Here is a 57,671-nt window from a genome sequence, read left to right on the forward strand (position 1 = left end):
CCCGGCATGTGCGAGCGCGGCGGCGACGAGGCCGCCGCGTCGCCATGCGAGCCCGTAGCCGACGCCGGCGAGCGTGCCGAGCACGATCCACGGCCAGCCGCCCGCCGCGTGCGCGGCGCCGAACAGCAGCGCGCCGACGGCCAGCGCGGCCCACGGCCCCCAGCGGAAGCGGCCGAGCGCGCGGGTCAGCCCGCCTTGCACGTAGCCGCGGAACAGCGCCTCTTCGGCGAGCGTCACGAGCAGCACGTTGTTGACCAGCCAGAGCCAGCCCGAGGCCGGCCATTTCGGCGCCCAGCCGACCATCCCGAACGCGAGCGCGCCGGCCAGGCAAGCGGCTGCCGTACCGACGGCCGCCATCGCGCCGACGCGCAGCGCGCGCCGGAGGGGCACCTCGGGCGCCACCCACGGCAGCGTCCACAGCAGCCACAGGCCGACCAGCGGCTTGTCGAAATTCAGGTACATCGTGAACGGCACGGCGTCCGGCGTGAAGCGCGTCGGCGCGATCACGCGCGGGTTGTGGAAGCCCGGTATCAGGTGCAGGCTCAGCGCGATCGCGAGCGCCGCGAACACGAGGTGCGCGGCGATCCGCACGGCGAGCGGCCGGCGCGGCGCGACACCCCACGCGGCGGCGGCCAGCAGCGCGAGGGGCGCGAGCGCGATCGGCGCCAGCTTGCCGAATGCGAGCGCGAGCGCATAACCGAACCCGGCGACGGCGACGCTGGTACCGTGCAGCGGGCGCAGCCAGGCGAGTGCGGCGGCCGTGAACAGCGCGAGCCAGATCGTGGCGAGCGGGAGCAGCGAGAGGGACATGGGGCGATGCAACGGGCGAACGGGACGCCGCGCATCATACCTCAGCGAAGTCGCGATGCTGCGCCGCAGCGTCGCGGCGCGAGCGCTCAGCGGCCCGCGGTTTCGGTGAGGCCGTCGCGGGTCGGGATGTCGACGCTGTTGCGCTCGCGGATGCGCCGCCGATACCAGAACGTCCACAGCAGCAGCGTGCCGAACACCGTGTAGCCCATGATCGGCGACACGACCAGCACGCGCTCGACGGGCCACGTCATCACCATCCATAGGCGCAGCAGCATCTCGAGCGTCATGCAGGTGCCCCACACGAACGTCATCAGCCGCAGCATGCGGCGCAGGTACGGTTGCTCGGCCCAGACCGTCTCGAAGCGCTCGGCGCCGCCGGCCATTTCGCGTGCGACGGTGGCACGCGCGAGATAGAAGATCAGCGGCCGGTCGCGAAACAGCGACAACAGGAACACGACGCCGATCGAGCCGGACGCGAGCGATTCGCGCATCAGCAGCGTGCGCGCGTCGCCGCCGAGCGCCATGCCGATGAGCGACAGCGCGATGCCGAGCAGCACGATCGCGGCCACCGCATCGACGCGGCGGGAGCGGACGAATTCGACGACGGACCAGACGATCGGCGGAACCGCCGACGCGTAGAGAGCGCCGGTTTCCCCGAAATGTGGATGCGCGACCCGGTAGGCGACCCAGGGCAGCAGCAGATTGACGACGAGTTCGAGGAGCAGGCCGGCGCGTGGTTTCACGGGAGCGGGGCGCGGCGGGCGCGCGGCTGTGAAGGCGTTTCGAGTATATCGAAGTCGGACCCCGTGCGTGGGGTGTGGGGTGTTGGCGGCGGTGTGGGGCGCAGGGGCGGCTGTGAAGGCAGGCAAGGCGGCGGGCGATGCGCGGGTGTCGGCCGGCGCGGCGGCGGCTCAGGGCGCAGCGGCCACCTGCCCGCTAAGCCGATGGTGGCTTGCCCGCCGCGACCTACCGCCGATCGCCCAACGCGTAGCGCGAACTGCCGAACGCCGAACGCCGAACGCCGAACGCCCAACGCCCAACGCCCAACGCCCAACGCCCAACGCCCAACGCCCAACGCCCAACGCCCAACGCCCAACGCCCAACGCCCAACGCCCAACGCCCAACGCCCAACGCCCAACGCGAACTGCGAATGGCCAGTCGCCCATCACCCATCGCCCGCGGCCCGCTGCGCGTTGCCTATCATTCGCCATCCAGCGCCCATCGGAGCGCGGCACCCGCGCGCCGCGCCCCAGCCGCCTCGAGCGTCCGTCAGGCTGCCACGGGCTGGACGATGATTTTCACGTTGCGGTCCTTGTGGTTGACCAGCTCCTCGAAGCCGCGCGCGACGATGTCGCCGAGCGCGATGCGTCCGGTGATGAGCGGCTGCACGTCGATGCGGCCGTCGGCGATGAAGCGGATCACGTCCGCGAATTCGCCGTTGTACGCGAGCGAGCCGATCACTTCCTTCTCGGTCGACACGATGTCGAAGAAGTTGAACGACGTCGGCTCCTCGAAGATGCCGACCATCACCGACTTGCCGGCCTTGCGGATCACGTCGATCGCGAGCTTCGCGGTGGCCGTGTGGCCGATGCATTCGAACGACACGTCGGCGCCGTAGCCGCCCGTCAGCGCCTTGACCTCGGCGATCGCGTCGGACGCCTTCGGGTCGATCACGACCGTCGCGCCCACTTCGAGCGCCTTCTGCTTGCGCGCGGCCGACATTTCCAGCGCAATCACGCGTCCGGCGCCCGCGGCCTTCGCGCACATGATCGTGCACAGGCCGATCGTGCCGGCGCCGACCACGACGACGGTCTGCCCGACGATGTTGCCGGCCTTCTTCACCGCGTGCATCCCGACCGCGAGCGGCTCGATCAGCGCCCCGGCCTCGGTCGGAAAGTTGTCGGGCAGCTTGTACAGCAGTTCGGCCGGCACGTTCACGTACTCCGCGAACGCACCGTTGTTCATCAGCCCGGTGAACGCGAGGTTCTCGCAGATGTTGTACATCCCGTGCCGGCAATACCAGCAGGTGCCGCAATGCTGGCACGCGTCGGCCGTCACGCGCTCGCCGAGCGCGAAGCCGGTGACGCCCGCGCCGAGCGCCGCGATTTCCCCGCTGAATTCGTGGCCGAGGATGCACTGGCCTTTCAGGCCCGTGAGCGGGTGCGGCGCGTCGACGGGGATGAACACCGGCCCGGCGACGTATTCGTGCAGGTCGGAGCCGCAGATCCCGCACCAGTGCACGCGGATCTGGACCCAGCCGGCCGGCGGGTGTCCGGGGACGGGAACCTCCTCGACGCGGATGTCGTTGCGGCCGTGCCAGACGGCGGCCTTCATGCTGGGGGCGGTATGCGGTGCCGGTGTACTCACGTTGCTGTCTCCGTCAGATTGTCGTCGGGCGCGCGGCAGGGTGCCGGTGCGTCCGTCGCGCGATTGCGCGAACGTCCGATATGCAGGAATGGGGCCAGCGGGATGAGGCAGCTTGCGCGGCGATGCGGCAGGGCTGTCGATGTGCAATGCAGCACGCCGCGCTGCGTCGACATCGCGCCGGTGGCACGCGAAACCGGCGCCGGATTTGCTGCAATTGCGACGGCACCGTGCGGATGAGACGACGCGACGGTCGTCTCACGCATTTGAGACGGAATGCGAGACGCGGTGCGTACTAGTCGCTGTTGGCGTGGGCGGTGGCACGAGCATTCCGCGCCGGGTCGCGAGGGGGAGCCGAGCGCCGTATACCAAGCGCCAGCCGGCGATCACCGCCGCCAGCGGCCAAAACGCTCCGCCCCATCGCACAGCCGCAGCGTGATCCACGTCGCGGCTGCGCCGCACCGTCAGCCGAGATCCTTCCGGTACTGGATGAATCCCGCGTCGTGCGCGAGCTTGTCGTACAGCGCGCGCGCCGTGGTGTTGGTTTCGTGCGTGAGCCAGTACACGCGGCTCGCGCCGGCTTCGCGGGCCCGCTCGTACACGGCCTCGATCAGCGCGCTGCCCGCGCCTTGCCCGCGCGCGTCGGCCGCCGTGAACAGATCCTGCAGATAGCAGTACGGCCCGTCGGTCCAGCACGAGCGGTGGTAGATCGCGTGCACGATGCCGACCAGCTTGCCCGCCGCGTCGAACGCGCCGAGGACGAACATCGGTTCGGCCGGGTCCAGCAGCCGCGCCCACGTCGTCGCGGTCACCGCGTCGCTCGCCGGCGACCGGTAGAACTGTCGATAGCCGTCCCACAGCGGCCGCCACGCGGCTTCGTCGGCGGCGGCGAGCGGGCGCACCGTGACGTGCGTCGCGCGGCTCCCGCGCTCGGCCGCGTCGCGCGCACGGGCTTGCCGCTCGCGGATCGCGACGAGCGATTCGCGCTGCACGCCGTCGGCGTCGAAGTTCGCGGGCGCGAGCCACGCTTCGAACGCGGCGCGCACGTCGGGCCACTCGCCGTCGACGATCGAGAACCATGTGGTGTCGCGATTGCGGCCCTTGTAGACGATCGCCTGCCGGAACGTGCCTTCGTAGCGGAAGCCGAGCCGTGCCGCGGCCTTGCGCGACGGCGCGTTGAGCGCGTCGCACTTCCATTCGTAGCGGCGGTAGCCGAGCGTGTCGAACGCGTACTTCATCAGCAGGTATTGCGCGTCGGTCGATACCGGCGTGCGCTTGAGCAGCGGCGAGAACGTGACCGAGCCGACCTCGATCACGCCGTTGGCCGGATCGATGCGCATCAGCGCGAGCGTGCCGACCGCGCGGTTCGTCGCGCGGTCGATCACCGTGTAGTGCAGCGGATCGGCGCTCGCCGCCGCGCCGCGCAGGTAGTCGCGGAAGCTCGACGCGTCGGCGTACGGCCCGTGTGCGAGATAGGTCCAGTCGCCGGCGTCGGGCGCTTGTGCATACGCGGCGTACAGCTCGGCGGCATGGCGCTCGGCATCGAGCGGTTCGAGCCGGCAGTAGCGGCCTTCGAGCACGATGCGCTCCGGGCGCGGGCGCGCGGACCAGTCGGGAACGGGACGGCCGATGGGTTGCTGCAAATCGTTGGTGGGCGTGGACAAGATCGATCTCGCGTCGGTTGGCGGTTGGCGGCCGGCGGCTTGCCGGCATGCAGACGATCGTAGTCGCGCCGAGGTACCATGAAAAGCGCCAGACTCATGCAAATTTATGGTGCCACGCGTGCCGCCTCGCGTGGTGCGCACCGCGATACCCCGATGCCGCGAGATTCGATGACGACCGACATTCCTTCCCACGACGCGCCCGCGTTGCCGCTCGACGCGCCGCTCGCCCGCACGGCCGGCGCGCCGTCGTTGCAGCGCCAGCTGCTGCGCCGCGTGCGCGATGCGATTCTCGGCGGCGCGATGCCGGCCGGCACGCGGCTGCCCGGCACGCGCGCGCTGGCCGATACGCTCGGCGTGTCGCGCAACACGACGGCGGCCGTGTACGAGCAGCTCGTCGCCGAGGGCTTCCTGCAGTCGGATCGGCGCGGCACGCGGGTGGTCGGCCTGTCGCGGCCGGCCGCGCCGCGCCGGCCCGCGGCGCCGCCGGCCGTCGCGCAGCGGCTCGGCCGGATCCGCCCGAGCCTGATCGGCAGCGGCGAGTCCGAATTTTTCCGGCCGGGCGTGCCCGCGTTGTCGCACTTTCCGGTGGACGCATGGCGGCATGCGATCGACCGCGCGCTGCGCCGCACCGGTCACGAGCTGCTGGCGTACGGCGATCCGCTCGGCGAGCGCACGCTGCGCGAATCGATCGCGCGACACCTGGCCGTGACGCGCGGCGTGCGCTGCGCTCCCGAGCAGATCGTGATCACCGAGGGCGCGCAGGGCGCGATCGCGTTGTGCGCGCAACTGCTGACGAATCCCGGCGATACGGTGTGGGTCGAGGAGCCCGGCTATCGCGGCGCGCGCAGCGCGATGCAGGCGGCGGATCTCGATGTCGTGCCGATGCCGGTCGACGCGGAGGGGTTGCGCGCGGACGATGCCGACTGGGCCGAACGCACGCCGCGGCTCGTCTACACGACGCCGTCGAACCAGTTCCCGACCGGCGCGGTACTGTCGATCTCGCGCCGCCTCGCGCTGCTCGAGGCGGCACGCCGGCATCGCGCGTGGATCATCGAGGACGATTACGACAGCGAGTTTCGCCATACCGGCGAGCCGATAGGCGCGTTGCACGGGCTCGCGGCCGATTCGCCGGTCGTCTATCTCGGCTCGTTCAGCAAGACGATGTTCCCGGCGCTGCGGATCGGCTTCCTCGTGCTGCCCGACGCGTTGCTCGCAGCCGTGCGCGCCGTGCTGCCCGAAATGCTGCGCGGCGGCACGCGCCACGTGCAGCTCGCGCTGGCCGACTTCATCGAGACCGGCGAATACGGACGGCATCTCGGACGGATGCGCCGGCTGTATCGCGATCGGCGCCGGCTGCTGCTCGCCGCGCTCGGCGACGCGTTCAGCGTGCCGCACGAGGTCGAGGGCGGCCCGTGCGGATTGCATCTGACGCTGCGGCTGCCGGCGCGCTATCCCGACCGCGCGATCGTCGCGGCGGCGCGCGAGCACGGGATCGGGCCGTTTCCGCTGTCGGGTTTTTCGATCGCTACGGCGCCGGCCGACAACGGGCTCGTGCTCGGCTTCGGCAATACGTCGGCCGATGCGTTCGCACCGATGCTGCAGACGTTGTCGACGATCGCGCAGCGTATCGCGCAAGCGCCGCGCAGCGAGCCGGTTGCGTATGCAGACGATGAGCGGGGAGCCGGCGCTCGGTGAGCGTATGGTGCCGAGGCTATCGGCCGTTGCCGCCTACAAGACGTGCGATGCGCCGCGCAGCGCCGGCATGTCGTGCGCACGCTGCAGCGGACCCGTGCGTTTCGACAGCGCCCGACACTCAGCGCGCCGGTTCCGCGCGCACGATCCGGCGCGCGGCGGCCAGGCCCAACAGCAGCAGAACCGCCACATACGCGACGACCGCGCCCCACGCGCCGTGTTGCCAGAACGTGCCGCCGACCGAGCCGAGCACGCTCGATCCGACGTAATAGGCGAGCAGGTACAGCGACGCCGCATGCCCCTTCGACGCCCCGGCGAGATGCCCGACCCAGCCGCTCGCGACCGCATGCGCGACGAAGAAGCCGATCGTGATGAGCACGATCCCGACGATGATCGCCACGAGCGACGGCGACAGCGTCAGCGCGAGGCCCGCTGCGAAGACGAGAATGCCGCTGACGAGAACGGGCGCACGCCCGACGCGATCGGCGAGCGCGCCCGCGCTCGACGACGACACCATCCCGAACAGATACGCCGTGAAGATCAGCCCGCACGCGGTTGCGCTCAGGTCGAACGGCGGCGCGATCAGCCGGAAGCCGACGTAGTTGTACACGGTCACGAACGCGCCCATCACCAGGAAGCCGATCGCGAACACGAACGGCAGGCGTGGATGACGCAGTTGCGCGCTCCATAGCTGCAGGTGATGCCGCAGCTTCAGGTCGGTGCGTTTCACGAAGCGGCGCGACGGCGGCAGCAGCACGACGAACGCGATGGCGGCGGCGAGATCGACGACGCCGATCGTCAGCATCGCGGTGCGCCACGAAAAGTACTCTTCGAGCGCGCTCATCCCGATCCGGCCGATCATGCCGCCGAACGCGGTGCCGCCGACGTACAGCCCCATCGACAGACCGAGCCCTTCGGGCGCGATCTCCTCGGCGAGATACGCCATCGCGACGGCCGGCACGCCGCCGAGCGCGAAGCCTTCGAGTGCGCGCCACACCAGCAGCAGGTGCCAGCTCGGCGCAACGGCCGCCAGCAGGTTGAACAGCGCGGCGAGCGTCATCGACGCGAACATCGGCCCGCGCCGGCCGACGCGCTCCGACAGCGCGCCGGCGCACAGGATCGACACGGCCAGCATGCCGGTCGACAGCGACAGCGACAGCGAACTCGACGCCGCGCCGACATGGAATTCGCGCACGAACGCGGGCAGCAGCGGCTGCACGCAGTAGAGCAGCGAGAACGTCGCAAAGCCGGCCAGAAAGAGCGCCAGCGCGATGCGCAGGTAGGCGGCCGAGCGCGGCGACACGCCGGCAGGCAGCACATCGGGCGCGGTGGTCGCGCCGCGCGCCGCCGCAGGCGGGTTCGTAGAAGAAGGCATGAGATGCACTGAATGGGCTGGGGAGGCGGCCATTCTTGCGCATGGTCAAACATATGTCCAATATATGAAAGAAACCGTAGCGATATGTTTTGCATCTGGCTGCGGCCGCTCGTTGCGGCTGCATGTTCCCGTCCACCGTCGATCGCATTGCGCATGGAACTCAGGCATCTCCGCTACTTTCTGGCCGTCGCCGCCGCGTCGAACTTCACGAAGGCCGCGCAGGCGCTGGGCATCGGCCAGCCGCCGCTGAGCCAGCAGATCAGGGCGCTCGAGGACGAACTCGGCGTCGAGCTGTTCAAGCGAACCGCGCGCGGCGCCGAACTCACCGTTGCCGGCGAGGTGTTCGCGGAAGAGGCGCGGCGCGTGCTCGACGACGCCGAGCGTGCTGCCCGTGCGGCGAAGCGGGCGGCACGCGGCGAAATCGGGCAGCTGCGCGTCGGCTTCACCGGGACGGCGGCGTTCAATTCGAAAGTCGCCGACCTGATCCGCCGCTTTCGCGAGGCGTTTCCGGATACCGAGCTGACGCTGCTGGAGGCGACCTCCGGCGTGCTGTTCGACGCGCTCGAAGCTGGCCGGCTCGACGTCGGGATCGTGCGTCCGGAGCGCCGCATCGCCGATACGCTGCACGCCGCGGACTGGGACGAGGAGCCGATGTTCGTCGCGCTGCCGGTCGCGCATCGGCTCGCGCGGCGCCGTCGGATCGAGCTTGCCGAACTCGCCGACGAGGCGTTCGTGCAGGTGCCGCGCGAAGCGGGCAGCGCGCTGTTCGACGACATCGTCGCCGCCTGCAATGCCGCCGGCTTCCAGCCGCGCATGGCGCAGCCCGCACCGCAGATCGCGTCGGCGGTGACGCTCGTCGCGGCCGGACTCGGCGTGTCGATCGTGCCGATGGCGATCACGCAGGTGCAGGTCGCGGGCGTCGTCTATCGGCCGGTGGCCGACGACGGCCTGCGCGCGCGGCTCGCGATCGCCTCGCGACGCGACGCGCAGTCGCCGGTGGTGCGCAACTTTCTCGCGTTGGCGTGGTAGCCGGCGTGCCGCGACGCGTTGGCAGAATTGGCATCGACTCGCGGCTGCCTGCACGCCGTGCACCGTGCAGTGAATATGCCGATTGACGAACAGGCGAGTTTGTCCGGAACGAATGCCGTCGCGGTTGCGGCGCGGCGCGCGCCGCCCGCATCCGGGTTTCGATGCGTAGGTCCGCGACGCGGCGTGGACTATAAATGGAGACGTGTACCGGTGCTTGTCGGGCGTACGCGCGTGCCGCGCGGGTCCGCGCCGCGATCGCCCGGGGGAGGTGCACCGTGGTTCGCCAGACGCTTGCTCGCGCCGTGCTTCACGGCGCGTTGATCGGCGCCGTATTCGCGTGGTCGTGCGCGCCGTCGCCGCTCGTTGCCGGGACCGTCGCGGCGCCGCGCACGCCGCCCGGCATGAAGGTCAGGACGGCCGCGCCGCCGTATTCGATGCCGGTCGATTTCCCCGCGATCGTCGATCGCTACGGGCCGGCCGTCGTGACCGTCTCGACGGCCGCGGCGGAGCCGCAATCCGGCGGCCCGTCGTTCATGGAACTCGATCCCGACGATCCGCTCGCCGCATTCTTTCGCCGCGCAGCGCCGCCGCCGGCCGCGCCACGCGCGCAGACGCCGGCGCAGCCTTCCGATGCGTTGCCGCGCGCGATCGCCGGCAGCGGGTCGGGTTTCATCGTGAGCGCCGACGGGCTGATCCTGACGTCCGCGCACGTGGTGGCCGATGCGACCGACGTGACGGTGCGGCTGGCCGATCGCCGGATGCTCAAGGGCACGGTGCTGGCCGTCGATCCGCAGAGCGACGTCGCGGTGCTGCACGTCGACGCGACGAAGCTGCCGGTCGTGCGTCTCGGCGACTCGTCGCGGGTGCGCGCCGGCGAACCGGTGATGACGATCGGCGCGCCGGACGGCGCGGGCAATACGGTCACGGCCGGCATCGTCAGCGCGACGTCGCATCTGTTGCCGGACGGCGGCGCGTTTCCGTTCTTCCAGACCGACATCGCGGTGAACCACGACAACTCCGGCGGCCCGGTGTTCAACCGCGCGGGCGACGTGATCGGGATCGCGATGCAGGTCTACACGGACGCCGATCGCTACGCGAGCACGACGTTCGCGATTCCGATCGCGCTCGCCGTGAAGGTGCGCGCGCAAGTACAGGCGCAGATGCGCAGCAATGCGCAGGCGCAGCGCGCGGCGTCGGGGGATGGGGCGGGCAATGGGTCGGCTAATGGATCGGCTAATGCACTGGGTGTGGACGTGCAGGATGTCGGCGTCGGACTCGCGGCCGCGTTCGGGTTGCCGCGCGCGGCGGGCGCGCTCGTGAACACCGTCGATCCCGGCTCACCGGCCGCGTTGGCCGGCGTGAAGCCGGGCGACGTGATCGTGAAGTTCGGCGACCGGCCGATCGGCCGCGCGGCGGAGTTGAACGATCTGGCCGCGGCGTTGCCGGCGGGCGGGAAGGCGACGCTGCGGGCGATCCGCAATCGCGTGCCGAAGACGCTGGTGGTCACGGGCGCGGCCACGGGCGCCGACGACGCGATCGACGACGCGGCGTCGGCAGGCGTGCCAGGTGCTACGGGGCCGGTCGGCGCCGCCGGTGCGACGGCGCTGACGGTGGCCGCCGCGCGGCCGGCCGACGGCGGCGATCGGCTCGGACTGACGATGCATCCGCTGAGCGACGCGGAACGCCGATCGACCGGGCTCGCCGTCGGAATGATGGTGGATGCGGTGCACGGGCCGGCTGCGCGCGCCGGCATCCGGCCCGGCGACGTGGTGCTCGAACTCAACGATACGTTGCTCGAAACGCCGGAAGACGTGCCGGCGCTGGAAGCGCACGGCGGCAACGCGATCGCGGTGCTGATCCAGCGCGACAACGCGCGCAGATTCGTGTCGGTGCGGGCGCGGTAGTGCGTTGACCGCCAAGCGGTCGAGCAACTAACATCGTTCGACATCGCTGCCCGCGATTCGGGCATTCGGAGCCATACGGAATGAACGCGGCAATCTTTTTCGTAGTAGTACACAGGCGCAGGGTCCGGTAGCGGCATCGCGCCGGCACCCATGCGCCCCCGACTTGCTCGGGGGCTTTTTTTGCATCGCGCACGGCCGCACGGCGCATGTGCGGGAGGGCATCCACTTGCAACCAGACCTGTCGAACGCTTCGGCCGCCGCGGCGCCGCGATATGCGACGTTGATCGCGCTGTGCGTGCTCTCGGTGCTGCCGTTGAGCTTGTTTCTGCCGTCGTTGCCCGCGATCGCGCGCGAACTGCGCGCCGACTACGCGCTGGTCGCCCTTTCCGTCGCCGGCTACGCGGCCGTCGCCGCAGCGCTGGAGTTCGTCATGGGGCCGCTGTCCGACCGGTTCGGGCGCCGGCCCATCGTGCTGCTGAGCGTAGGGGCGTTCACGTTCGGCTCGCTCGGTTGTGCGCTCGCAACCGACATTCGCGTGTTTCTCGCTTGCCGTCTGCTGCAGGCCGCGATTACGTCCGTCTACCCGGTGTCGATGGCGACGATTCGCGACACCGGCGGGGGCGAGCATGCGGCCGGGCGGATCGGCTATGCGGCGATGGCGGCGGCGTTCGCGCCGATGATCGGGCCGACGCTGGGCGGCGTGCTCGATCAGACCGTCGGCTGGCGCGCGAGCTTCGGGCTGCTCGCCGCAGCCGGCATTGCGCTGCTCGGCTGGTGTGCGGCCGATCTCGTCGAGACGCATTCGCCCCACGTCCGGACGCTCGCGCAACAGCTGCGCGCGTATCCGGCACTGCTGCGCGCGCGTCGGTTCTGGGCCTATGCGCTTTGCATGGCGTTTTCCACCGGCGCGTTCTATGCGTTCCTGGCCGGTGCGCCGCTCGCCGCCAAAGTGGTGTTCGGTATCCCGCCCGTGCAAATCGGCTTGTGCATGGGTGTGGTCACGGCCGGCTTCATATGCGGCAGCTTCGTCGCTGCGCGACGCGCACACCGGCATGCGCTTGCGACGACGATCCTGTGCGGGCGCGCGGTCGCCTGCATGGGGCCGGCGATCGCGCTTGCATTGTTGCTCGGCGGCGTGACGCATCCGCTTGCATGGTTCGGCCCGTGCGTCTTGATCGGCGTCGGAAACGGGCTGTCGAATCCGGCGGCGCACGCGGGCGCGATGGCGGTACGGCCGGATCTGGCGGGCAGCGCATCGGGGCTGGCCGGCGCCGCGACCATCGCCGGCGGCGCCGCGCTCGCGTCGTTGACCGGCGCCGTCCTGACCACCGGCAATGCGGCGTATGCGCCGCTCGCGATGATGTCGCTGTCGACGCTCATCGCGTTGGCGGCGGCAATGTGCATCCGGGCCTTCGATGCCCGCGCGTGAGTCATGTGCGCCGCCGCGCGCGGCCGGCGCGCCGATCGGGCGCAATGTGCGCGCCGTGCCGACCGGAGCCAAACGACGCGACGCGCAGCCGTTCCCGCCGGCGCCCGCGCATTGCCACTACAGCCGTTACGGCTTCGCGCCGACCACGAACTCGAACGTCGCGACGCCGTCCACCCCGCCCGTCACGCGATCGCCCGGCTGCAGCGCGCCCACGCCGGCCGGCGTGCCGGTGAAGATCAGGTCGCCGGCCTTCAACGCGACCGAGCGCGACACGTAGGCGATCACGTCGGGCACGGCCCAGATCATGTCGGCGAGATCGCCTTGCTGACGCGTGTCGCCGTTCACCGCGAGCCAGATCCGCCCGCTCGCCGGGTGGCCGGTCGCGCTCGCGGCGCGCAGCGGGCTCATCGGCCCCGACGCGTCGAAGCCCTTCGCCCAGTCCCACGGGCGGCCCAGCTTCTTGGCTTCGGCCTGCAGGTCGCGACGCGTGAGGTCGACGCCGACGCCGTAACCCCACACGTGCGACAGCGCGTCGGCCGGCTCGATCGAGCGGCCGTCCTTGCCGATCGCGACGACCAGCTCGATCTCGTGATGGAGGTCGTTCGTCAGCGGCGGATACGGGACGGTGCCGGCGGCCGGCACGACCGCATCGGCCGGCTTCGTGAAGAAGAACGGCGGTTCGCGGTCGGGATCGGCGCCCATTTCCCGCGCGTGGTCGGCGTAGTTGCGGCCCACGCAGAACACGCGGCGTACCGGAAAGCGCGCGGACGATTGATCGACTTCGACGGAAGGACGCTCGGGAGCGTCGATGACGTATGCGGACATCGGATGGCCTCGTTCGAATGGAAGACGGATACCGGCCGCCACCCGACGGCGGCGGCCCGGCATGCCTGCAACGATACCGGAGCGCCGCGCGCCGCGATGCGACGCAACTGCGCTTTAACCGGACAAATCTACGCGTCCGCGGCCGGCGCCGCGTCGGTTGCATCGGCCGCATCGGCCGCGCCGACTGCATCGGGCAGCGCGGCGTTCGCGTCGCGGTACGCCTTCGGCGACACGCCGACGCGCGCGCGAAAGCGCCGCGCGAAATACCCTTCGTCGCGGAAGCCGACTGCACGGGCGATGTCCGCGATGCGCCGGCTCGTATGCGCGAGCAGCGATTGCGCGAGCGCGATCCGGCGCTCGGTCACTAGATCGGTGAAGGTGCTGCCGGTCTCCTTGCGCACCAGATGCGCGAGGTAGTTCGGCGACAGGAACGCGGCCTCGGCGGTGGCCGCAAGCGTCAGGTCTTCGCGCGTGAGGTTGGCGCGCACATGGCGCAGCACGCGTGCGAGCGCGTCGCGCCGGCCCGCGCGCTGGGCGCCGCGCTGCGCGAGCTTGTCGAGCGCGCCGGCGTACTGCGTGCAGACGAGCCCGATCAGCTGCAGCAGATAGCCGCGCAGCAGCGTGGTCGACCCGAAGGTGCGGACCCGGTCGGCGTCGAGCATGCACAGCGCGAGGCGGCGTGCTTCGTCGAACGCGTCGCCGGTCAGGATGAAGTCGAGATGCTCCTGGAAGCGAAACGGCGTCAGTTCGGGGACGCGGTGCGCGGGCACGTCCTCGAGATCGAGCGGATCGACGTCGAGATCGGTGCGCAGGAACGCCTGGCTGAAGTTGATCACGATGAAGTGAGCGCCTTCCGGATGCGGAATCAGGTGTTCGCGATGCGGCAGAACGAACGCGAGCGCGCCGCGCGGAAACGGCCGCGTGACGCCGCCGATCCGCTGCTCGGTGTCGCCGCCGAGATTGAACTGGATCTGGAAGTAGGTGTGCCGGTGCGGTTCGGTGATCGCCTGGCGCGACGCCTGATCGCGGATGTAGAAATCGAGCCGGTCGCTGCGTTCGGGCATCCCGTACAGGCGCGGCGGGGCGGAGGAGGGCATGAAGAATTCGGCTGGTCGAGACGCGGTTGAGCCGCGATGGTACAGCGAACCGGGCGCCGCCGGAATCGGCGGGCGCCGGGCGACGGCTCCGCGGGGCGGCTCGACGCTTCGCGCCTCGCTGCACCGGATCGGCTATGCGTCCGGATGGAAGCCGAGATAGCGCACGCGCGGGCCGGCAAGCGCGGCGGCGCTGCGGCTCGCCGCGCCCACCGCCGCGAGCGCGTCGATCGTGGCGGTGCGATTCGACGTCAGCGTCCACGCCGCCGCTTGCGCGTCGTCGGCGGCCGGCGCAGCGCCCACGGCCGTCAGCGCGGCGAGCAGCGCATCCGCGGGCGGCGCATGAACCGCGAAGCCCTCGTTCGCGACGGCCGCCGTATCGATGGCGAGCATCTCGCACAGCCGCGCCCGCAGCGGCGTCTCGATCTCGCTCGCCGTTCGCGAACGTGCGACGTGCTCGGCCGTCGCCGCGTCGACGAGCGTGCCGCCGCGGAGCAGCGGCGCCTGCTGCCATGCGTCCGACGGGCATTGCTTGCCGGGCGGCGCGAGCGGCACGAACGGGTTGACTTCGGCCGGGTAGATGCGGCATACGAGCGGCCGATCGTCGTAGATCCCGCAGCGGAGGTCGTCGCGCAGGTTCGGGCACGGCCCGGCATGCGATGCGACGAGCACGGCCGTCACGCGCAGCGGCAGCGCACCGCTCGAGGCGGGCGTCGAGCGCGCCCGCTTGTACGCGGCGAACGCGTTGCCGGCCTCGGGCTCCTCGAGCCACGGCATCGCGTCGCACAGCAGTTCGACGTGGCCGCCGCGGCGCAGCCACGCGATCGCTTCGTCGATCGTCAACGGAATGCGCAGGTCGCGGCAGCAGCCGCCGCAGCCGGTGCACGCGAAATCGAGGTCGGCTGGCGTGTCGTTCATGCGCATGTGTCGGGTGCCGCGTTCAAGCGGGAAAGGATGGCGCCGCAGCCGGCGGCCCGGTTCATGCGTCGCGCGCCAGCAGCGGCGCAACGCGCCGGCGCAGCTCGGGCACGACCTCGGCGTCGAACCACGGATGATGCTTGAACCACCCCTGGTTGCGCGGCGACGGATGCGGCAGCGGCAGCACACCGGGCCCGTAGTCGCGCCACGCTTGCACGGTGTCGGTCAGCGTCGCCTTGCGCGCGTCGCGCAGAAAATGCCGCTGCGCATACTGGCCGATCAGCAGCGTCAGCCGGATCGACGGCAATTCGGCCAGCAGCCGGTCGAGCCACAGCGCCGCGCATTCCGGCCGCGGCGGGTTGTCGCCGCTCGCGCCGCGGCCGGGATAGCAGAAGCCCATCGGCACGATCGCGAAGCGCGTCGCGTCGTAGAACGTGTCGGCATCGACGCCGAGCCAGTCGCGCAGCCGCTTGCCGCTCGCATCGTCCCACGGGATGCCGCTCGCATGGACGCGCGCGCCGGGAGCCTGGCCGACGATCAGCACGCGCGCGTCGCGATGGGCGCGCAGCACCGGGCGCGGCCCGAGCGGCAGCTCGGCTTCGCATGCGCGGCACGCGCGGATTTCGGTGAGCAGCACGTCGAGCGACGTGCGCGTTCGTTTCGGCATCGATTCGGGAACGGGGACGGAGTGGCGATACGGGTACAGCGGTACGGGCATTGGGCGCCCGCGCATCGCGCTGGGCGGCGGGCCGGCCGCCGCCGCATCTCCGCGGAGGGAGTCAGCGGCCGGCCGTACCGTCTTCGGCGACGGCAGCATCATACAACGCCGTCTGCGCGATCGCCGCGGCGATCTGCGCGTCGTCCTGCGTGCCCTCGAGCATGCCCCAGCGCCGGTATTGCGACAGGAACCACCGCGCCTCCTGCGGATCCGGCCGGTTCACGCCGCCGCCATCGTGGAAGCGGATCGGCAGCGGCGGCTGCGCGAACGGGCCGGCGCCGTAGTCGCCGAGCAGGCGCGGCGCGATCAGGCGGGCCGGCACGCCGAGCGCGTCGGGCGATGCGAGCCAGTCGGCGGCGTCGCGGCGGTGCGCCGGGTCGTCGAGCCACGCGCACGCATCGACGACGGTGCGGATCAGCGCGCGCGCGGTCGCCGGATACAGCGCGCCGAAATCGCGCCGCGTCGCCAGCACCTTCTCCGGATGATCGGGCCAGATCTCGCTGGTGACGGCGACGGTGCGGCCCGCGCCGCAGGCCTCGGCCACCGCGTGCCACGGCTCGCCGGCGCAGAAGCCGTCGAGTTCGCCGCCCGCGAGCGCGGCGACCATCTCGGGCGGCGGGATCACGACGCTGCGCACGTCGCGCAGCGGATCGACGCCGTGCGACGCGAGCCAGTGGTTCAGCCACATCGCGTGCGTGCCGGTCGGGAAGGTCTGCGCGAGCAGCGGCTTGCGGCCGAGCGTCGCGAACGCGGCGCGGACGTCGCCGCTGGCGCGGTAGGCGTCGGCGAGGCCGCGCGCGAACGTGATCGCCTGGCCGTTGCGGTTCAGCACCATCAGCGCGGCCATGTCGGCCTGCGGGCCGCCGATGCCGAGCTGCAGCCCGCAGACGAGCCCGTACAGCGCGTGCGCGGCGTCGAGTTCGCCGCTCAGCAGCTTGTCGCGCACGGCGGCCCACGACGGCTGGCGGTGCAGCTCGAGCGTCAGCCCGTGGCGCGCGCCGAGATTCAGGCGCTGCGCGACGATCAGCGGGGCCGCATCGCTCAACGCGACGAAACCGAGACGAAGATGCGCGCGTTCGGGCGCGGCGGGAATCGGAGGGTTCATGGTGGTCATTGTGAAGGCGCGTCGAGCAGTTGCCGCGCGACGTCGACGATGCGCAGCCCCTGATCCATCGCGCGCTTGCGCAGCTGCGCGTAAGCATCGTGTTCGGACAGGCTGCGCCTGTCCATCAGCAGGCGTTTCGCGCGATCGATCAGCTTGCGTTCGGCCAGCTCGCGCTCGACGTCGGCGAGCCGGCGACGCAGCGCATCGTCGTGGGAGAAGCGCGCGAGCGCGACTTCGAGAATCGGCGCGAGGCGCTCGGCCGACAGCCCTTCGACCAGATAGGCGCTGACGCCGGCGCCGACGGCCGCATGAATCAGCGCCTGGTCGGCGTCGTGGCTGAACATCAGCACGGGGCGCGGCGCGGTCGCATGCATCACGGCCAGTTGCTCGAGCGTGTCGCGCGACGGCGAATCGGTATCGATGATCACGACGTCGGGGCGCTGCTCTTCGACGGCGGCAGGCAGGCGCGCCGGCGTCGCGACGTCGTTGAGCATCTCGTAGCCGAGGCGTGCGAGCGCGTCGCCGAGCTCGCCGATCGGCTTGTCGGTATCGGTGACGAGCAGCACGCGCAGGCGGGCGGGCGGAACGGACGAACTCATGACGCGAACGGGGACGGACGGGCTTCGGTGCAACGGTTGAATGGATCAGCCGACGTGCGCGCGGAACTCGCCGCAGCGGACGCGTCGAGCGCGTCGGGCAAGCCGCACCGGCAGCCGGCGCGAGCGCGCCTGCCGTGAGCGCAATGGTGATGCGGACGATGCCGCGCGGCGCAGCCCATCACGCGGCCCACGACATCGGTGCGGCTGCGGTGTCGGGATCGGTGTCGGTGCGCTGCGCGCACGCTGCACCGATCGCGCCGCCCACGAGGATCACGGCCGGGCTGCCGAGCCGCGCGTCGTCGATGCCGCGCGCGAGGCCGCCGAGCGTGCCGGTCCAGCGGCGTTCGTGCGGCGTGCCGGCCCATTGCACGGCGGCGGCCGGCGTCGCGGCGGGCAGCGCGGCGAGCAGGCCCGTCGCGATGCTGTCGACGCGGCTCATGCCCATATAGATCGCGAGCGTGGTGCCGGTGGCCGCCAGCGCGGCCCAGTCGGGCTCGCCGTGATCCTGGCGGTGCGCGGTGACGAACGTGACGCCCTGGCAATGTTCGCGGTGCGTGAGCGAGATGCCGAGGCTCGCGGCGGCCGCGAACCCCGACGAGATGCCGTTGACGATCTCGACCGGGATCGCGGCGGCGCGCAGCGTCGCGAGCTCCTCGCCGGCGCGGCCGAACAGCAGTGCGTCGCCGCCTTTCACGCGCACGACGTGCGCGCCGCGCAGCGCGTAGCGACGCATCAGTTTCTCGATGAACGCCTGCGGCGTGGAGCGGCAGCCGCCGCGCTTGCCGACGCGGATCACGCGCGCCTGCGGCGCAAGCTCGACGATGCCCGGCGCGACGAGATCGTCGAGCAGCAGCACGTCGGCGGCGGCCAGCGCCTTCGCGGCCTTCAGGGTGAGCAGATCGGGGTCGCCGGGCCCGGCGCCCAGCAGCGTGACTTTTCCAGTCGTCATGTCGTGTTCCTGTGCCGCATGCGGCGGCGATAACGCGTTGTTGCTCGCGGCGGCGGGCGGTCGAGGCGACCACGGCGTCCCGCCGTGCCGAGCACGGGCTGGACGCCGTTGTCCACGTCGGTTCTGCCGGCCCCGCCTGGATCGGCCGGGACGGCATGGGGGAAAGACCGCCCACCGGCGCCGTTGCCGGTGTCGATAACGGATTCAGCAATAAACGGGCCAAGCGTCGCGTCGCGGCCCGCGCCCGCGGCGACGTGCGGCGCACGACGCCAGCGTGGCACGCGAACGCATGCACTCGCATGCGGCGGCGCCCCGCATGCGATGCCCGCACCACGTGCATCGCGACGCACCGGCACGCACCGTGACGTCGCACGGCGATAGTGCTGCAGCGCACCACATCTGTGCCGCGATGCCTCCCGACATATCGCGGCCGATTCCGCGCAAGACGGCCGACGGCGCCCGGCGAGCCTTGTACGACAGGGCGCTCGCGGAGATTTCGGGTGGCATGGCACGCCGCTTGCGTTAGCTGGCTCGGGCGAATCAACGGCGATTCGTCCGCAGTACCGAATACTGACGCGCCCGGCAACGGGCTTCATGGGCAACGGCGTCCTACACATCGGGTCTCGACGAGATCGGATGTGCAGGACGCCGTTTTTCGTTTGGCGGATGACATGACCGACAAAGCTACCCGTATCGATCTCTTCAGCTTCCGCAGCGCGCCGATGCGTGCGTTCCACATGACGTGGATGGCGTTTTTCGTGTGCTTCTTCGCGTGGTTCGCGTGTGCGCCGTTGATGCCGCTGATCTCGCGCGAATTCCATCTCACCGCGGCGCAGGTCGCGAACATCAACATCGCCGCGGTGGCCGCGACCATCGCGGTGCGGCTGCTGGTCGGCCCGCTGTGCGACCGCTTCGGCCCGCGCCGCGTGTACGTCGGCCTGCTGCTGCTCGGCGCGATCCCCGTGTTCGCGGTGTCGTTCGTGCACGACTACCTGTCGTTCCTGATCTGCCGGCTCGGCATCGGCGCGATCGGCGCCGGCTTCGTGATCACGCAGTACCACACGTCGGTGATGTTCGCGTCGAACGTGGTCGGCACCGCGAACGCGACGACGGCCGGCTGGGGCAACGCGGGCGCAGGCGCGACGCAGGCGATGATGCCGCTGCTCGTCGCGGCCGGCCTGCTGCTCGGCTTCGGCGACGACGCGTCGTGGCGCATCGCGCTCGTCGTGCCGGGCATCGCGATGCTCGCGATGGCGTGGGCGTACTGGCGCTTCACGCAGGACTGCCCGCAAGGCGACTTCGTCGCGCTGCGCAAGCAGGGCGTGACGGTCGACAGCGGCAAGAAGGGCGGCTGGGCGAGCTTCTTCGCCGCGTGCGGCAACTATCGCGTGTGGATGCTGTTCGTCACCTACGGCGCGTGTTTCGGCGTCGAGGTGTTCATCCACAACATCGCCGCGCTGTACTACGTCGACCACTTCAAGCTGTCGCTGAAGGACGCCGGCTTCGCGGTCGGCCTGTTCGGGCTGCTCGCGCTGTTCGCCCGCGCGCTCGGCGGCTGGCTGTCGGACCGGATCGCCGCGCGGCGCAGCCTCGACGTGCGCGCGACGCTGCTGTGCGCGCTGATCATCGGCGAAGGGCTCGGGCTCTTGTGGTTCTCGCATGCGCAAGGCATCGGCATGGCGCTCGTCGCGATGCTGACGTTCGGCCTCTTCACGCACATGGCATGCGGCGCGACCTATGCGCTCGTGCCGTTCATCGACCGCCGCGCGCTCGGCGGCGTCGCGGGGATCGTCGGCGCGGGCGGCAACGTCGGCGCGGTGGCCGCGGCGTTCCTGCTGAAGGGCGTCGGCGACGTGCAGCACGCGCTGAGCCTGCTCGGGCTCGTCGTCACCGCGACGGCGCTGTGCGCGATGGCCGTGCGCTTCAGCGCAGAACACAAGGCACGCGAGGCCGAGCTGCGCGACCGCGCGCTGGCCACCGCGAATGCCGCGAACTGATCGACCGAGGGAAACGTCATCATGAAACTGATCGTCATCGGCCACGGGATGGTCGGCCACAAGCTGCTCGAATGCCTCGCCGCGCAAGCGGACGCGGCCGGCACGCTGCAGGTCACGGTGCTCGGCGAGGAGCCGCGCCCGGCTTACGACCGCGTGCACCTGTCGGAATTCTTCGCGGGCAAGTCGGCCGACGACCTGTCGCTGGTCGAGCCCGGCTTCTTCGAACGGCATCGGCAGTTCGACCTGCGGCTGAACGCGCGCGTCGCGTCGATCGACCGCGCCGCGCATACGGTCACGCTCGCATCCGGCGCAACGCTCGCGTACGACAAGCTGGTGCTCGCGACCGGCTCGCGGCCGTTCGTGCCGCCGGTGCCCGGCCACGAGCGTGACGGCTGCTTCGTGTACCGGACCATCGAGGATCTCGAAGCGATGCAGGCGCGCGGCGCGCACGCGACGCGCGGCGTGGTGGTCGGCGGCGGGCTGCTCGGCCTCGAATGCGCGAAGGCGTTGCGCGACATGGGGCTCGACACGCACGTCGTCGAATTCGCGCCGCGGCTGATGGCGGTGCAGGTCGACGACGGCGGCGGCCGGATGCTGCGCGCGAAGATCGAGTCGCTCGGCGTGACCGTGCATACGGGCAAGAACACGCTGGAGATCGTCGACGGCGAGCAGCACGCGCACCGGATGGCGTTCGCCGACGGCTCGCATCTCGATGCCGACATGATCGTGTTCTCGGCCGGCATCCGCGCGCGCGACGAACTCGCGCGCGCATGCGGCCTCGACATCGGCCCGCGCGGCGGCGTCGCGATCGACGACGCATGCCGCACGAGCGACGCCGACATCTATGCGATCGGCGAGTGCGCGGCGTGGAACGGCATGGTGTACGGCCTCGTCGCGCCCGGCTACGACATGGCGCGCGTGGTGGCGAAGCAGCTGGGCGGCAAGATGACCGATGCGGCCGATGCCGCATTCGCTGGCGCCGACATGAGCACCAAGCTGAAGCTGATGGGCGTCGACGTGGCGAGCATCGGCGACGCGCACGGCGCGACGGCCGGCAGCCGCACCTACCAGTACGCGGACGAGCGCCGCCAGGTCTACAAGAAGCTGGTGGTGTCCGACTGCGGCAAGTTCCTGCACGGCGCGGTGATGGTGGGCGATGCGACGGAATACGGCACGCTGCTGCAGATGATGCTGAACCGCATCGAGCTGCCGGCGCAGCCCGAGTTCCTGATCCTGCCGTCGTCGGACGGCGCGGCGAAGCCCGCGCTCGGCGTCGACGCGCTGCCGGACGGCGCGCAGATCTGCTCGTGCAACAACGTGTCGAAGTCGCAGATCTGCGCGGCGGTGGCCGACGGCGCGACGAGCCTCGGCGCGCTGAAGTCGTGCACGGGCGCGGGTACGTCGTGCGGCGGCTGCGTGCCGCTCGTCACGCAGATCATGAAGGCCGAGATGAAGAAGCAGGGCCTCGCGGTCAACAACCATCTGTGCGAGCACTTCGCGCATTCGCGCCAGGAGCTGTTCCATCTGATCCGCGTCGAGCGCATCACGACGTTCGACGAACTGCTGCACAAGCACGGTCGCGGCCTCGGCTGCGACGTGTGCAAGCCGGCCGTCGCCGGCATCCTCGCATCGTGCTTCAACGAGTTCGTGCTGAAGAAGGAGCATGCGGGGCTGCAGGACTCGAACGACTACTACCTCGCGAACATCCAGCGCGACGGCACGTACTCGGTCGTGCCGCGCATGGCGGGCGGCGAGGTGACGCCGGAAGGGCTGATCGCCGTTGGCCAGGTCGCGAAGAAGTACGGCCTGTACACCAAGATCACCGGCGGCCAGCGCGTCGACCTGTTCGGCGCGCGCGTCGAACAGCTGCCGTCGATCTGGGAGGAACTGATCGCGGCCGGCTTCGAATCGGGCCACGCCTACGGCAAGGCGGTGCGCACGGTGAAGTCGTGCGTCGGCTCGACGTGGTGCCGCTACGGCGTCGACGATTCGGTCGGCCTCGCGATCGACATCGAAAACCGCTACAAGGGCCTGCGCGCGCCGCACAAGATCAAGTTCGGCGTATCGGGCTGCACGCGCGAATGCGCGGAAGCGCAGGGCAAGGACGTCGGCATTATCGCGACCGAGAAGGGCTGGAACCTGTACGTATGCGGCAACGGTGGGATGAAGCCGCGCCATGCCGAGCTGCTCGCCTCCGACCTCGATCGCGCCACGCTGATCCGCTACATCGACCGCTTCCTGATGTTCTACGTGCGCACCGCCGACCGGCTGCAGCGCACCAGCGTGTGGCGCGACAACCTCGAAGGCGGGCTCGACTACCTGATCGATGTGGTCGTGCACGACCGGCTCGGGATCGCGGCCGAGCTCGAGGCCGACATGCAGCACGTGGTCGACACCTACGAATGCGAATGGAAGAAGGCCGTCACCGATCCCGAGACGCGCAAGCGCTTCCGCCACTTCGTGAACAGCGATGCGCCCGACACGACCATCGCGTTCGTCGAGACGCGCGGCCAGATCCGCCCCGCGACGCCCGACGAGCGCCCCGGCGGCAAGCCGGTCGCGATCCCGGTCGTCGCGGAACCCGCCACCGTCTGAGCTGGCCGACGCCAGCGCCTCATTCAAGGAGCCCATCATGAACGATCGTCTTCCGCTGTCCTGGACCCGCGTATGCCCGCTCGACGACATCGTGCCGAACACGGGCGTGTGCGCGCTCGTCAACGGCGAGCAGGTCGCCGTGTTCCACGTCGCGCACGCCGAAGCCGGCGGCGTGTTCGCGATCGACAACGTCGATCCGGTGTCGCAGGCCGCGGTGATGTCGCGCGGGTTGATCGGCAGCCTAGGCGAGCGCATCGTCGTCGCGTCGCCGTTGTACAAGCAGCATTTCGATCTGCGGACCGGCGAATGCCTCGAAGCACCCGACAAATCGGTGAGCGCCTATCCGTCGCGGGTCGAGGACGGTTTCGTGTGGATCGCCGCCTGAACGTCACGGAGCACGCATGAGCGCCACCCCCGTCAAGAGCGTGTGCCCGTACTGCGGCGTCGGCTGCGGCATGGTGCTGCACGTCGAGGCTGACGAAGTCGTCAAGGTGTCCGGCGACTCCGAGCATCCGACCAACTTCGGGCGGCTGTGCACGAAGGGCTCGTCCGCGCACGTCGCGCTGCGCCGCTCCGGGCGGCTCGATCGCGCGTTCGTGCGGCGCGCCCGCGAGGACGACCTCGTCCCGTTGCCGGCCCGCGACGCGATCGCCGAGACCGCGCGCCGGCTGCGCGCGGTGCTCGACGCGCACGGGCCGGACGCGCTGTCGTTCTATGTGTCGGGGCAGATGTCGATCGAGGCGCAGTACCTCGTGAACAAGCTCGCGAAGGGCTTCGTCGGCACCAACAACATCGAGTCGAACTCGCGGCTGTGCATGGCGAGCGCGAGCACCGGCTACAAGCAGTCGCTGGGCGCGGACGGTCCGCCCGGTTCGTACCAGGATTTCGATCGCGCGAACCTGTTCTTCGTGATCGGCGCGAACATGGCCGACTGCCATCCGATCCTGTTCCTGCGGATGATGGATCGCGTGAAGGCCGGCGCGAAGCTGATCGTCGTCGATCCGCGCCGCACCGGCACGGCCGACAAGGCCGACCTGTTCCTGCAGATCCGGCCCGGCACCGATCTCGCGCTGCTCAACGGGCTGCTGCATCTGCTGCACGCGAACGGCCGCACCGACGCCGCGTTCATCGACGCGCATACCGAGGGCTGGGACGCGATGCCCGCGTTCCTCGCCGACTACACGCCGGAGCGCGTCGCCGAGATCACCGGCCTTGCGCCGGACGACCTCCGCACGGCCGCGCAGTGGATCGGCGATGCGCCGGAATGGACGAGCTGCTGGACGATGGGGCTCAACCAGAGCACGCACGGCGTGTGGAACACCAATGCGATCTGCAACCTGCATCTCGCGACCGGCAAGATCTGCCGGCCCGGCAGCGGGCCGTTCTCGCTGACCGGCCAGCCGAACGCGATGGGCGGCCGCGAGATGGGCTACATGGGCGCCGGCCTGCCGGGCCAGCGCTCGGTGGCGTCCGACGACGACCGCCGGTTCGTCGAAAACCTGTGGCGCGTGCCGGCCGGCACGCTGCGCCAGGAGACCGGCAGCGGCACGGTCGACCTGTTCGAGCGGATGGCGGCCGGCGACATCAAGGCGTGCTGGATCATCTGCACGAACCCGGTCGCGACGGTGCCGAACCGGCAGAACGTGATCGCGGGGCTGCAGGCGGCGGAGCTGGTGATCGCGCAGGACGCGTTCCTCGACACCGAAACCAACCGTTATGCGGACATCCTGCTGCCCGGCGCGCTGTGGGCCGAGGGCGACGGCGTGATGGTCAACTCCGAGCGCAACCTGACGCTGATGCGCGCGGCGGTGGCGGCGCCGGGCGACGCGCTGCCGGACTGGCGCATCGTCGCGGAAGTCGCGCGCGCGATGGGCTTCGGCGCGGCGTTCGACTATGCGTCGGCGGCCGACGTGTTCGACGAGATCGTGCGGTTCTCGAACCCGGCGACCGGCTACGACCTGCGCGGCGCGAGCCATGCGGCGCTGCGCGACGGGCCGGTGCAATGGCCGGTTGCACTGGGCGCCGCGCGCGAGCGGCATCCGATCCGCTATCTGAACGACGGCGTGAGCCAGACGCTGCGGCCGGCGGCCGACGGCGGCGCCGCGCCGCGCATCGCGTTCCCGACGTCGTCGGGCCGCGCGCGCTTCTTCGCGCGACCGCACGTCGCGCCGGCCGAGTTGCCCGACGACACGTTCCCAATCGTGCTGAACACCGGCCGCCTGCAGCATCAGTGGCACACGATGACGAAGACGGGCAAGGTCGCGATGCTGAACAAGCTGAACCCGCGTCCGTTCGTCGAACTTCATCCGGACGATGCGCGCGCGCTCGGCATCGCCGCGAAGGACAGCGTCGAGATCCGCTCGGCGCGCGGCCGCGCGGTGCTGCCGGCCGTCGTGACCGAACGCGTGCTGCGCGGCAACTGCTTCGCGCCGATGCACTGGAACGACGTGTACGGCGACGAGCTGTGCATCAACGCGGTGACGAACGACGCGATCGACGCGGAATCGCAGCAGCCCGAACTGAAATACTGCGCGGTCGCATTGACGCGCGCGGACACCAACGCGTTCGCGCCCGCCGACGACGACACGGCGCGCCCCGATGCGGCCGCAGCCGATGCCGCCCACGCAGCCGCCGCAGCCGATGCTCAGGCTGCGCCGGTATCGCTATCGGCTTCACAGGAATCCGACATGGCAGACCTCGACACTTTCGCGGCGGCGCTCGGCGTGGCCGATCTCGCGCCGCCGCCGCTCTCCGACGCGGAGCGCCTGTACGTGGCCGGCCTCGTCGGCGGGCTGCGGGCGAGCGCGGGCCGCCGCGACGGCGGCGTGCCGGTGCTGCCGGCCGGCGCGCCGCTCACGCCGCCGGTGCGCTACTGGCTCGACGGGATGCTCGCGGGGCTGTTCAGCCGCTCGGCGCCCGCACCCGCGACGGAACGCGCGGCGCCCGCGCTGCCGGCCGACGCGGCCGCGCCGGGCGGCGTGCGGATCGTGCGCACGCGGCCGAAGGTGACGCTGCTGTGGGCGTCGCAGACCGGCAACATCGAATCGTTGACCGAGGATTACGCGACGCAGCTGATGAACGCCGGCTTCGAGATCCGCACCGCGTGCATGTCCGATTACCCGGTCGCGTCGCTGGCGAGCGCGCAGTATGTGCTGCTGATGACCAGCACGTTCGGCGACGGCGACGCGCCCGACAACGGCAGCGAGTTCTGGGATGCACTGCAGGCGGCCGGCGCCCCGCGCGTGGAAGGCATGCAGTTCGCGGTCCTCGCGTTCGGCGATCGCAACTACGACCAGTTTTGCGGCCACGGCCGCCGGCTCGACGCGCGGCTCGCGGAACTCGGCGCGACGCGGCTGTGTGCGCGCGTCGATTGCGACGTCGAGTTCCAGCGCGACGCGGACCAATGGCTCGAACGCGTGGTCGCGCGGATCAAGGAGGCCGACGCGGCGCTGCACGCGGTGCCGAGCGCCGGCGCGAGCGCGTCGGGGCTGCTGCCGAGCAAGGCGCATCCGGCGCCGTCGAAGCTCGTCGCGAACCTGCGGCTGAACCGGCCGGGCGCGGCGAAGGACACGCGCTACGTGTCGCTGTCGACCGAAGGCGCGAACCTCGAATACGAGGCCGGCGACGCGCTCGGCGTGTGGCCGACCAACTGCCCGGAACTGGTGGACGAGCTGCTGGCCGTCACCGCGTTGAAGGCCGACACGCCGGTGTCGGTGGCGGGCGTCGGCGACGTGCGCCTGGCCGATGCGCTGGCGCGCCACTTCGACATCACGCGCCCGCATCCGGACACGCTCGCGTTCATCGCGTCGCGCAGCGCGAACGGCGCGCTCAAGGCGCTGCTCGGCGACGATCGCAAGGCGGACCTCAAGCAGTGGTTGTGGGGACAACAGCTGGCCGATGTGCTGCACGAGTTTCCGGTCGAGCTGTCGGGCATGGAACTGGTCGGCATGCTCAAGCGCCTGCAGCCGCGGCTGTATTCGATCGCGTCGAGCCCGAGCGCGCATCGCGGCGAGATCCATCTGACGGTGTCGGCCGTGCGCTATCACAACGGCCGGCGCGCGCGTAAAGGCGTCGCGTCGACGTTCCTCGCCGATCGCGCGGACGACGGCCGCGTGCCCGTGTTCGTGCAGAAGTCCGCGCATTTCCGGCCTCCGGTCAACGGCGACGTGCCGGTCGTGATGGTCGGCCCCGGCACCGGCGTCGCGCCGTTCCGCGGCTTCCTGCACGAGCGGCAGGCGCGCGGCGCGCGCGGGCGCAACTGGCTGTTCTTCGGCGAGCAGCACGCGCAGACCGACTTCTATTACGGCGACGAGCTGAGCGCGATGCGCGACAGCGGCTTCCTCACGCGGCTCGATCTGGCGTTCTCGCGCGACCAGGCCGACAAGATCTACGTGCAGGACCGGATGCGCGAACACGGCGCGGAGCTGTACAGCTGGCTCGAGGACGGCGCGCATTTCTACGTGTGCGGCGACGCCGCCCGGATGGCCAAGGACGTCGATACCGCGCTGAAGGCAGTGGTGGCCGAACACGGCGGAATGTCGGACGAAGCCGCGAACGACTACGTCGCGCGGCTCGCGAAGGCGCGGCGGTACGTGCGGGACGTGTATTGAGCGGGTGGGGCGGCGTTCGCGCTTCTCCATCGCACGCGCGGCGGTCGCGTCGAGTGCCGTCGGTCGTGCGAGCCGCATCGACGTCACCGTCGGCGTCGGCCGCCTGCGCTCAAGGGTGCGCCGGCTTGGCGCGGGATACGCGCTGCGTCGTGCCGAGCGCTTCGCGCCCCGTTTTCCGCCGGCCGCGTCGCCGCACCGACGCCGCTCGCGGACCCAGCCGCCGGCAAGAATCTCCCGCCGCACACCCCTCCCGGCATTCTCCTGATGAAAACCCCCGCCGCTTCCCGGTATGATTCGCAGCGCGCGCATTCTTTTTACGGATTTTTGATGCGCGCGGCGTGTCCAACCCGCCCGACGCCAAATCGAAACATTCTGTAATGTAAATTCCGTATACTCGTAATTTCTGACCCAGGCGTCGCCTGCCATCGTCTCAGGCGGACCGCCCATGCAGAACAACCAGCCAGATTCGTCGCCGCCCGGCCGTCCCGCGCCGCGACTTGCTATGCACCACCACTGAACAACCTATGTCTTCCCGCCACCCTGGGCCGCCCGGCCGTGCCGCGGCGGCGATCGCCCGTGTCTCGGCGCTGTTGCGCAACGAGCGCGTGCTGTCTCCGCTGCTCGCGCTCGGCATCGGCCTGCTGCTGATCGTGGTCTTCCAGCACCTGTCGCAATCCGTCGACTATCGGTCGGTGATCCGTCAACTGCGTCAAATGTCCGCCCGCGAATGGGGCGCGTCGCTGGCCGCGACGGCATTCAGCTATCTCGCCCTCGTCGCGCGGGACGCGGTCGGCCTGCGCTACGTCGGCGCCGCGGTGCCGCGTACGGCGCTGTGGACCGGCGCGATCGCCGGCTCCGCGCTCGGCAATGCGACCGGCTTCGGCGCGCTGACGGGCGGCGCGGTGCGCGCGCGCGTGTACGGCGTGTCGGGCGTCACGCCCGCGCAGATCGGTCGCATGACGGTCTTCACCAGCGGCACGCTCGCGCTCGCGCTGGTGCTGATGACGGCGGTGGGGATGGTCTGCGTGCCGCAGACGCTCGCCGCGATGCTGCACGTCGCGCCGGCCGTGCCGACGTGGAGCGGCGCGGCGCTGCTCGCGGCGCTGGCTGCGATGACGGCGATGTGCGGCCGCACCGCGCGACCGGTCGTCACGCGCTTCAAATGGCTGTCGTTCGACGTGCCGGCGCGGCGCGACCTCGTCGCCCAGGTCGTGTATGCGGTGCTCGACGTCGTGGCCGCGGGCCTGACGCTGTGGGTGCTGCTGCCGGCCGCGCCGGTCGGCTTCCCGACCTTCATCACCGTGTACGCGGCCGCGCTGCTGCTCGGCATGATCGGCCACACGCCGGGCGGGATCGGCGTGTTCGAGGCCGCGATGGTCTTCACGCTGGGCCGCGAAGTGCCCGCCCATGCGATGGTCGCCGCGCTGATCGCGTACCGCGCGATCTACTTCGGCGTGCCGCTCGTGCTGTCGGCCGGCCTGCTGGCCGGTTTCGAAGGCCGCGCGCTGCGCCACCGGCTCGTGTCGCGGCAGGCCGCGCGCGTGTCGCAGCTCGCGCCGCTGTTCCTGAGCCTCGTGACGTTCGCAGTCGGCGGGATGCTGGTGATTTCGAGCGCGACCCCGGCGTTCTGGCATCGGATCGCGATCCTGCGCAACATCGTGCCGCTGTGGGTGCTCGAGGGTTCGCAGGTGATCTGCAGCGTGCTGGGCGTCGCGTTGCTGTTCGTCGCGCGCGGGCTGCTGCGCCGGCTCGACGGCGCATGGTGGATGACCTTCGCGCTGACGCTCGCGAGCCTCGCGCTGTCGCTCGCGAAGGGGCTCGCCTTCGTCGAAGCCGGCGTGCTCGGCACGCTGCTCGTGCTGCTGCTCGTGAGCCGCCGCCGCTTCAACCGGCATTCGTCGCTGCTGGCCGAACGCTTCACGGTGAGCTGGTTCGTGTCGGTGACGATGGTGCTGATCCTCGCCGTGTGGGTGCTGTGCTTCGCGTTCCGCGACGTGCCGTACACGCGCGACCTGTGGTCGCATTTCTCGTTCGACGCGCGCGCGCCGCGCGCGTTGCGGGCGACGCTCGCGGCCGGCGTGTTCGTCGCGATGTTCGCGTTGTGGCAACTGCTGCGCCCGGCGCCCGGCCGCTTCGTGAAGCCGGCCGCGCAGGACCTGCTCGACGCCGAGCAGATCATCCGTGCGCAGGAATGCAGTGACGCGGGCCTCGCGCTGATGGGCGACAAGTCGTTCCTGTTCTCCGAATCGCGCCGCGCGTTCCTGATGTATGCGAAGAACGGCCGCACCTGGGCCGCGCTGCACGACCCGGTCGGGCCGCGTGAGGAATGGCCGGCGCTGATCAGCAAGTTCATCGCGCTCGCGCACGCGCACAGCGGCCGCGCCGCGTTCTACCAGGTGCGCGCCAACGCGCTGCCGTTGTATCTCGACGCGGGCCTCACGCTGATGAAGCTCGGCGAGGAAGCGCACATCGCGCTCGACCGGTTCGACCTGAAGGGCTCGAACCGCTCGCACCTGCGCTATGCGCTGCGCCGCGGCGAGAAGGACGCGCTGTCGGTCGAGGTGATCGCGCCGCACGACGTGCCGGCCGCGCTGCCGGCGCTGCGCGACATCTCCGACGGCTGGCTCGACAGCCGCGACGCACGCGAGAAGAGCTTCTCGGTGGCCGCGTTCCACGATGGCTATCTCGCGACGCAGTCGGTGATGCTGGTGCGCCAGGCCGACAAGCCGATCGCATTCGTCACGTTCATGACGACCGACCTCAACACCGAGGCGACCGTCGGCGTGATGCGCCATCTGCCGGAGGCGTCGCCGTATGCGATGGAGTATCTGTTTACGCAGCTCGCGCTGCATCTGAAGGAAGCGGGTTTCCTCAAGCTGAGCCTCGGCATCGCGCCGTTCTCGGGCATGGGGGCGGCGAAGATGCCGTCGCCGTGGCACCGGTTCGGACTGATGGTGTGGCGCTTCGGCGGCCGCTTCTACAACTTCCGCGGCTTGCGTGCGTTCAAGAGCAAGTTCGAGCCGCACTGGGAGCCGCGCTATCTGGCGGCCTCGGGCTCGGTCGGCGTGTTCGTCACGCTCGCGGATCTGTCCCTGCTGGCTGGAGGTCGGCGTTCATGATGTTGAAGAAGGGTATCGCGCAGACGGCAATCGTCTGCGTGGCAATGATGCTGGCCGGCGCCGCGAGCGCCGCACAACCTGTCGCGGCGAAGCCGGAAACCGTCTCCGGCGGCCGTTACGGCCCGGTGACCGTCACGAAGCCGAGCGGCCCGCTGCGCGGCTTCGTCGTGCTGTTCTCGCGCGAGCGCGGCTGGGGCGCGGCCGACCAGCAGGCGGCCGATGCGCTCGCGCAAGCGGGCGCGATGACGGTCGGCGTGGATTCGGAGCGCTACGCGGCCAATCTCGCCGCGAAGCAGGAGACCTGTCACCACCTCGACGGCGACGCCGAGGCGGTCAGCCACCAGCTCGAGCGCCTCGCGCAATCGGCACGCTATTACACGCCGATCGTCGCGGGCGTCGGGCAGGGCGGCGCGATCGCCCGGCAGATCCTGTCGATGGCGCCGGAGAACACCATCGCCGGCGTCGTGTCGGTCGAGCCGGCCGCGAAGCTCGATGCGCGCTTCAAGCCGTGCCCGCCCGATCCGACGATCGTGCGGCGCGCGATGCCGGGCTTCGTCGAAACGGCCGCCGCCGGCGACACCGCGAAGCTCGTGTCGCTCGTCACGGCCCATCTGCACGACACCAGCAGCAGCGATGAACTCGACGTCTCGGACCTGCCGCTCGTCGAGCTGCCGGCCAAGGGCGGCAGCGATCGCCTCGCGATCGTGATCTCGGGCGACGGCGGCTGGCGCGATCTCGACAAGACGATCGCCGAGGCGCTGCAGCGCGACGGCGTGTCGGTGGTCGGCATCGACAGCCTGCGCTATTTCTGGAGCGAGAAGCCGCCCGCGCAGGTGAGCCGCGACCTCGCGCGCGTGATGCGCACCTACACGGCGCGCTGGCATGCGAGCCGCGTCGCGCTGGTCGGCTACTCGTTCGGCGCGGACGTGATGCCGTTCGCCTACAACCGGCTGCCGGCCGAGCTGCGCGAGAAGGTCGCGGTGATGGCGTTGCTCGGCTTCGCGCCGGCCGCGGATTTCCAGATCCGCGTGACGGGCTGGCTCGGGATGCCGGCGAGCGACAAGGCGCTGAAGGTCGCGCCGGAAATCGCGAAGGTGCCGCCGCAGCTCGTGCAGTGCTTCTACGGCGCCGAAGAGAAGGACACGATGTGCCCGGCGCTCGTCAATACCGGCGCCGACGTGATCAAGACCGGCGGCGATCATCACTTCGGCCACGACTACATCGCGCTCGAGAAGAAGATCCTCGGCGGGTTCGGCAAGCCGGTGCCGGCGCGCTGATCGGCGGCGCCCGCGTCGCGGCGGGCGCGGCACGCAGGATGAGCGGAACGGGCGGCCTGAGGGTCGCCCGTTTTCATTGGTGGGCGGGGTGGCCGCCGTGCTCACGCGTCGAGGGAGCGAAGGGCTTGCACCGCACCGCACCGCGTACGTGCGCCGCCTGCACTGCGTGCGCGTGACGCTCAGCCGGCCTTGCGCACCGACGGTTCGGCGACGAGCTCGCCGAGCACGCGAATCGCGCGCTCGATGTCGCTGCTCCACGGATGGCCGAAATTCACGCGCACGCAGCGCTCGAAGCCGTGCGCGGCCGAGAACAGCGGCCCCGGCGCGAAGCTGATGCCGCGCGCGATCGCCTGCCGATGCAGCTCCATCGCGTCGATCGCGTCGGGAAACGACAGCCACAGAAAATAGCCGCCGTCGGGCCGCGTCCATTCGACGCCGGCCGGCAGCCAGCGCCGCAGTGCATCGTCCATGCGCGCGAGCTGCGCGTGCAGCGCGCCGCGCAGCTTGCGCAGATGACGATCGTAGCCGCCGTGCTCCAGATAGTTCGCGATGCCGGCCTGCGCCGGAATGCTGGCCGACAGCGTGGTCATCAGCTTGAGCCGCTGCACCCGTTGCGCGAAGCGGCCGGCCGCGGCCCAGCCGATCCGGTAGCCGGGCGCGAGCGTCTTCGAGAACGAGCTGCAATGCATCACGAGGCCGTGCCGGTCGAACGCACGCGCGGGCAGCGGATAGTCGGGGCCGAAATGCAGCTCGCCGTACACGTCGTCTTCGATCAGCGGCACGTCGCGCGCGGCGAGCATGTCGACCAGCGCGCGCTTTTTGTCTGCTGACAGCGTGACGCCGGTCGGGTTCTGGAAATTGGTCATGAACCAGCACGCGCGGATGTCGTGCTGGGCGAGCGCGTTCGCGAGCGCGTCGAGATCGAGGCCCGTGCGCGGATCGACCGGAATCTCGACCGCGCGCAGGTCAAGCCGCTCGATCGCCTGCAGCGCCGCATAGAAGCCGGGCGATTCGACGGCCACCACGTCGCCGGGCCGCGTGACGGCCATCAGGCACAGGTTCAGCGCCTCGAGCGCGCCGTTCGTGACGACGATCTCGTCGACGGGCTGCGCGATGCCGGTCGCGAGATAGCGCCGCGCGATTTGCCGGCGCAGCGCCTCGTTGCCGGGCGGCAGATCGACGACCGTGCTCCACGGACTCACGAGCCGCGTGGCCTGCGCCAGCGACTTCGCGAGGCGCGGCAGCGGGAACAGTTGCGGCGCCGGAAACGCGGAGCCGAGCGGCACGATGCCGGGCTGCGTCGCGGCGTCGAGCACCGAGAACACCAGATCGCTGATATCGACCTTGCGCGTGGCGCCCGCGCGCTGCGCGCCGTCTTGCGCGGGCGGCTGCGCTGCGGCGGCCGCACCGGGCGCGACGTAATAACCGGAACGTTCACGCGCGCGAATCAAGCCCCACTGCTCGAGCAGGTAATACGCGCGGAACACCGTCGACTGGCTCACGCCGTGCTGCGCGATGATCTGGCGCAGCGACGGCAGGCGCGTGCCGGCCGCGAGGTTGCCGTCGCGGATTTCGTCGGCGATCGTATGGGCGAGGGTTTCGTAGCGTTTCATCGGTACGGGCGCGGGCAGGGTGTCGCCTTGCAGGTGCGCCGACGCGGCGCGGCATCGGCGCGCCATTGTCCGATGCGCGGCCGGAAAAGGAAAGCGCGCGCGCAGCCGCGTCCGTCGTTCCCGCGAAGCCCGACTGCACACCGCTTGCGTACGGCTTGTTCCGATTGCATACGCATTGTTTTTATGGTCTTGTGGCACGATAGGCATCGACTCTAAAAAGGACAGTCGGATGCATTCGGGGAACGCGGGCGGGGACCGATTGATCAGGGGAATCGGCGTGGGTCAGCACGTGCGTCTGCACGCGAGCCGGGTCGTGTGCCGGCTGTTCGTCACGGCGCTGCTGTGCGTGCCGGGCGCTCGCGCATCCGCGGCCTCGGCCGAAGCGGCCGGCGACAACGTGCTGCGTGTGCTCGCGTGGCCGGGCTATGCCGACAACGATGTCGTCAGTGCCTTCGAGACGCAATTCCATGCGCGCGTCGAAGTGACCTTCGTCGATTCGGACGAGGCGCTGTGGAGCCGCATGCACAGCGCGTCGCCGCCGCCGTACGACGTGCTGGCGGCGAACACCGCCGAGATCCAGCGTTACGTGCGCGACGGCCTGCTCGCGCCGATCGAGCTTTCGCAGATCCCGAACCGCCGGCGGCAACTGCCGAATTTCCAGCAGCTCGACACGATCGGCGGCCTCGTCAGCAACGGCTTCGCTTATGCGATTCCGTTCACCTATTCGTCGATGGGCCTGATCTACGACCGCAAGCAGGTGCCGGTCGCGCCGCACTCGATGCTGGCGCTGTGGGACGCGCGTTACCGCGGCAAGGTGCTCGATTTCAACAGCGCGCAGCACAATTTTTCGTTCGCCGCGCTTGCCCTCGGCTATCCCGAGCCGTTTCGCCTGACGCCCGCGCAAACGCTTGCCGTCGCACGCAAGCTGGTCGACCTGCGGCGCAACCTGCTCACCTACTACACGCTGCCCGAAGAAGCGACCGCGCTGTTCGTCGCGCATCGTGCGGCGCTGATGTTCGGCAACTACGGGACGCAGCAGGTCGAGCAGCTGCGTCGCGCGGGCGCGGACGTCGGCTACGTGATTCCGGACGAAGGCGCGCTCGCCTGGCTCGATTGCTGGGGCGTCACGCGCGGCGTGCAGCATCGCGCGCTCGCGTTCGCCTGGATCAACTACATGCTGGAGCCGGCGGTCGGCACGCTGCTGACCGAGCGCCAGGGGCTCGCCAACACGCTGCAGCCGACGCCCGGTCTCGACGCCGGGCACCAGCATCTGGTGTGGCTGCAGCCGGTGGAGGACATCGCGCGGCGCGAGGCATTGTGGAGCCGCATCGTGTCGGGCGATCGCCCGGAGCGGTTCGACAAATGATCAGGCTCGGGCTCACGTCGAAGCTGTCGGTGCTGTTCGCGTGCATCGGCGTGATCGCGGCCGGCACGACCGGCTACTACGCCTATCGCGCGAACCGGACGATGCTCGTGCTCGAGGCGCAGCACAGCCTGCTGATGTCGACGCACCTGCTCGGGAAGCGCTTCACGACCGCGCTGTCCGACGTCGCCGACGATGCGCTCGTGCTCGCGCAGCTGCCTTCGTCCGCGCGCGTCGCGCTCGGCACGGACCCCGACCGCGCGCCGCGCACGCGGCTCGAGCAGGTGTACGTCAGTTTCATGCGCAACCATCCCGAGTATCTGCAGATCCGGCTGATCGCGCGCGCGGATTTCGGGCTCGAGCGGCTTCGCGTCGACCGCGACGCGCACGGCGTGGTCGTGTTGCCGGAGACGATGTTTCAGGAGAAGGGCCAGTTTTCATACGTCTTCGACACGCTCGCGACGGCGCCCGGCCACATCTACCTGTCGCCGATCGGGATCGATCACGAGAACGGTTCGCACGAAGCCGAAGGGTTGCCGATGCTGCGGGTGGGCACGCCGGTGGTCGACGTGCACGGCCGGATCGTCGGCGCGCTGGTGATCGACGTCGAGCTGTCGCGCATGTTCGAACGGCTGGAGCGCGACCTGCCGCAGGACTATGCGGTGTACATGGCGAACGAGTGGGGCGACTTCATCGTGCATCCCGATCCGTCGCAGACCTTCGGCTTCGATCGCGGCCGGCGCGTGCTGATGCAGGACAGCTTTCCAGCCACGCGGCTGCTGTTCGGCGGGGTGCGCACGAACGTGACGCTCGACGGGCTCGCCGAGCCCGACACGCTGCCGGGCGAGATGGCGGCGTTCGTGCGCACGCCGTTCGGCAACGCCGAAGGCAACCGCTTCGTCGTGCTGGGCGCCTCGCGCCCGCTCGCCGACGTGCTGACGCCGGCCGGGATTCTCGGTGAGCGGATCGTCCGGATGGTGCTGCTGATGAGCGTCGCCGCGGTGATTCTCGCGATCCTGTTCGCGCGCGCGATCACGCGGCCGCTGCAGATGCTCGCGCGCGCGGCGACCCACGTGTTCGACGAGCGGGCCACCGAGCGGCTGCCCGTCGCGCGCGCCGACGAGATCGGCGTGCTCGCGCGCTGCTTCGACAGCATGCGCGTCGAGATCCGCACGCAGGTTGCGATGTTGCGCGCGAAGCAGCAGGAGCTCGCGCATCTGGCCGGTCACGATCCGTTGACCGGACTGCCGAACCGCCTGCTGTTCATGGAGCGCCTCGAGGAGGCGATCGGGCACGCGGCCGCGACGCGCGACGGGCTCGCGGTGATGTTCGTCGATCTCGACCGCTTCAAGCAGATCAACGACCAGCACGGCCACGCGGCCGGCGACCGCGCGCTCGTCGCCGTCGCGACGCGGCTGACTCAGGTGCTGCGCACCGGCGACATGGCGGCGCGGCTCGGCGGCGATGAATTCATCGTGCTGATCGCCGACGTGCGCTCGCCGACGGTCATCGACGAGATCGCGTCGCGTATCCAGATCGTGATGGCGCAGGAGATGGAGTTCGGCGACCGGCAACTGGCGGTGGGCGCGAGCATCGGCGTCAGCGAGTATCCGGCCGACGGCACATCGGCCGAGGAACTGCTGGTGAAGGCCGACGCGGCGATGTACGCGGCGAAGGCGTCGGCGCAGAGCGCATGCGTGCGGTATCAGACCTTGCTGGGCAGCGGTGTCGTGGCCGACGGCGCGCAGCGCGCGGCGGCCGAGGACGGCTGCTGAGCATGGTGGCCGGGCAGTGGATGCCGGGCCAAGAAACGACGCGAGCCCGTCTCGCGACGGGCTTGCCGGAGCTGCGTCGGCCGCGCGAGGCGCGCGGCGGCACGCTTAGTGGCCGAAATAGACCGAGTCGTGTGCCGGGCGCACCTTGACGGCTGCCGGTGCGCCGCCCTCGACTACCGCGGCCGGCTGTGCGCCGTAGCCGCTGTCGTCGACCGCGTGTACGCGGGCTTGGGCGGCCTGGATGTCGGCAGGATAGTGCGGGCTCGACTGGCTCGGCGTGTAGCCTGCGTGTTCGAGTTGAACCAGTTCGTTGCGCAACTGCGCACGGGTGACGGTGCTTTGCGCGTATGCGCCGACCGAAGCGGACAGGGCGACAGCGGCAACGACTGCGGAAACGAGCGACTTCATGATGACCTCCGATGTTCTATTGAGTTCGCCGGCGACACCGTGTCGTGAGCGATTGATTACATCGTAGGCGTCGGAAGATTCAGGGTAAACGCGGGTTTCGACGAAAGATTCTTTTGGTGAGGGCAACAATCGCGGGCGCAAACGAAGGCGAAACGGGATTCGTCCCCGCATGCATCCCACGCGGGTCGACGGTGGACGGCGGAGGCCAGCGGCCCGTTTCAGACGCCGTCCGCGTCGTCGATTTCCTTGCGCTCGCGGCGTTCCTCGTTGCCGCGGCGCGCGCGCAGACGCTGGCGCGACAGGACCGCGATCACCTGCTGGGTCGGCGCGTCCGACGGCAGTTCGTTGCGGATGCGATCGGGCACCATCGGCAAGCCCGCGCGCTGCCGGCGCAGTGCCTTCGCGATCGCGCGGCGACACTCGTCGCCGTGGCAATCCCATTCATCGCGGATTCGGTGGCAGTAACGGCATGGTTCCATGCCGGACAGTCTAACGCGTGTTGCGGATCGAGGCCGGATGGCGGCAGCGGCGGCGGTGCGGCAATCCGGATACCGCGCGTGCGGCGATCCAATGAACCGCGCGGCGCGCGGCGGCCGTCATTTTCCGTCGACGCGCGCGCGATCGGCATGAGCCACCGGCGCAGCGGCAGGCCGCAGCACGGCCGATTTCCAGATCATCTGCGCGGCGGCGGCCAGCACGAACAGCAGGACGACCGTGCGAAACACGCGCGGCGACATCCTGTCGCGTAGCGGCCGGACGAGCCACATGCCGGCGATCGCGGGAACGCTGGCCGCGGCCGAGATCGCGAGGTCCGCGCCGCTCGCATGCGCGGCGCCGCTGAACGTCGTGATCAGCGTGACGATCGACACGACGAGGATGATCGCGATCTGCTTCGTGAACGCGCGGCCGGTCGCGCCCGCCGAAATGAGGTACGTGGCGAGCAGCGGGCCGGGCACCGACGCGATGCTCTCCATCAGCGCGGCGCCGAAACCCAGCACGAAGCCGACCGGCCGTTGCCATGCGGGCGGCAGCGTCAGCTTCGGCGCGCTCAGCATCAGCGCGGCGGCGACGATCAGCAGCAGGCCCGATGCGGCCTGCGCGTGACGCGCGTTCATCGCCAGCAGGATGACGACGCCGACGATGTTGCCGAGTACCGTGCCGACGATCGGCGCGGCGATCTTGCGCGCGGTGGCCAGCAGTTGGCCGCCTTCCAGCGCCTGCGGGATGTTGCCCAGAATGATCGGCATCGACAGCAGCAGCACCGCATCGCGAATCGGCAGGAACTGGCTGAGGATCGGCATCGCCACCAGCGGCACGCCGATGCCCGTGATGCCCTTGACCATGCCGCCCAGCAGCAGCGCAACCGCGATGCCGGCCAGATCGGGCAGCGAGAGCCCGTGCAGGGCGGATACCAGCACACCTACTGTCAGATTCATGTCGATTGCCGACGCGTGCGCGCGTGCACGCGGTTGTCGTGTTGTCGGGTTGTCGGATCGAGCCGGCCGCGCTGTTGCAGCGCGCGGCCCGATGCGACGCCGCATGTTACCCGAGCCGCGCGGGCATCGCGCACATGCTGCAGCGCCGCTTCGATCCGGTTCATGCGAATCGACCGTATCATGCAGACGGTTCACGCATCGAAACAAGGAAACCAGATGACGCTTGCGCAGTTGCAGGCGCTGGCGGCCGTCGTCGAACTCGGTTCGCTGACGGCCGCGGCCGAGCGGCTCAGCCGCAGTCAGTCCGCGATCAGCCACGCGCTGACCGAGCTCGAGGACCTCACCGGCGTCAAGCTGTTGTTGCGCGACCGCCAGCCGGTCGTGCTGACCGCTTCCGGCGAACGCCTGTGGCCGTACGTGCAGAACGTCGTCCGCGACGCGCATACGCTGCGCCAGCAGTTCGCGCTGTCGCGCGGCAAGCTCGAAGGCCGGCTGGTGGTCGCGTCGCTGCCGAGCGTGTCGCTTGCCTTCGTCGTGCCGGCGCTGGAGGCGTTGAAAGCCGCGCACGCGGGCGTGACCGCGGTGCTGCTCGAAGGCACCGATGCGGAGGTCGAAGGCTGGATCGACGATGGGACGGCCGACATCGGCGTGGTCGCCGGCGCGAAGACGTTCCCGAACACGCTGCCGCTGCTCGACGAGGAGTTCGTCGCGGTGACGGCGCCCGACCTGTTCGAAGGCCGCCACAGCGTGTCGCCGAAGCGGCTCGCCGCGCTGCCCTTCATCTTCTCGAAGGCCGGCTGCGGGCCGGTGATCGCGGATTACTTCGCGCGCAACGGCGCGTCGCTGCGCGCGGCGTTCAACGTGGTCGAGATGCGCACGATCCTGTCGATGGCGGAAGCCGGGATGGGCGTCTCGATCGTTCCGCGCATCACGCTCACGTACTCGCGCTTCGGCGGTCGCGTGCTCGAGCTGTCGCCGCGGCTGCACCGGTCCGTGCGCTTGGCGTGGAAGGCGGCCGGCAACGCGGTCGTCGACGAATTCGTGGGGCTGGTCGACGCGCAGCGTGCCAGGACCGGGAAGACCGTCCGTACGCGGGCGAAGAAGGCGAAGTAGGGCGCCGGCCCGCGCGATGCAGACTGCTCATCAGAGGCTTGCAGTTTATTCATGCCGACGCAGGCCGACATGCACTACATTGTTCGACGTTCACCCGTCACCCGATATCGCGCAAGGAGCCCGCCGTGCCGACGCTGCCCACCCTGATTGCGTTTGGACTCGTATCGCTCGGCATGGCGCTCACGCCCGGCCCGAACATGCTGTACCTCATCTCGCGCTCGATCTGCCAGGGCCGCCGCGCCGGGCTCGTGTCGCTCGGCGGCGTCGCGCTGGGCTTCGTGTTCTACATGTTCTGCGCGGCATTCGGCATCACCGCGCTGTTGCTGACGGTGCCGTACGCGTATGACGCGCTGCGTTTCTGCGGCGCCGCATACCTGCTGTATCTCGCGTGGCAGGCGCTGCGGCCCGGCGGTCGCTCCGCGTTCGAGGTCCGGCAACTGCCGCACGACAGCGGCGCGCGACTCTTCGCAATGGGCTTCGTCACGAACCTGGCGAACCCCAAGATCGCGGTGATGTACCTATCGCTGCTGCCGCAGTTCATTTCGCCCGCATACGGCAGTGTGCTCGCGCAATCGCTGGCGCTGGGCTGCGTGCAGATCACGGTGAGCGTCAGCATCAACGCGCTGATTGCCTGCATGGCCGGCTCGATCGCCGGCTTCCTCGCCGGCCGGCCGCTGTGGGCGCGCACGCAACGCTGGCTGATGGGCACCGTGCTGGCCGGCCTCGCCGTGCGTATCGCGGTCGAATCGCGCAACTAGCGCGCGGCACGGTGCGTGACGATCGGCATCGCGCGGATCGTCACGCCGTGCCGATGAGTCATCGCGCGTATGCCGCGCGACCGTCCGCAGCGTCGGCGCGAGGCCGCAGCGCCGCGCTGCGCGGCGTGCGGCCACCGGATCAATGCTCGCGGCGCTGCTTGCGCAACTCGATCGTCTCGAACAGCTCGTACTGCGGGCTCGGGTGCTGGTCCGCACCGGGCGCATGGTAGTAGCGCATCGTGATCGTCGTGTGGCCGCCGGGCTTGCCCGGATCGTGGTCGAACACCGCGATCCCGTAACCGGTGCCCGTATCGCGTCGCGCCGACCAGATCGCGTCCTCGAGCGCGTCGGCGGGCTTGCGCACGAACGTGTTCGGCGCCGTGCCGGGCACCGGCCGGTTCGGTTTCGTGAAGACCTTCGCCTGCGCGTAGCCGGTCGCCGGGTTTTCTCCGTACACGTCGAGCGGCGCGCTGGTGCCGCCGCCGCCGAGGATCAGATGGATCGTGCCGGCGCTCGTGTCGAACGTGGTGCGGTCCGGGTCGGCCGGGCCGACCGGGCGCGGCTGCAGCGTTTCGACCACTTCGCCGGTCGAGGCGTCGACCCCCGCGCGGTGATTGCAGCCGCGCACCGGGTAGCTGCGCTCGTAGTCGTGATCGTGGCCGCACAGCACCAGATCGACGCCGTAGCGGTCGAACAGCGGCAGCCACGCTTCGCGGATGCCCTTGTCGGAGCCGTTGCCCGTCTTCGACGAACTCAGCGCGTCCTGATGCATCTGCACGACGATCCAGTCGATGTCGTCGTCGTGCGCCGCGTGGCGCAGCGTGTGCTCGAGCCAGCGCGTCTGCTCGCCGTTGCTGTAGCCGCGCACGTAGAACGACGTGCCCGGCTCGATCGGCGCGTGGCCGGTGCTCGCGGCCGGCACCAGCGGCGCGGGGCCGGCGACGAAGGCGGCGGCGTCCTGGTAGACGACGTCGTCGGCGTCGAGCGAGATGAACAGGACCGAGCTCACGCGGAAGCTGTACCAGCGGCCCGGAAAGCGCGTGCCGTTCTCGGGCAGCTGGTAGCGCGCGAGATACGAGTCGAGCCCTTGCGGGCCGTTGTTGAACTCGATCTCGTGATTGCCGGGGCACGGCATCCACGGCCGGTTCGCGGCCGACGACTGGTTGTTGTTGCCGAAGTCGCGCCATACCTCGGGCTGGTGCGCGGGGTTCAGGTTCGCGTAGCAGAGGTCGCCGTTCAGCAGGTGGAACAGCGGCTGGAATTGCTCGACGGCCTGCACCGCGAAGCGGCTCTGCGGCGACGACAGCACCCATGCGCCGTTCGGCGTCGCGAGGTCGCCGTAGCTCGTGAAGCGGAACGGCGCGCGCCCGCGCGGAGCGGTTGCGAACGTCGCGGCGAACGGCTGCGCGGCGTTGCTGTCGTTGTCGGCGGTGAGCTCGTAGCGATAGCGCGTGTTCGGCTTGAGCCCATGCACGCGCGCGTGGTAGGTGAACACCGTTTCGCCGTTCAGGCCGTCGGTGTAGATGCGTTGCACGCCGTGCACGGTGCGTGCCGGTTCGCCGTCGGCGACGATGCGTGCGCGCGGGTTGACGGCCGGCGCGAGCGACGCCCACGAGATCGCGACTTCGGAGCTCGGGTCGTTGCCCCACGTCAGATGCACCTGCTCGGGGGTGCCGTCCGGCGTCGCGGCGGCCGCGCGTGCAGCGCCGAGGCCGCTCGCCGCAGTGGCGAGGCTGGAGACGCCGGCCAGTTTCAGGAAGCCGCGACGCGACACGGAAGCGGCCGGCTCGTTCGACGCGTTCGATTCGTTCGACTCGGCGGTGAAGGTGTCCTGGTTCGACATGATCGGATTTTCGTTGGATGACACGCGCAAGGCGGAACCGTCCGGCCGTGCGCATGCACGCCCGGAGGAGCGGCCGGAAACGAGCGGGAATCCGGTGCCACGCATTGTCGAAGCGCAGTTTTGCCGCGGTGTGACAGACGACTTTCGACACGTGGACGGGATGCTTCGGATGGCAGCGTCGCGCGTGCCGGTCGCCGGAGGTTCAACGGCGGCGTCGCGATCAATTTGCCCGCTTGCAGCGTTGGACGGCGGTGCGGTCGCGTCGGTCGATTCGGTCACTTCCGCAGATGGACGGTGCTGCGACGCCTTTCATTAAGCCGTCAATTTCATTACGTTCTGGCGTGCGATGAACGGCTGCGCTCGCTTTGGCTCGGGGGCGAGCCGGAACGCGCGATAGGCGGCCAGATCGTCGTGCGAACCGACGTCTTGCGACGCCGAAGCCGGCTGCGCCGCTGACCATTTGCGGCACGACTCAGCCGCGCCGTCGCTCACGCGGACGGCCGCGATGCGGCGGGCGTCGGCGACGCGCCGGCGTCGATGCGACGGAACACGACCGACGACAGCAGCGTAACCGCGCCCATGCAGACGAACGACAGCATGAAACCGCTCGCCATCGCGCCCGATTGCCGCGCGAACAGGTTCACCAGCCCGCCGCCGATCGACACGCCGAGCGCCATCGCGAGCATCTGCATCATCGTGAACAGGCTGTTGCCGCTGCTCGCGTCGGCGTGCGACAACCCCTTGAGCGTCACCGCGTTCATCGCGGCGAACTGCATCGAGTTGGCCGCGCCGAACACGATCAGCAGCGCGATCTCCAGCGCCGGCGCCGGCCGCGCGCACACCAGCGCGAATCCGGCGATCGCCGTGCCGACGATTGCCGTGTTCACGACGAGGAATGCCGAATAGCCGAACCGTTTCGCGAGCGGCGCGATCCATCGCTTCGCGATCACGCCGGCGATCGCGGCCGGCAACATCATCGTGCCCGACTGCAGCGGCGTGTAGCCGAGCTGCACCTGCATCAGCAGCGGCAGCATGAACGGCACCGCGCTCGTGCCGATCCGGCACAGCAGGTTGCCGAGCAGCCCCGCGCCGAAATTCGGCTCGCGAAACAGGCCGAGCCGGAACAGCGGCTGCGCGCGGCGGCGCGCATGCGGCAGATAGGCGAGCGCGCTCGCCGCGCCGAGCGCGGCAAGGCCGGCGGCCCACGCGGCGCGGTGTGCGGCCATCGGCGGATCGATCGCGAGCGACAGCGCGATCATCGCGGCCGACAGCAGCGCACAGCCGGCGAAGTCGAAGCGCGGCGGCCGGGCCGCCCGATCGTGCGGCAGAAAGCGCTGCACCATGACGAAGCCGAGCATGCCGACCGGTACGTTGACGATGAACACCCAGTGCCATGAGATCGCCTGCGTGAGCCAGCCGCCGAGCGTCGGCCCGACGATCGGCCCGAGCTGCCCGGCGGTCGACACGAACGCGATCGCCGCGACGTACCGCTCGCCCGGCACGCGCCGCAACACGGCGAGCCGCCCGATCGGCAGCAGCATCGAGCCGCCGACGCCTTGCACGGCGCGTGCGAGCACGAGCTGACCGAGCGAGTGCGACGCGGCGCAGGCGACCGATGCGAGCGAGAACATCAGGATCGCGACCGAGAACACGCGTCGCGTGCCGAACCGGTCGGCGAGCCAGCCCGACGCGGGCGTGAGCATCGCCATCGTCAGCGTGTACGCGACCACGACCGGCTGCATCGCCAGCGGCGATGCGTGCAGGCTGTGCGCGATCGACGGCAGGGCGGTGTTGACGATCGTCGTGTCGAGCGACTGCATGAAGAACGCGGCGGCGACGATCCACAGCAGCGCGGCGTGTGAGGGTTCGCGGGACATGAAGGAATTGGGCGAGCGATGGCCGGCGACGCGCAGGTTGCGGGGCCGCGGCGGGCGCACGTCGGCGCGTGCGCCGGTTGACGAGACCACGATGGTACCGATTCCGGACGGCGCCGGAAAGCCGCGGCGATCATGCGGTGCACATGAGCGCCGGGTGGATGCTGGTCGATCGCGCCGTGCGGTTCGCGGCATGCGCGGTGGTGGACGATCTGATCGTCGCCGGCCGCCGCGCGGTTGCGGGCCGGCACGCGTAGAGCGCACGACGTGCGCGGGCGCGAGGGGACGTCGGACGCGCAAGCCAGACCCGCAGCCTCACTTCGGCAATGCCGGATCTGCGTCGCTCCGACGGGCGGGCCTGGCACCGGATGCGCACCCGTGCATGCCGATTCGTTTCCCGCAGACTGGTTGCGTGCGCATCGTCCGCGCGATTCGTTTCCGCTTCGCCCCGAGCCATCGCCCGTTGTCACATCGATGAAACGCTTTTCCCCGACGAATGCTGCCGCGCGAGCTTGTCCTTGCGCGTTGCAGTACGAGCCACGGCCGCTGCACCGCGCCGCCGCCCGTGACTGGCCGGAAACGGATGCGTTCCTGCAACATTTCCATCGGCTGCGCTGCCGAACGACAGCCTACGCCCAACGGCGATGCTTGCGCCGCAACGGTCTGCGCCGTCTGGCACGTGCCTTGCGATGATGCCCGTGCCGCTCGACACCGCGACAGATGGCAACGACGAATCGCGGGAGCGGCGCAAAACGACATCGAAATATCGGGGTATCGGATCGAGCCGCAGGATCGCGGCGGTTCGTGTCGGACGCAGGTTGCGTCGTATCGGCGACATGAACGGGCTACAGGTTCGCTCCGTCAAACAGCAAGCTTGCTTGCGGGATGTCGTGCCGGGGAGGCCCGCTGCGGGTGGCGCATGGCGCTGCACGCAGCGGGTCGGCGCGCTTCGAGGAAGCTGGCGCACGCGCGCGGAAAGCGGATTCTTCACAACCGAAGCGCTGCGCTCAGCACGGAGCCGACGCGGGCCGTTACCGTTCGCGCGTATTGTGAGCGAGTCCATCGCGGGTAGCCGCGGACCATGCCGCGTGTGTCGAGCCGCGTGCGACGCGGTGTCAGCGCGCCTGCGCGGCGCCGAGCCCGAGAAACGGAAACGGCCTGGCCGGACGGAACGCGGCGGAAACCTCCCCACTGAACGTATTGCGCTGCTCTTTGCCGAGGTCGAGGCGCTTGACCGGCGCACCGGCGGCGAAGTCGACTTTCTTGAGATCGATCCAGAAGGTGTTCGGCGTCAGCGCCGATTCGAAGAAATAGAGCATGCGCTTGTGGTCGGCAACGGTGCGCCACCGCGTCGACGAGATGTTCGGCTCGTCCGGTGTCGTGATGCCGTACGGGACCGACACGTTGCGGATCACGCTGAACACGCTCGCGAGTGCGATGCCCGGATCTTCGCTCTTGGGTATCGCGTCGATGTAAAACGACGCGCGCGCAAACCGGTCGGCCGCGCGATTGGTCCCCGGTAACCAGACCGTGCCGCCGATCTGCTTCCAGTAGGCGTTCAGCGCGAGCTGCGCATCGAACGTCGGCGAGTTCGTCATGACCTGATACTGCCGGCCGTGATGGATGACCTGCCGGCCGTCGATGTATTCGACGATCGCGCTGTCGCCGGTGGCGTCCGACATCGACAGGTGCAGGGTGGCGAGCCGCTGTTCTCCAGGGACGTTGTCGGTGACGATCGTGAACGGCTCCTTCTCGAGCGCGCTGACCGCTTCGGCAACGGTCGCGAAGTTGTCGAGCACGTACTGCGCCCATGCCGCAATGGTCAGGCCCGGTTTGGAATTCCGGTCGAACGCCGGGTATTTCGATTCGACGAGCCAGAGCAACTCGGCCGCGAGCCCCTTCTCGTTCATCCCGTCGGTGGTCGACACGTCGTAGCCCGTCGCGACGACGCTGCCGTATCGGGCCACCCATTTCAGCGAGTTCGGCCCGGCCTCGCCGCTGCGCTCGATGCCGCGCGGCAGGATGTAGAGGTTCGTGGCGATGTCCTGTTTCCAGTCCATCGAGCGGGCCGTGATGACGTCGTCGTCCGCACCCAGATACACGACCCGCGTGCAGGCGGGCGATGAAACGGACGTGGCGGCAAACGTCGCGGCGGCGACGACGCAGGGCAAGACCGAACGAAGCGGGCGGCGCATGGTGGCTCCTGTTGTGGTTATGAGACCCGGGAAGCTCGACGCCCGGTGCGTGCCGCTCGGATTCGGCGCGCATCGGGTGGCACGAGTGTAATCGATGCGATGTGGTCGCGCGGCCGATGCGCGCGCAGCGCGCGCGGGATCGCGAGTCGCCGCGGTTGCGTCGCGCGTTCGGCCCGGGCCCGCACGCCGCTGCCACCGAAAAGCGAGGCGCGTACCCCGCGTCACCACGCGGCCGACGCCTGTCGGGCAACGCGCAAGCACGCGTCTCGCCCGCCGGTCTCACCGAAAGAGCTTGACGTATCGCTCACTACCGCGTAGTGTCTGAGGCCGAAGTCTTCAAGAAGTCCGATTGCTCATCATTGGCCGCGCGATGTCGTGCGGTGCACGTTGGTCTCTCCCTCTTTGATTCTTTCTGTGCCCGTCACGGGCGCATGTCTTTTCATTTGTGTTAAGGAAGTATTTGTGGATACCGGTACCGTCAAGTGGTTCAACGAAACCAAGGGCTTTGGTTTCATCTCCCCGGATAACGGCGGCGACGATCTGTTCGCCCATTTCTCGGAAATTCGCGGCACGGGCTTCAAGACCCTCGCCGAAGGCCAGAAGGTCAGCTACGAAGTGAAGCGCGGCCCGAAGGGTCTGCAAGCATCGAGCATCACGCCGCAGTAAGCCGTGTCGGCAGCGGTCGCCCCAGGGCGGCCGCCGCGCCACGGATCGCGCACGGACGCCGGCTCGCGCCGGCGTGCTGCGCATTCGACGCACACGACCGATGCATCGCGAAATCGCGCGATGCATCGGTCGTGTGCTTCCTTCATCCTTCGCATGTCGATACGACGTGCGATCCAATGCCCTCGCGATGCGTTCGCCGCGTCGCGAGCGGCCGTGCTGCAACCCGAGTAGACCGTCGCCACGCTGCACGCGGCGCGGTCCCGACTTCGCGCGGTGCTGCTCGCATCACCGCCATCGACCGCCCGATCATCGCATCGCACCGGGCTCTGCTTGCAGGACGGGCGCGTCGCCCGTCCGAACGACTGGAATCCCGGCATCCGCCGGCTGCCGTCCCGTTACCGGGTACGGCGCCGACGAACGCGCAGCCGTCGCGGTCATTCACCTTGTCTGGAGGAATTGGTTTGGCAAAAGAAGAACTGCTGGAACTCGACGGGATCGTCGACGAAGTGCTGCCGGACAGCAAATACCGTGTGACGCTCGAAAACGGCGTCGTGGTCGGCGCATACGCGTCGGGGCGCATGCGCAAGAATCACATCCGCATTCTCGCCGGCGACCGTGTCACGCTGGAACTGTCGGTGTACGACCTGACGAAGGGGCGCATCAACTTCCGTCACAAGGACGCGAATTCGCCGCGTCCGCCGCGCGCCGGTCAAGCGCGCCGCTAAGTCGTAACGGTCGGGCGCGCCACGCTGCTCCGACCGCAATTACGTCCGGTCGCGACTAGCGGCCGGGCCACCGGGCCGCAGGCGGGCAGCGGGACGAGCCGCGCGATTCGCGTCGTGCACCCGATCGAATGCCCGCGTGTGGCCGTATGTGGGCCGTAGTGGGCCGCAGGTCGCGCGCTGCTCCGCGCGCGGACGTCGCCCCGTACACTCATCGGCATGCGCGGTCGCGCTGCACGCCATATCGGCGCCGCGACCCTCCGTAACGCGCTCCACGGCATCACGCCGCCCGCTCCACACCCCGCACAGCAATTGCCGATCCGGCCGCGCCCGCAAGCTGCACCGCGGCGCCGACCAGCATCGCCACGCGCAAGCCTGCGACGCCGCCATGCGCGACCGCGAACAGCGTGCCGAGCACCGCGATCCCGAGCGTCGCGCCGGTCATCCGCGCGACGTTGACGAGCGCACTCGCGGTGCCCGAGCGCGCCGCGTCCACCGCACCCACGGCGACGGTCATCAGCGGGCCTGTCGCGATCCCCATCCCGAGCCCTGTCAGCGCCAGGCCGATTTCGGCGCCGAGCAGCTGCGGCGACGCGGCCGACGCGCCGATCGCCGCGAGCCCGCATGCGATCACCGCGACGCCGCCTGCCGTCGTCGTCCGTGTGCCGATGCGTTCCGACAAGCGCCCCGAGCACGGCGACACGGCGACGAACACCAGCGCCATCGGCAGCAGCGCGAGACCGGCCCCGGTCGAATCGAGGCGGCCGGTGCTCTGCCACATCAACGGCAGCAGAAACAGTACGCCGTACATGCCGAACGTCATTCCGGTGGTCGCGGCGATCGCGCCGCGAAACGCACCGGCGCGGAACAGGTCGAGCGGCACCAGCGCGGCGTCGCCGTGGCGCCGTTCGATCGCGACGAAGCCGATGAACGACGCGATCGCGACACAGCCCGCGATCGCGCTGCCGATCCGCGCATCGCGAAACACGATCGCCGCATACGCGAGCGAGCCCAGCGCGAGCGCACCCGTCACTTGCGCGCCGCCGTCGAAGTGCCGGCCGCGCGAATCCGACGACTCGGGCACGGCGCGAATCGCGAGCAGAATCGCCGCGACGCTCAGCGGCACGACCACGGAGAAGATGCTGCGCCATCCGAAATGTCGGATCAGCACGCCGCTGAGGGTCGGGCCGATTGCCATCGCCACGCCGTTGCAGGCGGCCCATACGCCCAGCGCGCGGCCGCGCTCCACCGGATCGCGCCACACGACGCGAACGATCGCGAGCGACGCCGGCAGCAGCAGCGCCGCGCCCACGCCGGCCAGCGCACGCGCGGCGATCAGCACCGCGACCGACGGTGCGAGCGCGCACAACAGCGACGCGACGCTAAACACCGCCGCGCCCGCGATGAAGATCCGCCGCCGACCGTAAAGGTCGGCCAGCAGCCCGCCGCTCAACAGCAGCACCGCGTAGGTGAGGTTGTAGCTGTCGACGACCCATTGCAGCGCGCCGACGCCCGCGTGGAAATACGCGCCGATCGCGTGCGTCGCGAGATTGACGACGGCCGTATCGACCTGCGCGACCAGCACGGCGATGCACAGGGTCACGAGCGTCACGCCGCGGCGCGTGGCAACGCGGCCGGCAGAAGCGGTGCGTTTTCCGGTATCGGGCATGGAACATTCCTCGACGGGAAATCACGTGAGCGTAGCGACCGCCTGCTGCCAGCATGGTGTCAGCAGGCCGGTGCGGAGCGCATGAAAACGGTGTGCAAACGCGGGCAAACGCCGTGCCCGCCGCACGTCGCTGCATGGCAGCATCGCGCGCCAACGAAACGGTGCATCGACTTCGATTTCCACGGCTGCAGGCCACGCTGCGAGAGGGCGTCGCGCCACGCGTCCATTACCGTTGCCGAGTTGTCGCGCGTTCGAGCGAAGATCGTCTCGGGGTATATGCCGATGGCGAACGGCCGCGGTGCACGCGGATCGAGACGTTCGTCTCCGATCGATTGCCAGCCGCGACGCCGCTGTCATAAGATCGTCGTCAGATCAGCCACCGCCTCCGGCGCCGAATGAAAACGACCTTACGTCTGCGCGTCGCCGTCATCGCTTCGGCCTTCGCCGTTTATCACGTGTTCATGCACGTTCAGTGGATTGTCAGCGGTTGCATCGAATTTCTTGGCAGCCGCCGTTGCAGCTTCGAGAACGACTCGAACTTCGAACGGATGATGAACGTCGACCTGCTGCTGACCTGCGCATGGACCGCCGGCGCGGCGATGGCGTGGCTCGCCGTCGCACGCGCGCGGAGGAAAGCCGGTTAACCGGCGCGTCCTCCGGCCGCTCACTGCGGGCGCGCCGAGACCGGCCGGTCGTGCAGAATCGCGAGCGACAGCGCGGCGAGCGCGCAGCTCGAGATCAGCATCAGCAACACGCCTTTGCCCGCGTGAACCATCACCCAGCAGCCGATCGACGGAAAGCCGAACGTGCCGACGAAGTACGCGGCGACGAACCACGTCAGCACGCCGTGCTGTTGCTCGGCCGCGCATCCTTCCAGCGCCTGCGCCTGAATCACCGGATACGCAAGACCATATCCCGCGCCGAGCAGCCCCGCGGCGAGCGACTGGAGCGACGGGTGAGCGGATGCGCCGAACATCGCGAGCGCACCGAGCAGCATCATCGCGAGGAGGCTCTTCGTCGCGGTGTCGGCGTTTGCGTGACGGGCCCAACGCCCGAGCAGCCAGCGCGCGGTCAACACCGCCATCGTATAAACGCTGAAGAATGTGCCGGCGCGCGCGTGCGGGTCCGGCATCAGCGACATCTGGAACGTCATCAGGCCGGCGAACACGCAGGTGCCGAGCGCGATCATCGCGATCGGCGCGGCAGCGCGCGTGCGCGATATCGCGCGAAGTTCGCGTACCCAACGGCCGCCGCGTACGGCGGCGGGCGGCCGAGGATGCAGGCGTCCGAATGCTTCGAGCAGCAGCGCGCCGAGCACGCACAGCGCGCCCACCGCATAGAGCGTGTCGTCGATCGACCAGTGGAGTGCGCGCATTGCATATGCCGCGAAAGCCGGCGCTGCGCCGACGCCGGTCATCTGGAACGTCGCCGACCGAAAGAACCATTCGGTTCGGGCCGCGCTGGCGATCCGCTCGACCAGCATCATCGGTGCGGCGAGGTGAAACGCGCCCCAGCCGAAGCCGACCAGGAACCCGGACGGAAGGTCGGTGTACGGCACACGCCCGACCAGCGCGAAGCCCGCGACGCCCGCGCCGATGCACAGCGCGCACAGCGCAGCGAGCCGCGCGGCGCCGAGCAGGCGCGCACACCAGCCGACTACCGCGAGGCCGGCGAAGGTGCCGACGGTCGCGGCGGCGAGCGCCGCGCCGGTGTCGAGATCGCTGCCGCCCATCTCGTGAAACCGCATCGACAGCAGGAAGGTCGCTCCGTAGCCGCCCGCGGCGAGCAGGGTGCCGATGAGAAACAGCAACGCACTTTGCACGCGCATGACGGCATCCTGGACGGCGACGGTCGGACGATCGTCGACAGCGTGACAGTATGAACCGGGAACGCCGCGCGGTGCCAGCATTCGCGACGTTGCAGCCGGGCGTCGGCATTCGTCGGACATGGTGCGCAGGTATCCGAGGCGCATCCGGGCACGTATGTGTCGCGCTGCGCGTCCGTCGTCGGGCCGGTGCTGCGGTGCGGCTCGCGCGTCCTTTGCTTTCGCCTATCCGGTGCACTAGATTCGAAGCATCACGTACCGTCGACCGCGCGAGGTGAGCCATGACGCCGTGGGAGATTCGGGGAACCGAGCTGATGAACTGCAATTGTTCATACGGTTGTCCCTGCCAGTTCAATTCGCTGCCGACCCATGGCCGCTGCGAAGCGATGGGTGCGATTGCGATCGACAGCGGCTACTACGGCGACGTGGTGCTCGACGGCGTGCGCATCGCGGTCGTATTTCAGTGGCCGGGGCCGATTCACGAAGGGCGCGGCCGCTGCCAGCCGATCGTCGACGCGCGTGCGAGCCCCGCACAGTGCGACGCCGTGCTGAAGATCATGACCGGTCAGGATACCGATCCGTTCGCGACGATGTTCGCGGTGTTCGCGGCAACGCTCGAGCAGGCGTTCGAGCCGATCTTCGCGAAGATCGATTTCGACGTCGACGTCGATGCGCGCCGTGGGCGCATCAGTGTCGAAGGCGTGTTCGACGTGGTCGGCGAACCGATCCGCAATCCGGTGACGGGCGCCGAGCACCGCGCACGGATCGATCTGCCGCACGGCTTCGAATACGAACTGGCCGAAATCGGCTCGGGCACCGGCCGCTCGCACGGGCACATCGCGCTGGACCTCGAGCGCAGCTATGCGCAGTTCGCGCGGCTGCATCTGAACAACCACGGGGTGGTCCGGCATCGCGCCAGCGCATGATCCCGGTCGACGAGCTGTTCGGGCGCGAGCGCGTGGTCACGCTGCTCGGCATGGCCGCGCTCGTCGCCGCCTGCTGGGGCTATCTGTGGACCGGCGCGGGGACCGGCATGTCGGCGCTCGACATGACGGCGGTCGCATTGTTTCCGCATCGACTGGCCGGCGGCATCGGCCGCATGGATCCGTCGGCGGCGACCGTGATCCTGATGTGGTGGGTGATGATGATCGCGATGATGACGCCCGGCGCCGTGCCGCTCGTGCTGCTGTACCGGCGCGTGCTGCGGCAAAGCGGCGGGCGGCGGGACGGCTCGGCGTGGTCGTCCGCGTGCCTGTTGGCCGGCTATCTCGCCGCGTGGTTCGCGTTCTCGGTCGCAGCGGCGACGCTGCAGATGCTGTTGCAGCCGGCCGGGTTGATCTCCGGCCTGATGCTGTGGTCGAAGAGCGCCGCGCTCTCGGCGATCGTGCTGGCGCTGGCCGGCGCGTATCAGTTCTCGCCGCTCAAGCGTGCGTGCTTGCGGCAATGCCGCTCGCCCGTACGCTTTCTTGCGACGCACTGGCGGCCGGGGATGTGGGGCGTGTTCGTGCTCGGCCTGCGTCACGGCGCGTATTGCGTCGGCTGTTGCTGGATGTTGATGGCGCTGCTGTTCGTCGGCGGCGTGATGAACGTCGTGTGGATCGTCACGCTGTCGCTCGTCGTGCTCGTCGAAAAGGTGCTGCCCGGCGGCGAGCGCGCCGGCCGCGCGCTCGGGGCGGTGTTGATCGGGTGGGCGATCGCGACGCTGCTGGTGTGATGCGCGCGGCGGGCGCTGTGGGCGCAATGCCTTCCGCATCTCGCACCTCACATCGCGCGACTTGCCCCCACGTTCCCCCACGCCTGCCGAAACCGCTTCACCGCCTCGCCGGAAAATCGCTCGCGACGGCCGGCCGCGCGAGCCCGCGCGCCGGCAACGGCGTCGACATCACGATCGACGTGCGCGTTTCCCCATACAGATTGACGCGCTCGATCAACTGTTCGAGATGCGCCATGCTGACCGCGACGAAGCGCATCACGTACGAGTCGGCGCCGGTCACGTGATGGCACTCGACCACCTCGGGGATCGTCTCCAGCAGCTTCAGGAATTTCGCCTTCGCCGGCTGCGGCACGGTGATGCCGATCAGCGCGCTGACCGGATAGCCGGCGGCGGCCGGATCGATGCGCGCCGTGTAGCCGCCGATCACACCGGTCGACTCGAGACGCTTCACGCGCTCCGTCACCGCCGGCACGGACAGGTGAACCTGCCGCGCGAGTTCCGTATAGCTGATGCGGCCGTTGGCCTGCAGCAGCGCGATCAGCTTCCAGTCGAGTTCGTCCATCGCGTCGGAGTTTTTAAGGTGAAAGCGCCATTTTTCCTTAAAAACCGGCTTCAGCGGCGATCGGATTTTCCCTACGATGGTTTCTCCAGTCACCACACATCGCCAGGAGCCGGTCATGCTGTTCATCAAGTCCGTCGTGATCGGGTTGTCGATCGCGCTGCCGGTCGGCCCGATCGGCATGCTGTGCATCCAGCGCAGCCTGAGCCGGGGCTTTCAAGCGGGGTTCGCGACGGGCCTGGGCGCCGCATGCGCCGACGCGCTCTACGGACTGCTCGGCGCGCTCGGTGTGGCCGGCGTCGTCACCGTGTTTCCGATGCTGACCGTCGTGCTGAAGATCGGCGGCGGCGCGTTTCTCATGTGGCTGGCCTGGACCATCGCGCGGCAGGGAGCGCCTGCGCCGGCCGCGCGCGCCGAACTGCCGCGCACGACCGTGCTGCGCTATTTCGTCACGACCTTCGGCCTGACGCTGTCCAACCCGATGACGATCCTGTCGTTCGTCGGAATCTTCGCGGCGCTCGGCCCGCTGGCCGGCGCGCACGACAGCGGAATGCGCGCGACGGTCGCGATGATGGTGGGCGGCGTGTTCGTCGGTTCGGCGGCGTGGTGGCTGTGCCTGAGCGGCACGAGCGCCGCGCTGCGCACCAGGATGCCGCCGGCGCTCATGTACGCACTCGCGCGCGTGTCCGCGCTCGTGATCGCGGGATTCGGCGCGATCCAGCTGATCGCCGGCGTGCGGGGCGTCGCCGGGGCGTGACGCGCATCGCCGCGCGACCGAGCCACCGCCTGCGCACGAGGACGCGATGCAGCACCGCCCGCGCGGGCCAGCACCGTACCCGGCGCGATCAGAACGTATAGCTGATCTTGCCGAACGCAGTGCGGCCCAACGTGTTGTAGCCGTAGGCGGTCATGTACTGGCGGTCGAACAGGTTCGACAACGTGGCCGACACCGTCAGATGCGCGTTGACCTTGTACGACGCGCGCAGGTTCACGCTCAGGTACGACGGCAGATAGGTCGTGTTGGCCGGGTCGTCGAACGTCGTGCCGCCGTAGCTAAGCGTGGCGCCGGTACTCAACGCATGCAGGCGCAATTCGTCCCACGTGTGGTCGACGCTCGCGCTGAAGGTCTGGCGCGGCCGGCGGCTCAGCCAGCTTTCGTTGGTCACGTCCTGCGGATTCAGGATGCCCACCGCGATGCTGACCGGCGTCGACCGGCCGATCGTCCCCTTGTACGACAGGTCGATGCCGCGGATATGCGCGCGGCCGATGTTCATCGGCGAGAACGTCGCCGGGTTGTACGCGATCAGGTTGTTGACGCGCGTGTCGTAAATCGCAGCGCTGAACGTGCCGTATGCCGTATTCGCATCGAGCGCCGCCTCGACCGAATCGCTGCGTTCGGGGTTCAGGTTCGGATTGCCGTAACCGGGGTAGTACAGGTCGTTGAACGACGGCAGGCGGAACGCATTGCCGTACGAGACGCGCGCCGCATACACCGGCGTGATCGCCCACGACAGCGCGACGTTACCCGTGTTCACCGCCTTGCCCATGATGATCTCGTGCCGGCCCGCGACGAACATCGTCACGCTGCCGAGCGTCGCCGACTGATGCAGCGAAAACGCCGAGTCGTTGCGCGTCGGTATGCCGTCCGGCAGGTCGGCAGGCAGGAACGCCTGCTCGCGCGTGAAGTCGTAGGCCAGCTTCGTCTCGCCCGACAGCGGCAGCCCGAACAGCCGGAAGCCGTGCTCCTGATGCGTGAGCGACGTCGACACGCTGATGCGCTGCGAATCGATCTGGTCGGTCGGGATGGTCGGATCGTTCGCATACAGGAACTGCCGGTCGCTCGCATAACCGAACGACTGCGCGAACTGCGTGTCGCGCGTGATGTCGAGATGGAACGCGACGCCGGTCGTCAGCTGATGGTCGAGTTGGCGATTCGCGAAGCCTGCGTTGTCGTAGGACAGGTCGGAGCGGTGATACAGCGCGAACGTCGAGACCGACCAGTTGCCGCGTGCATAGCCGAGACGCGCATCGAGATCCTGCGCGTGATACGGATTGCGTCCGGCCTCGTGGTACGGCAGCACGGGCTGCGTGGCGTCGATGCCGGCGGTGTTGTAGTCGTGCAGGCCGAGCGAGTAGGTGAGCCCGCCGAGCGCGGCGAGCGGGCCGGTGGACGGCACGGTGCCGGACGTGCGCAGCTGCGTATCGAAGGTCTTGTTCGAGCCGCCGCCGAACGACACGCTCGTCTGGTTCGGCTGACCCGCGGCGCGGCGCGTAAACAATTGCACGACGCCGCCCATCGCGTTCGCGCCGAACGACGCGGCGGCCGGCCCGGAGATCACCTCGACGCGCTCGAACGCTTCGGTCGGCAGGTCCGCCCATGGCGCGATGCCGGTGGTCGGCGAGCCGATCGGGATGCCGTCGATGAACACCGCCACCTGGCTCGCTGACGAGCCGCGGATGCTGACCGACGCGGACGAGCCGGGGCCGCCGTTGGACGACACCGTCACACCGGGCAGCGTCGCGAGCGCCTGCGTGATGCTCGGCTCGCCGGGCGACAGCCGCTCGAGGTCGGCGCGCGTGAGCACCTGCGTCGTCGCATAGCGCTGGTCGAACGACTCGGGCAGGCGCCGCGTGTCGGTCACGGCGATGGTCGGCAGCTCCGTGCCGGCCGCGGGCGGCGACGCTTCGGCAGGCGCCGTGTCGCCGGCCGCATGCGCGAGCGGGCAGAGCAGCGCCGATGCGGCGGACGTGGCGAGAAGGTGGCGAAGATTCATGATGCGGCGAGCGTGGTCGTGTTGCAGATGCGGCGTGCGCGCGAGCCAGCGCCGCGCACGCAGGCGGTGCAGCGGCGCGATGCTTCCGGCGCGGAAGCGAGGGCGGTAAGAATGAACATGCGAAGCGTTCAGAGGTCGGGGCCGTCCATGCAACGGGGCGACCGCCAACGGCGGTGCCGGCGCATCGGGACACCCCGCCCGGTGCGGCTGCTGGACCTCGGGTCGATGGCAGGTCTCCTGGCTTGCGGGTCGTCATCCGCGCCGGCCTTCCCGGTTTCCCAGTGGCGCGTGGTGGCGCGGATTCACCGCTTACAGTTGCGGGGGCAGCCGCAGATTGGAGGCTCGGCCTCTGCTGCGTTCCCTTTTGATCCCGTCTCCGGGAACCATCGGTGCGCAAGCGTAAGGGCGAGCACGCCGGCACGTCAATCGTCGAATCGCGCAGGGGTGCGAAAAAACGTCACCGCGCGTCGAATGCTCGCGGATGGCGTGTCGCGGGCGCGACGGAGCGCATTTCAGATCTGATGAAAGCGGCTGGCCGTGGCGGGGCGATATGAGGCTGGAACGCGCGCGTCCTCGTCGTTCGAACGAGGCGGTGGGGTGTTGCGCCGGGAGCGCGCGCCCCCGGCGATTTCATGCGGCGGGACTGGAAACCAGTGCGGCGAAGTTCGCGAGGTCGACGTTGCCGCCGCTGATCACGATGCCGACGCGCTTGCCCGCGAGTTCGTCCTTCATCTTGCGTGCGGCCGCGAGCGACAGGCAGCCGGTCGGCTCGACGATGAGCTTCATCCGGGTTGCGAAGAACCGCATGCTGTCGACCAGTTCGGCGTCGGTCGCTGTCAGGATGTCGTCGACGTCGCGCCGCAGGATCTGGAACGTCAGGTTGCCCAGATGCTGCGTCTGCGCGCCGTCGGCGATCGTGCGCGGCGTGTCGATGTGCACGATCGCGCCGCTGCGGAACGATTGCTGGCCGTCGTTGCCGGCTTCGGGCTCGACGCCGTACAGCTTCGCTTGGGGCGACAGCGCGCGCGTCGCGAGCGCGGTGCCGGACAGCAGGCCGCCGCCGCCGAGCGGCGCGAACACTGCGTCCAGCGGCCCGACTTCGTCGAACAGCTCCTTCGCCGCCGTGCCCTGGCCGGCGATCACGTCCGCATGGTCGTACGGCGGGATCAGCGTGAGCCCGTGCTTCTCCGCCAGCTCGCGGCCGATCTGCTCGCGGTCTTCCGTATAGCGGTCGTAGGTCACGACGTTGCCGCCGTAGCCGCGCGTGGCGGCCATCTTCGCGGCCGGCGCG

At 69.8% G+C, this 57,671-nt stretch carries 45 protein-coding genes and 1 riboswitch (2 of these 46 running past the window's edge); of the genes, 20 read left to right on the top strand and 25 right to left on the bottom strand.

Features of this window, described 5'->3' with window-relative positions:
* The 4 genes from AK36_RS04250 to AK36_RS04265 all read right to left on the bottom strand — a co-directional run.
* Window positions 1-810, bottom strand: partial view of a CPBP family intramembrane glutamic endopeptidase gene (locus tag AK36_RS04250; RefSeq protein WP_045577932.1) — the 5' portion only. The gene continues 57 nt to the left of window position 1, outside the view; 810 of the gene's 867 nt are visible here — the first part of the coding sequence; it begins with the start codon at window positions 808-810; its stop codon lies off the left edge, out of view.
* Between the two features lie 86 nt (window positions 811-896).
* Complete coding sequence (locus tag AK36_RS04255; protein ID WP_011882339.1) at window positions 897-1,553, bottom strand: VC0807 family protein; 657 nt, start codon at window positions 1,551-1,553, stop codon at window positions 897-899.
* Between the two features lie 526 nt (window positions 1,554-2,079).
* Window positions 2,080-3,144, bottom strand: coding sequence for a 2,3-butanediol dehydrogenase (locus tag AK36_RS04260; RefSeq protein WP_034195115.1), 1,065 nt, complete (start codon window positions 3,142-3,144; stop codon window positions 2,080-2,082).
* Between the two features lie 494 nt (window positions 3,145-3,638).
* Window positions 3,639-4,838 carry a GNAT family N-acetyltransferase gene (locus AK36_RS04265; RefSeq protein WP_045577933.1) on the bottom strand — a complete coding sequence of 400 codons (1,200 nt, stop codon included), beginning with the start codon at window positions 4,836-4,838 and terminating at the stop codon, window positions 3,639-3,641.
* A gap of 168 nt (window positions 4,839-5,006) precedes the next feature.
* Between AK36_RS04265 and pdxR the strand changes: the two genes are divergently transcribed.
* Window positions 5,007-6,533, top strand: coding sequence for a MocR-like pyridoxine biosynthesis transcription factor PdxR (pdxR, locus tag AK36_RS04270; protein ID WP_041494280.1), 1,527 nt, complete (start codon window positions 5,007-5,009; stop codon window positions 6,531-6,533).
* A gap of 118 nt (window positions 6,534-6,651) precedes the next feature.
* Here the strand turns inward: pdxR and AK36_RS04275 are convergent, their stop codons facing one another.
* Entirely contained in the window at window positions 6,652-7,905 is a 1,254-nt protein-coding gene (locus AK36_RS04275; RefSeq protein ID WP_045577934.1) for an MFS transporter, read from the bottom strand.
* Between the two features lie 153 nt (window positions 7,906-8,058).
* Between AK36_RS04275 and AK36_RS04280 the strand changes: the two genes are divergently transcribed.
* The 3 genes from AK36_RS04280 to AK36_RS04290 all read left to right on the top strand — a co-directional run bounded on the left by AK36_RS04280 (window position 8,059) and on the right by AK36_RS04290 (window position 12,267).
* The gene (locus tag AK36_RS04280; RefSeq protein ID WP_045577935.1) at window positions 8,059-8,934 is read left to right on the top strand and encodes a LysR family transcriptional regulator; all 876 of its coding nucleotides are present in this window, start codon (window positions 8,059-8,061) and stop codon (window positions 8,932-8,934) included.
* A gap of 275 nt (window positions 8,935-9,209) precedes the next feature.
* Entirely contained in the window at window positions 9,210-10,838 is a 1,629-nt protein-coding gene (locus AK36_RS04285; RefSeq protein ID WP_045577936.1) for a trypsin-like peptidase domain-containing protein, read from the top strand.
* A gap of 226 nt (window positions 10,839-11,064) precedes the next feature.
* Entirely contained in the window at window positions 11,065-12,267 is a 1,203-nt protein-coding gene (locus AK36_RS04290; protein WP_034195267.1) for an MFS transporter, read from the top strand.
* A 126-nt stretch (window positions 12,268-12,393) separates the two neighbouring features.
* Here AK36_RS04290 and AK36_RS04295 read toward each other — a convergent pair whose 3' ends face one another.
* The 7 genes from AK36_RS04295 to cobA all read right to left on the bottom strand — a co-directional run bounded on the left by AK36_RS04295 (window position 12,394) and on the right by cobA (window position 18,475).
* A complete protein-coding gene (locus tag AK36_RS04295; protein WP_011882330.1) occupies window positions 12,394-13,092 on the bottom strand; it encodes a fumarylacetoacetate hydrolase family protein in 699 nt (232 codons plus the stop codon).
* 128 nt (window positions 13,093-13,220) lie between these two features.
* Window positions 13,221-14,189 (bottom strand): helix-turn-helix transcriptional regulator, encoded by a 969-nt coding sequence (locus AK36_RS04300; protein WP_014724805.1) that lies wholly within the window; start codon window positions 14,187-14,189, stop codon window positions 13,221-13,223.
* A gap of 132 nt (window positions 14,190-14,321) precedes the next feature.
* Complete coding sequence (locus AK36_RS04305) at window positions 14,322-15,104, bottom strand: YkgJ family cysteine cluster protein (protein ID WP_045578416.1); 783 nt, start codon at window positions 15,102-15,104, stop codon at window positions 14,322-14,324.
* A gap of 61 nt (window positions 15,105-15,165) precedes the next feature.
* Window positions 15,166-15,771, bottom strand: a complete 606-nt coding sequence (locus AK36_RS04310; RefSeq protein ID WP_045577937.1) for a uracil-DNA glycosylase family protein — start codon at window positions 15,769-15,771, stop codon at window positions 15,166-15,168.
* A 112-nt stretch (window positions 15,772-15,883) separates the two neighbouring features.
* Window positions 15,884-16,927 (bottom strand): CmpA/NrtA family ABC transporter substrate-binding protein, encoded by a 1,044-nt coding sequence (locus tag AK36_RS04315; RefSeq protein ID WP_045578417.1) that lies wholly within the window; start codon window positions 16,925-16,927, stop codon window positions 15,884-15,886.
* A gap of 5 nt (window positions 16,928-16,932) precedes the next feature.
* On the bottom strand, window positions 16,933-17,526 hold the full coding sequence (locus tag AK36_RS04320; protein ID WP_011882325.1) for an ANTAR domain-containing response regulator: 594 nt from the start codon (window positions 17,524-17,526) through the stop codon (window positions 16,933-16,935).
* 178 nt (window positions 17,527-17,704) lie between these two features.
* A complete protein-coding gene (gene cobA, locus AK36_RS04325) occupies window positions 17,705-18,475 on the bottom strand; it encodes a uroporphyrinogen-III C-methyltransferase (protein WP_034195107.1) in 771 nt (256 codons plus the stop codon).
* 671 nt (window positions 18,476-19,146) lie between these two features.
* Between cobA and AK36_RS04330 the strand changes: the two genes are divergently transcribed.
* From AK36_RS04330 to AK36_RS04355, 6 genes are all read left to right on the top strand, one after another.
* Window positions 19,147-20,472, top strand: coding sequence for an MFS transporter (locus tag AK36_RS04330; RefSeq protein WP_045577938.1), 1,326 nt, complete (start codon window positions 19,147-19,149; stop codon window positions 20,470-20,472).
* 21 nt (window positions 20,473-20,493) lie between these two features.
* On the top strand, window positions 20,494-23,067 hold the full coding sequence (gene nirB, locus AK36_RS04335; protein ID WP_045577939.1) for a nitrite reductase large subunit NirB: 2,574 nt from the start codon (window positions 20,494-20,496) through the stop codon (window positions 23,065-23,067).
* A 37-nt stretch (window positions 23,068-23,104) separates the two neighbouring features.
* Entirely contained in the window at window positions 23,105-23,452 is a 348-nt protein-coding gene (gene nirD, locus AK36_RS04340; RefSeq protein ID WP_014724812.1) for a nitrite reductase small subunit NirD, read from the top strand.
* 16 nt (window positions 23,453-23,468) lie between these two features.
* Window positions 23,469-27,677: a bifunctional nitrate reductase/sulfite reductase flavoprotein subunit alpha gene (locus AK36_RS04345; protein WP_045577940.1), complete on the top strand. Its 4,209-nt coding sequence runs from the start codon at window positions 23,469-23,471 to the stop codon at window positions 27,675-27,677.
* Window positions 27,678-28,201: 524 nt separating this feature from the next.
* On the top strand, window positions 28,202-30,796 hold the full coding sequence (gene mprF / locus AK36_RS04350) for a bifunctional lysylphosphatidylglycerol flippase/synthetase MprF (protein WP_045577941.1): 2,595 nt from the start codon (window positions 28,202-28,204) through the stop codon (window positions 30,794-30,796).
* The gene (locus tag AK36_RS04355) at window positions 30,793-32,073 is read left to right on the top strand and encodes a virulence factor family protein (protein WP_045577942.1); all 1,281 of its coding nucleotides are present in this window, start codon (window positions 30,793-30,795) and stop codon (window positions 32,071-32,073) included. Before mprF ends, AK36_RS04355 begins: the two co-directional genes overlap by 4 nt.
* Window positions 32,074-32,252: 179 nt before the next feature.
* Here the strand turns inward: AK36_RS04355 and AK36_RS04360 are convergent, their stop codons facing one another.
* Entirely contained in the window at window positions 32,253-33,686 is a 1,434-nt protein-coding gene (locus AK36_RS04360) for an aminotransferase-like domain-containing protein (protein WP_011882316.1), read from the bottom strand.
* A 229-nt stretch (window positions 33,687-33,915) separates the two neighbouring features.
* On the opposite strand from AK36_RS04360, the gene AK36_RS04365 reads away from it, so the two are divergent.
* Together AK36_RS04365 and AK36_RS04370 are read left to right on the top strand one after the other, a co-directional pair.
* A complete protein-coding gene (locus AK36_RS04365; protein ID WP_045577943.1) occupies window positions 33,916-35,052 on the top strand; it encodes an extracellular solute-binding protein in 1,137 nt (378 codons plus the stop codon).
* Complete coding sequence (locus AK36_RS04370) at window positions 35,049-36,824, top strand: diguanylate cyclase domain-containing protein (RefSeq protein WP_045577944.1); 1,776 nt, start codon at window positions 35,049-35,051, stop codon at window positions 36,822-36,824. The genes AK36_RS04365 and AK36_RS04370 overlap by 4 nt, the downstream gene beginning before the upstream one ends.
* A 105-nt stretch (window positions 36,825-36,929) precedes the next feature.
* Here AK36_RS04370 and AK36_RS04375 read toward each other — a convergent pair whose 3' ends face one another.
* The 4 genes from AK36_RS04375 to AK36_RS33660 all read right to left on the bottom strand — a co-directional run bounded on the left by AK36_RS04375 (window position 36,930) and on the right by AK36_RS33660 (window position 38,832).
* Complete coding sequence (locus AK36_RS04375; protein ID WP_011882313.1) at window positions 36,930-37,232, bottom strand: DUF4148 domain-containing protein; 303 nt, start codon at window positions 37,230-37,232, stop codon at window positions 36,930-36,932.
* A gap of 218 nt (window positions 37,233-37,450) precedes the next feature.
* Entirely contained in the window at window positions 37,451-37,711 is a 261-nt protein-coding gene (locus tag AK36_RS04380) for a hypothetical protein (RefSeq protein ID WP_011882312.1), read from the bottom strand.
* Between the two features lie 117 nt (window positions 37,712-37,828).
* Window positions 37,829-38,668, bottom strand: coding sequence for a sulfite exporter TauE/SafE family protein (locus AK36_RS04385; protein WP_045577945.1), 840 nt, complete (start codon window positions 38,666-38,668; stop codon window positions 37,829-37,831).
* Window positions 38,665-38,832 (bottom strand): hypothetical protein, encoded by a 168-nt coding sequence (locus AK36_RS33660; RefSeq protein ID WP_155626128.1) that lies wholly within the window; start codon window positions 38,830-38,832, stop codon window positions 38,665-38,667. Before AK36_RS33660 ends, AK36_RS04385 begins: the two co-directional genes overlap by 4 nt.
* Window positions 38,833-38,884: 52 nt before the next feature.
* Between AK36_RS33660 and AK36_RS04390 the strand changes: the two genes are divergently transcribed.
* Window positions 38,885-39,781: a LysR family transcriptional regulator gene (locus AK36_RS04390; RefSeq protein WP_045577946.1), complete on the top strand. Its 897-nt coding sequence runs from the start codon at window positions 38,885-38,887 to the stop codon at window positions 39,779-39,781.
* Window positions 39,782-39,906: 125 nt separating this feature from the next.
* Window positions 39,907-40,539, top strand: a complete 633-nt coding sequence (locus AK36_RS04395) for a LysE family translocator (protein WP_045577947.1) — start codon at window positions 39,907-39,909, stop codon at window positions 40,537-40,539.
* Between the two features lie 139 nt (window positions 40,540-40,678).
* Here the strand turns inward: AK36_RS04395 and AK36_RS04400 are convergent, their stop codons facing one another.
* The 3 genes from AK36_RS04400 to AK36_RS04410 form a co-directional block, all read right to left on the bottom strand.
* Window positions 40,679-42,382 (bottom strand): purple acid phosphatase family protein, encoded by a 1,704-nt coding sequence (locus tag AK36_RS04400; protein ID WP_043292459.1) that lies wholly within the window; start codon window positions 42,380-42,382, stop codon window positions 40,679-40,681.
* Between the two features lie 488 nt (window positions 42,383-42,870).
* On the bottom strand, window positions 42,871-44,259 hold the full coding sequence (locus AK36_RS04405) for a DHA2 family efflux MFS transporter permease subunit (protein ID WP_045578418.1): 1,389 nt from the start codon (window positions 44,257-44,259) through the stop codon (window positions 42,871-42,873).
* A 1,112-nt stretch (window positions 44,260-45,371) separates the two neighbouring features.
* Window positions 45,372-46,451, bottom strand: coding sequence for a linear amide C-N hydrolase (locus AK36_RS04410; protein WP_011882305.1), 1,080 nt, complete (start codon window positions 46,449-46,451; stop codon window positions 45,372-45,374).
* A 462-nt stretch (window positions 46,452-46,913) separates the two neighbouring features.
* On the opposite strand from AK36_RS04410, the gene AK36_RS04415 reads away from it, so the two are divergent.
* Window positions 46,914-47,117, top strand: a complete 204-nt coding sequence (locus tag AK36_RS04415; protein ID WP_011882304.1) for a cold-shock protein — start codon at window positions 46,914-46,916, stop codon at window positions 47,115-47,117.
* 461 nt (window positions 47,118-47,578) lie between these two features.
* Window positions 47,579-47,842: a translation initiation factor IF-1 gene (gene infA / locus AK36_RS04420; protein WP_011882303.1), complete on the top strand. Its 264-nt coding sequence runs from the start codon at window positions 47,579-47,581 to the stop codon at window positions 47,840-47,842.
* A 277-nt stretch (window positions 47,843-48,119) separates the two neighbouring features.
* Here the strand turns inward: infA and AK36_RS04425 are convergent, their stop codons facing one another.
* A complete protein-coding gene (locus AK36_RS04425; protein WP_045577948.1) occupies window positions 48,120-49,508 on the bottom strand; it encodes an MFS transporter in 1,389 nt (462 codons plus the stop codon).
* A gap of 395 nt (window positions 49,509-49,903) precedes the next feature.
* On the opposite strand from AK36_RS04425, the gene AK36_RS04430 reads away from it, so the two are divergent.
* Window positions 49,904-50,152: a hypothetical protein gene (locus tag AK36_RS04430; protein WP_045577949.1), complete on the top strand. Its 249-nt coding sequence runs from the start codon at window positions 49,904-49,906 to the stop codon at window positions 50,150-50,152.
* A 20-nt stretch (window positions 50,153-50,172) separates the two neighbouring features.
* Here the strand turns inward: AK36_RS04430 and AK36_RS04435 are convergent, their stop codons facing one another.
* Entirely contained in the window at window positions 50,173-51,336 is a 1,164-nt protein-coding gene (locus tag AK36_RS04435; protein WP_045577950.1) for an MFS transporter, read from the bottom strand.
* A gap of 278 nt (window positions 51,337-51,614) precedes the next feature.
* On the opposite strand from AK36_RS04435, the gene AK36_RS04440 reads away from it, so the two are divergent.
* Both AK36_RS04440 and AK36_RS04445 read left to right on the top strand, forming a co-directional pair.
* Window positions 51,615-52,259, top strand: coding sequence for a DUF1326 domain-containing protein (locus AK36_RS04440; protein WP_011882299.1), 645 nt, complete (start codon window positions 51,615-51,617; stop codon window positions 52,257-52,259).
* Window positions 52,256-53,047, top strand: a complete 792-nt coding sequence (locus tag AK36_RS04445; RefSeq protein ID WP_011882298.1) for a DUF2182 domain-containing protein — start codon at window positions 52,256-52,258, stop codon at window positions 53,045-53,047. Before AK36_RS04440 ends, AK36_RS04445 begins: the two co-directional genes overlap by 4 nt.
* 97 nt (window positions 53,048-53,144) lie before the next feature.
* Here the strand turns inward: AK36_RS04445 and AK36_RS04450 are convergent, their stop codons facing one another.
* On the bottom strand, window positions 53,145-53,609 hold the full coding sequence (locus AK36_RS04450; RefSeq protein ID WP_034195093.1) for an Lrp/AsnC family transcriptional regulator: 465 nt from the start codon (window positions 53,607-53,609) through the stop codon (window positions 53,145-53,147).
* Between the two features lie 115 nt (window positions 53,610-53,724).
* Here AK36_RS04450 and AK36_RS04455 point away from each other — a divergent pair, with 115 nt between their 5' ends.
* Window positions 53,725-54,363 carry a LysE family translocator gene (locus AK36_RS04455; protein WP_045577951.1) on the top strand — a complete coding sequence of 213 codons (639 nt, stop codon included), beginning with the start codon at window positions 53,725-53,727 and terminating at the stop codon, window positions 54,361-54,363.
* 88 nt (window positions 54,364-54,451) lie between these two features.
* On the opposite strand, the gene AK36_RS04460 is transcribed toward AK36_RS04455, so the two are convergent.
* Both AK36_RS04460 and AK36_RS04465 read right to left on the bottom strand, forming a co-directional pair.
* Window positions 54,452-56,380 (bottom strand): TonB-dependent receptor domain-containing protein, encoded by a 1,929-nt coding sequence (locus tag AK36_RS04460; RefSeq protein ID WP_045577952.1) that lies wholly within the window; start codon window positions 56,378-56,380, stop codon window positions 54,452-54,454.
* 210 nt (window positions 56,381-56,590) lie between these two features.
* Window positions 56,591-56,783: riboswitch (cobalamin riboswitch) on the bottom strand.
* 227 nt (window positions 56,784-57,010) lie between these two features.
* A protein-coding gene (locus tag AK36_RS04465) for a threo-3-hydroxy-L-aspartate ammonia-lyase (protein ID WP_011882283.1) crosses the window boundary here: on the bottom strand, window positions 57,011-57,671 show its 3' portion. The gene runs 317 nt beyond the window's last position; 661 of the gene's 978 nt are visible here — the last part of the coding sequence; the start codon falls outside the window, past its right edge; the stop codon is at window positions 57,011-57,013.

The organism is Burkholderia vietnamiensis LMG 10929 (assembly GCF_000959445.1).
GTDB lineage: Bacteria > Pseudomonadota > Gammaproteobacteria > Burkholderiales > Burkholderiaceae > Burkholderia > Burkholderia vietnamiensis.

Coding starts and splice junctions, on each gene's coding strand:
- AK36_RS04260 (WP_034195115.1), bottom strand. CDS start 3,144: ATGAAGGCCGCCGTCTGGCACGGCCGCAACGACATCCGCGTCGAGGAG.
- pdxR (WP_041494280.1), top strand. CDS start 5,007: ATGACGACCGACATTCCTTCCCACGACGCGCCCGCGTTGCCGCTCGAC.
- AK36_RS04275 (WP_045577934.1), bottom strand. CDS start 7,905: ATGCCTTCTTCTACGAACCCGCCTGCGGCGGCGCGCGGCGCGACCACC.
- AK36_RS04280 (WP_045577935.1), top strand. CDS start 8,059: ATGGAACTCAGGCATCTCCGCTACTTTCTGGCCGTCGCCGCCGCGTCG.
- AK36_RS04295 (WP_011882330.1), bottom strand. CDS start 13,092: ATGTCCGCATACGTCATCGACGCTCCCGAGCGTCCTTCCGTCGAAGTC.
- AK36_RS04300 (WP_014724805.1), bottom strand. CDS start 14,189: ATGCCCTCCTCCGCCCCGCCGCGCCTGTACGGGATGCCCGAACGCAGC.
- AK36_RS04305 (WP_045578416.1), bottom strand. CDS start 15,104: ATGAACGACACGCCAGCCGACCTCGATTTCGCGTGCACCGGCTGCGGC.
- AK36_RS04310 (WP_045577937.1), bottom strand. CDS start 15,771: ATGCCGAAACGAACGCGCACGTCGCTCGACGTGCTGCTCACCGAAATC.
- AK36_RS04315 (WP_045578417.1), bottom strand. CDS start 16,927: ATGAACCCTCCGATTCCCGCCGCGCCCGAACGCGCGCATCTTCGTCTC.
- AK36_RS04320 (WP_011882325.1), bottom strand. CDS start 17,526: ATGAGTTCGTCCGTTCCGCCCGCCCGCCTGCGCGTGCTGCTCGTCACC.
- cobA (WP_034195107.1), bottom strand. CDS start 18,475: ATGACGACTGGAAAAGTCACGCTGCTGGGCGCCGGGCCCGGCGACCCC.
- AK36_RS04330 (WP_045577938.1), top strand. CDS start 19,147: ATGACCGACAAAGCTACCCGTATCGATCTCTTCAGCTTCCGCAGCGCG.
- nirB (WP_045577939.1), top strand. CDS start 20,494: ATGAAACTGATCGTCATCGGCCACGGGATGGTCGGCCACAAGCTGCTC.
- nirD (WP_014724812.1), top strand. CDS start 23,105: ATGAACGATCGTCTTCCGCTGTCCTGGACCCGCGTATGCCCGCTCGAC.
- AK36_RS04345 (WP_045577940.1), top strand. CDS start 23,469: ATGAGCGCCACCCCCGTCAAGAGCGTGTGCCCGTACTGCGGCGTCGGC.
- mprF (WP_045577941.1), top strand. CDS start 28,202: ATGTCTTCCCGCCACCCTGGGCCGCCCGGCCGTGCCGCGGCGGCGATC.
- AK36_RS04355 (WP_045577942.1), top strand. CDS start 30,793: ATGATGTTGAAGAAGGGTATCGCGCAGACGGCAATCGTCTGCGTGGCA.
- AK36_RS04360 (WP_011882316.1), bottom strand. CDS start 33,686: ATGAAACGCTACGAAACCCTCGCCCATACGATCGCCGACGAAATCCGC.
- AK36_RS04365 (WP_045577943.1), top strand. CDS start 33,916: ATGCATTCGGGGAACGCGGGCGGGGACCGATTGATCAGGGGAATCGGC.
- AK36_RS04370 (WP_045577944.1), top strand. CDS start 35,049: ATGATCAGGCTCGGGCTCACGTCGAAGCTGTCGGTGCTGTTCGCGTGC.
- AK36_RS04375 (WP_011882313.1), bottom strand. CDS start 37,232: ATGAAGTCGCTCGTTTCCGCAGTCGTTGCCGCTGTCGCCCTGTCCGCT.
- AK36_RS04380 (WP_011882312.1), bottom strand. CDS start 37,711: ATGGAACCATGCCGTTACTGCCACCGAATCCGCGATGAATGGGATTGC.
- AK36_RS04385 (WP_045577945.1), bottom strand. CDS start 38,668: ATGAATCTGACAGTAGGTGTGCTGGTATCCGCCCTGCACGGGCTCTCG.
- AK36_RS33660 (WP_155626128.1), bottom strand. CDS start 38,832: ATGAACCGGATCGAAGCGGCGCTGCAGCATGTGCGCGATGCCCGCGCG.
- AK36_RS04390 (WP_045577946.1), top strand. CDS start 38,885: ATGACGCTTGCGCAGTTGCAGGCGCTGGCGGCCGTCGTCGAACTCGGT.
- AK36_RS04400 (WP_043292459.1), bottom strand. CDS start 42,382: ATGTCGAACCAGGACACCTTCACCGCCGAGTCGAACGAATCGAACGCG.
- AK36_RS04405 (WP_045578418.1), bottom strand. CDS start 44,259: ATGTCCCGCGAACCCTCACACGCCGCGCTGCTGTGGATCGTCGCCGCC.
- AK36_RS04410 (WP_011882305.1), bottom strand. CDS start 46,451: ATGCGCCGCCCGCTTCGTTCGGTCTTGCCCTGCGTCGTCGCCGCCGCG.
- AK36_RS04425 (WP_045577948.1), bottom strand. CDS start 49,508: ATGCCCGATACCGGAAAACGCACCGCTTCTGCCGGCCGCGTTGCCACG.
- AK36_RS04430 (WP_045577949.1), top strand. CDS start 49,904: ATGAAAACGACCTTACGTCTGCGCGTCGCCGTCATCGCTTCGGCCTTC.
- AK36_RS04435 (WP_045577950.1), bottom strand. CDS start 51,336: ATGCGCGTGCAAAGTGCGTTGCTGTTTCTCATCGGCACCCTGCTCGCC.
- AK36_RS04440 (WP_011882299.1), top strand. CDS start 51,615: ATGACGCCGTGGGAGATTCGGGGAACCGAGCTGATGAACTGCAATTGT.
- AK36_RS04445 (WP_011882298.1), top strand. CDS start 52,256: ATGATCCCGGTCGACGAGCTGTTCGGGCGCGAGCGCGTGGTCACGCTG.
- AK36_RS04450 (WP_034195093.1), bottom strand. CDS start 53,609: ATGGACGAACTCGACTGGAAGCTGATCGCGCTGCTGCAGGCCAACGGC.
- AK36_RS04455 (WP_045577951.1), top strand. CDS start 53,725: ATGCTGTTCATCAAGTCCGTCGTGATCGGGTTGTCGATCGCGCTGCCG.
- AK36_RS04460 (WP_045577952.1), bottom strand. CDS start 56,380: ATGAATCTTCGCCACCTTCTCGCCACGTCCGCCGCATCGGCGCTGCTC.